57 protein-coding genes and 2 tRNA genes (1 of these 59 running past the window's edge) are annotated in these 57671 nt (G+C 45.9%); 11 read left to right on the top strand and 48 right to left on the bottom strand.

The window, feature by feature from the left end; all coding sequences use genetic code 11:
* The 5 genes from DW720_RS12220 to DW720_RS12200 form a co-directional block, all read right to left on the bottom strand.
* A protein-coding gene (locus DW720_RS12220) for a sodium/glutamate symporter (RefSeq protein WP_022358860.1) crosses the window boundary here: on the bottom strand, positions 1-14 show its 5' portion. 1354 nt of this gene lie to the left of the window's left edge; the window shows 14 of its 1368 coding nt (coding positions 1-14); it begins with the start codon at positions 12-14; its stop codon lies off the left edge, out of view.
* A gap of 153 nt (positions 15-167) precedes the next feature.
* On the bottom strand, positions 168-1337 hold the full coding sequence (locus tag DW720_RS12215; RefSeq protein ID WP_118472522.1) for an alanine dehydrogenase: 1170 nt from the start codon (positions 1335-1337) through the stop codon (positions 168-170).
* A 412-nt stretch (positions 1338-1749) separates the two neighbouring features.
* Positions 1750-1968: a hypothetical protein gene (locus tag DW720_RS12210; protein ID WP_118472521.1), complete on the bottom strand. Its 219-nt coding sequence runs from the start codon at positions 1966-1968 to the stop codon at positions 1750-1752.
* A gap of 427 nt (positions 1969-2395) precedes the next feature.
* Positions 2396-3805: a sodium:solute symporter family protein gene (locus tag DW720_RS12205; RefSeq protein ID WP_182427998.1), complete on the bottom strand. Its 1410-nt coding sequence runs from the start codon at positions 3803-3805 to the stop codon at positions 2396-2398.
* A gap of 39 nt (positions 3806-3844) precedes the next feature.
* Complete coding sequence (locus DW720_RS12200) at positions 3845-5032, bottom strand: amidohydrolase family protein (protein WP_107001821.1); 1188 nt, start codon at positions 5030-5032, stop codon at positions 3845-3847.
* A gap of 204 nt (positions 5033-5236) precedes the next feature.
* Here DW720_RS12200 and DW720_RS12195 point away from each other — a divergent pair, with 204 nt between their 5' ends.
* Positions 5237-6790 carry a helix-turn-helix domain-containing protein gene (locus DW720_RS12195; protein ID WP_118743203.1) on the top strand — a complete coding sequence of 518 codons (1554 nt, stop codon included), beginning with the start codon at positions 5237-5239 and terminating at the stop codon, positions 6788-6790.
* Between the two features lie 420 nt (positions 6791-7210).
* Here DW720_RS12195 and DW720_RS12190 read toward each other — a convergent pair whose 3' ends face one another.
* Positions 7211-8416 carry a transposase gene (locus DW720_RS12190; protein ID WP_279221248.1) on the bottom strand — a complete coding sequence of 402 codons (1206 nt, stop codon included), beginning with the start codon at positions 8414-8416 and terminating at the stop codon, positions 7211-7213.
* Positions 8417-8521: 105 nt separating this feature from the next.
* Positions 8522-8932 carry an IS200/IS605 family transposase gene (gene tnpA / locus DW720_RS12185; protein ID WP_107001819.1) on the bottom strand — a complete coding sequence of 137 codons (411 nt, stop codon included), beginning with the start codon at positions 8930-8932 and terminating at the stop codon, positions 8522-8524.
* Positions 8933-9289: 357 nt separating this feature from the next.
* Between tnpA and DW720_RS12180 the strand changes: the two genes are divergently transcribed.
* On the top strand, positions 9290-10435 hold the full coding sequence (locus DW720_RS12180; protein ID WP_107001818.1) for a Fic family protein: 1146 nt from the start codon (positions 9290-9292) through the stop codon (positions 10433-10435).
* A 229-nt stretch (positions 10436-10664) separates the two neighbouring features.
* On the opposite strand, the gene DW720_RS12175 is transcribed toward DW720_RS12180, so the two are convergent.
* Positions 10665-12626 (bottom strand): aconitate hydratase, encoded by a 1962-nt coding sequence (locus DW720_RS12175; RefSeq protein ID WP_118743205.1) that lies wholly within the window; start codon positions 12624-12626, stop codon positions 10665-10667.
* Between the two features lie 408 nt (positions 12627-13034).
* Between DW720_RS12175 and DW720_RS12170 the strand changes: the two genes are divergently transcribed.
* The gene (locus DW720_RS12170; protein ID WP_181357266.1) at positions 13035-13919 is read left to right on the top strand and encodes a gamma-glutamyl-gamma-aminobutyrate hydrolase family protein; all 885 of its coding nucleotides are present in this window, start codon (positions 13035-13037) and stop codon (positions 13917-13919) included.
* A gap of 321 nt (positions 13920-14240) precedes the next feature.
* Here the strand turns inward: DW720_RS12170 and DW720_RS12165 are convergent, their stop codons facing one another.
* From DW720_RS12165 to DW720_RS12150, 4 genes are all read right to left on the bottom strand, one after another.
* Positions 14241-15926, bottom strand: a complete 1686-nt coding sequence (locus DW720_RS12165; protein ID WP_107001815.1) for a glycosyl hydrolase family 18 protein — start codon at positions 15924-15926, stop codon at positions 14241-14243.
* A gap of 261 nt (positions 15927-16187) precedes the next feature.
* The gene (locus tag DW720_RS12160; protein ID WP_022358865.1) at positions 16188-16442 is read right to left on the bottom strand and encodes a hypothetical protein; all 255 of its coding nucleotides are present in this window, start codon (positions 16440-16442) and stop codon (positions 16188-16190) included.
* Positions 16443-16533: 91 nt separating this feature from the next.
* On the bottom strand, positions 16534-17151 hold the full coding sequence (locus DW720_RS12155; RefSeq protein ID WP_146143932.1) for a hypothetical protein: 618 nt from the start codon (positions 17149-17151) through the stop codon (positions 16534-16536).
* Positions 17152-17223: 72 nt separating this feature from the next.
* On the bottom strand, positions 17224-18645 hold the full coding sequence (locus tag DW720_RS12150) for a serine/threonine-protein kinase (RefSeq protein ID WP_118472514.1): 1422 nt from the start codon (positions 18643-18645) through the stop codon (positions 17224-17226).
* A gap of 323 nt (positions 18646-18968) precedes the next feature.
* Here DW720_RS12150 and DW720_RS12145 point away from each other — a divergent pair, with 323 nt between their 5' ends.
* Positions 18969-19718 carry an adaptor protein MecA gene (locus DW720_RS12145; protein WP_107001812.1) on the top strand — a complete coding sequence of 250 codons (750 nt, stop codon included), beginning with the start codon at positions 18969-18971 and terminating at the stop codon, positions 19716-19718.
* 139 nt (positions 19719-19857) lie between these two features.
* Positions 19858-20028 carry a 4Fe-4S binding protein gene (locus DW720_RS12140; RefSeq protein ID WP_107001811.1) on the top strand — a complete coding sequence of 57 codons (171 nt, stop codon included), beginning with the start codon at positions 19858-19860 and terminating at the stop codon, positions 20026-20028.
* An 83-nt stretch (positions 20029-20111) separates the two neighbouring features.
* Here the strand turns inward: DW720_RS12140 and DW720_RS12135 are convergent, their stop codons facing one another.
* From DW720_RS12135 to DW720_RS16235, 21 genes are all read right to left on the bottom strand, one after another.
* The gene (locus DW720_RS12135) at positions 20112-20834 is read right to left on the bottom strand and encodes a helix-turn-helix domain-containing protein (RefSeq protein ID WP_107001810.1); all 723 of its coding nucleotides are present in this window, start codon (positions 20832-20834) and stop codon (positions 20112-20114) included.
* 207 nt (positions 20835-21041) lie between these two features.
* Positions 21042-21533 (bottom strand): GNAT family N-acetyltransferase, encoded by a 492-nt coding sequence (locus tag DW720_RS12130; protein ID WP_118629546.1) that lies wholly within the window; start codon positions 21531-21533, stop codon positions 21042-21044.
* A gap of 38 nt (positions 21534-21571) precedes the next feature.
* The gene (gene dnaB, locus DW720_RS12125) at positions 21572-22903 is read right to left on the bottom strand and encodes a replicative DNA helicase (RefSeq protein ID WP_022358873.1); all 1332 of its coding nucleotides are present in this window, start codon (positions 22901-22903) and stop codon (positions 21572-21574) included.
* 16 nt (positions 22904-22919) lie between these two features.
* A complete protein-coding gene (gene rplI / locus DW720_RS12120; RefSeq protein WP_022358874.1) occupies positions 22920-23366 on the bottom strand; it encodes a 50S ribosomal protein L9 in 447 nt (148 codons plus the stop codon).
* 2 nt (positions 23367-23368) lie between these two features.
* Positions 23369-25417, bottom strand: coding sequence for a DHH family phosphoesterase (locus DW720_RS12115; RefSeq protein ID WP_117796762.1), 2049 nt, complete (start codon positions 25415-25417; stop codon positions 23369-23371).
* A gap of 470 nt (positions 25418-25887) precedes the next feature.
* On the bottom strand, positions 25888-26502 hold the full coding sequence (locus tag DW720_RS12110) for a cytidylate kinase-like family protein (RefSeq protein WP_118749701.1): 615 nt from the start codon (positions 26500-26502) through the stop codon (positions 25888-25890).
* A gap of 320 nt (positions 26503-26822) precedes the next feature.
* Complete coding sequence (locus tag DW720_RS12105; RefSeq protein WP_118749700.1) at positions 26823-27398, bottom strand: biotin transporter BioY; 576 nt, start codon at positions 27396-27398, stop codon at positions 26823-26825.
* Positions 27399-27416: 18 nt separating this feature from the next.
* On the bottom strand, positions 27417-28370 hold the full coding sequence (gene bioB / locus DW720_RS12100; RefSeq protein WP_117796745.1) for a biotin synthase BioB: 954 nt from the start codon (positions 28368-28370) through the stop codon (positions 27417-27419).
* 468 nt (positions 28371-28838) lie between these two features.
* A complete protein-coding gene (hydF, locus tag DW720_RS12095) occupies positions 28839-30038 on the bottom strand; it encodes a [FeFe] hydrogenase H-cluster maturation GTPase HydF (RefSeq protein ID WP_118673461.1) in 1200 nt (399 codons plus the stop codon).
* A 19-nt stretch (positions 30039-30057) separates the two neighbouring features.
* Positions 30058-31485, bottom strand: coding sequence for a [FeFe] hydrogenase H-cluster radical SAM maturase HydG (hydG, locus tag DW720_RS12090; protein ID WP_118749699.1), 1428 nt, complete (start codon positions 31483-31485; stop codon positions 30058-30060).
* Between the two features lie 165 nt (positions 31486-31650).
* Positions 31651-32706, bottom strand: coding sequence for a [FeFe] hydrogenase H-cluster radical SAM maturase HydE (hydE, locus tag DW720_RS12085; RefSeq protein ID WP_243017809.1), 1056 nt, complete (start codon positions 32704-32706; stop codon positions 31651-31653).
* 90 nt (positions 32707-32796) lie between these two features.
* Positions 32797-33063, bottom strand: a complete 267-nt coding sequence (locus DW720_RS12080) for a TM1266 family iron-only hydrogenase system putative regulator (RefSeq protein WP_022358889.1) — start codon at positions 33061-33063, stop codon at positions 32797-32799.
* Between the two features lie 491 nt (positions 33064-33554).
* Positions 33555-34319 carry an amino acid ABC transporter ATP-binding protein gene (locus DW720_RS12075; RefSeq protein ID WP_022358890.1) on the bottom strand — a complete coding sequence of 255 codons (765 nt, stop codon included), beginning with the start codon at positions 34317-34319 and terminating at the stop codon, positions 33555-33557.
* 20 nt (positions 34320-34339) lie between these two features.
* Positions 34340-34990, bottom strand: a complete 651-nt coding sequence (locus DW720_RS12070) for an amino acid ABC transporter permease (protein WP_333489850.1) — start codon at positions 34988-34990, stop codon at positions 34340-34342.
* Positions 34991-35189: 199 nt separating this feature from the next.
* Complete coding sequence (locus tag DW720_RS12065; protein ID WP_107001801.1) at positions 35190-36047, bottom strand: amino acid ABC transporter substrate-binding protein; 858 nt, start codon at positions 36045-36047, stop codon at positions 35190-35192.
* A gap of 290 nt (positions 36048-36337) precedes the next feature.
* Positions 36338-36604, bottom strand: coding sequence for a 30S ribosomal protein S18 (gene rpsR, locus DW720_RS12060; protein ID WP_022358893.1), 267 nt, complete (start codon positions 36602-36604; stop codon positions 36338-36340).
* Between the two features lie 77 nt (positions 36605-36681).
* Positions 36682-37143 (bottom strand): single-stranded DNA-binding protein, encoded by a 462-nt coding sequence (locus tag DW720_RS12055; protein WP_022358894.1) that lies wholly within the window; start codon positions 37141-37143, stop codon positions 36682-36684.
* Positions 37144-37168: 25 nt separating this feature from the next.
* Entirely contained in the window at positions 37169-37456 is a 288-nt protein-coding gene (gene rpsF / locus DW720_RS12050; protein WP_107001800.1) for a 30S ribosomal protein S6, read from the bottom strand.
* 240 nt (positions 37457-37696) lie between these two features.
* A complete protein-coding gene (locus tag DW720_RS12045) occupies positions 37697-37891 on the bottom strand; it encodes a DUF951 domain-containing protein (RefSeq protein WP_022358896.1) in 195 nt (64 codons plus the stop codon).
* A gap of 23 nt (positions 37892-37914) precedes the next feature.
* On the bottom strand, positions 37915-38637 hold the full coding sequence (locus DW720_RS12040) for an NAD-dependent protein deacylase (protein ID WP_117796749.1): 723 nt from the start codon (positions 38635-38637) through the stop codon (positions 37915-37917).
* A 102-nt stretch (positions 38638-38739) separates the two neighbouring features.
* Positions 38740-40794, bottom strand: coding sequence for a GNAT family N-acetyltransferase (locus tag DW720_RS16235; protein WP_118743255.1), 2055 nt, complete (start codon positions 40792-40794; stop codon positions 38740-38742).
* A gap of 328 nt (positions 40795-41122) precedes the next feature.
* Between DW720_RS16235 and DW720_RS12030 the strand changes: the two genes are divergently transcribed.
* Positions 41123-42487, top strand: coding sequence for an MATE family efflux transporter (locus tag DW720_RS12030; RefSeq protein ID WP_118749698.1), 1365 nt, complete (start codon positions 41123-41125; stop codon positions 42485-42487).
* Here DW720_RS12030 and DW720_RS12025 read toward each other — a convergent pair.
* The 12 genes from DW720_RS12025 to DW720_RS11970 form a co-directional block, all read right to left on the bottom strand.
* A complete protein-coding gene (locus DW720_RS12025) occupies positions 42464-42667 on the bottom strand; it encodes a hypothetical protein (RefSeq protein ID WP_107001796.1) in 204 nt (67 codons plus the stop codon). The genes DW720_RS12030 and DW720_RS12025 overlap by 24 nt on opposite strands.
* Positions 42668-42758: 91 nt before the next feature.
* On the bottom strand, positions 42759-43418 hold the full coding sequence (locus tag DW720_RS12020; protein WP_107001795.1) for a hypothetical protein: 660 nt from the start codon (positions 43416-43418) through the stop codon (positions 42759-42761).
* Positions 43419-43571: 153 nt separating this feature from the next.
* Positions 43572-43958, bottom strand: a complete 387-nt coding sequence (locus DW720_RS12015; protein ID WP_022358901.1) for a thioesterase family protein — start codon at positions 43956-43958, stop codon at positions 43572-43574.
* 333 nt (positions 43959-44291) lie between these two features.
* The gene (locus tag DW720_RS12010; protein ID WP_118653334.1) at positions 44292-44693 is read right to left on the bottom strand and encodes a putative toxin-antitoxin system toxin component, PIN family; all 402 of its coding nucleotides are present in this window, start codon (positions 44691-44693) and stop codon (positions 44292-44294) included.
* Positions 44693-44965 carry an AbrB/MazE/SpoVT family DNA-binding domain-containing protein gene (locus tag DW720_RS12005; RefSeq protein ID WP_118653332.1) on the bottom strand — a complete coding sequence of 91 codons (273 nt, stop codon included), beginning with the start codon at positions 44963-44965 and terminating at the stop codon, positions 44693-44695. Before DW720_RS12005 ends, DW720_RS12010 begins: the two co-directional genes overlap by 1 nt.
* 231 nt (positions 44966-45196) lie before the next feature.
* A complete protein-coding gene (locus tag DW720_RS12000; RefSeq protein WP_118653330.1) occupies positions 45197-46690 on the bottom strand; it encodes a hypothetical protein in 1494 nt (497 codons plus the stop codon).
* 88 nt (positions 46691-46778) lie between these two features.
* Positions 46779-48050 (bottom strand): zinc ribbon domain-containing protein, encoded by a 1272-nt coding sequence (locus DW720_RS11995; RefSeq protein ID WP_118653328.1) that lies wholly within the window; start codon positions 48048-48050, stop codon positions 46779-46781.
* 91 nt (positions 48051-48141) lie between these two features.
* Positions 48142-48357: a hypothetical protein gene (locus DW720_RS11990; protein WP_118653326.1), complete on the bottom strand. Its 216-nt coding sequence runs from the start codon at positions 48355-48357 to the stop codon at positions 48142-48144.
* Positions 48358-48443: 86 nt separating this feature from the next.
* Positions 48444-48722: a hypothetical protein gene (locus DW720_RS11985; protein ID WP_118653324.1), complete on the bottom strand. Its 279-nt coding sequence runs from the start codon at positions 48720-48722 to the stop codon at positions 48444-48446.
* A 159-nt stretch (positions 48723-48881) separates the two neighbouring features.
* Entirely contained in the window at positions 48882-49814 is a 933-nt protein-coding gene (locus DW720_RS11980) for a lambda-exonuclease family protein (protein ID WP_118743257.1), read from the bottom strand.
* A gap of 27 nt (positions 49815-49841) precedes the next feature.
* On the bottom strand, positions 49842-50576 hold the full coding sequence (locus tag DW720_RS16010) for a hypothetical protein (RefSeq protein WP_243023792.1): 735 nt from the start codon (positions 50574-50576) through the stop codon (positions 49842-49844).
* A gap of 80 nt (positions 50577-50656) precedes the next feature.
* Positions 50657-51589: a DUF932 domain-containing protein gene (locus DW720_RS11970; protein WP_118653320.1), complete on the bottom strand. Its 933-nt coding sequence runs from the start codon at positions 51587-51589 to the stop codon at positions 50657-50659.
* Between the two features lie 244 nt (positions 51590-51833).
* Here DW720_RS11970 and DW720_RS11965 point away from each other — a divergent pair, with 244 nt between their 5' ends.
* Positions 51834-52010, top strand: a complete 177-nt coding sequence (locus tag DW720_RS11965) for a helix-turn-helix domain-containing protein (protein ID WP_022358914.1) — start codon at positions 51834-51836, stop codon at positions 52008-52010.
* Between the two features lie 161 nt (positions 52011-52171).
* Here DW720_RS11965 and DW720_RS11960 read toward each other — a convergent pair whose 3' ends face one another.
* Entirely contained in the window at positions 52172-53245 is a 1074-nt protein-coding gene (locus DW720_RS11960; RefSeq protein WP_118743258.1) for a hypothetical protein, read from the bottom strand.
* Between the two features lie 217 nt (positions 53246-53462).
* Here DW720_RS11960 and DW720_RS11955 point away from each other — a divergent pair, with 217 nt between their 5' ends.
* The 4 genes from DW720_RS11955 to DW720_RS11940 all read left to right on the top strand — a co-directional run bounded on the left by DW720_RS11955 (position 53463) and on the right by DW720_RS11940 (position 57249).
* Positions 53463-54023, top strand: a complete 561-nt coding sequence (locus DW720_RS11955; protein WP_147355514.1) for a hypothetical protein — start codon at positions 53463-53465, stop codon at positions 54021-54023.
* Entirely contained in the window at positions 53983-55758 is a 1776-nt protein-coding gene (locus DW720_RS11950; RefSeq protein ID WP_118743260.1) for a phage/plasmid primase, P4 family, read from the top strand. Before DW720_RS11955 ends, DW720_RS11950 begins: the two co-directional genes overlap by 41 nt.
* 69 nt (positions 55759-55827) lie before the next feature.
* The gene (locus tag DW720_RS11945) at positions 55828-56016 is read left to right on the top strand and encodes a hypothetical protein (protein ID WP_022358918.1); all 189 of its coding nucleotides are present in this window, start codon (positions 55828-55830) and stop codon (positions 56014-56016) included.
* A gap of 72 nt (positions 56017-56088) precedes the next feature.
* The gene (locus DW720_RS11940) at positions 56089-57249 is read left to right on the top strand and encodes a site-specific integrase (protein WP_118743261.1); all 1161 of its coding nucleotides are present in this window, start codon (positions 56089-56091) and stop codon (positions 57247-57249) included.
* A 209-nt stretch (positions 57250-57458) separates the two neighbouring features.
* On the opposite strand, the gene DW720_RS11935 is transcribed toward DW720_RS11940, so the two are convergent.
* Both DW720_RS11935 and DW720_RS11930 read right to left on the bottom strand, forming a co-directional pair.
* Positions 57459-57529, bottom strand: a tRNA-Cys gene (locus DW720_RS11935).
* A 5-nt stretch (positions 57530-57534) separates the two neighbouring features.
* Positions 57535-57606: transfer RNA gene (locus tag DW720_RS11930), tRNA-Glu, on the bottom strand.
* Positions 57607-57671 lie beyond the last annotated feature (65 nt).

Genomic DNA, 57671 nt, shown 5'->3' with positions numbered 1-57671 from the left:
TCTGTAACACTCACAGATACCCCTCCTATTCTTCTGTATCAAATGCGCCTCCAGCTATTTCCCATCCGGAAGCGCTTCTATTCTCCCCTCAAATGGCAGAGCGCTTTTCATCCGTATCCCCATACGTTTCACGAAAAGCGTTCTGCCGGTATCCTTTATCTGAAAAATCACTTCTCTAATTTGATAAAGTTATCCGAATGGCTCTTGGTTGCCGACGGAGCCAGATCCAGTTTCTGATCTGCGATCTCTAAGATGTCTTCCGGACGAACCCACGGTCTGCCCTGGATAGCACTTGTCTCCTCATGGGTTAAGTATCCCTTGTAGGCAGTTAAGCTGCGGCGCAGGAAACCATCCTTTGCACACGCCTGCGCCACACCATTGTTGATGATGCTTCTGAAGTGCGGCAGTACGGATGCTGCGTATGCGATCGAGGTAGACTGGGAAATTGCACCCGGAATGTTGCTTACGCAATAATGTACGACACCTTCTTCGATGTAGCGCGGATTTTCATGGGTGGTCTCATGGAATGTCTCGATTGCACCATAATCGTTGCTAATATCTACGATAACGGAACCTTTCTCCATCGAGCGGACCATCTCGCGGTCGATCATGTATTCTTTGGCATCCTTCGGCCATCTAACACAATTATATACGACATCTATCTCTGGTAAAATCTTTTTCAGATTATAACGGTTGGAAATCTGGGTGTTGACTTCCTCATTGAACTGTTTTCCGATATCGCGCAGGGTTCCGATATTAATATCCATAACCGTTACCCACGCGCCCAGCGCATGAAGAACAGAGATTGCTGCGCGTCCTACCACGCCGCCTCCAATGACCAGCGCCTTAACGCCCGGAGCACCGCCGAGACCGTTGACGAATTTGCCCTTGCCGCCGTTGATGGAAAGCAGGGATTCCAGGCCAAAGAGTGCACCCGCCTTACCAGCTGCCTCACAGTTCGGTGAACCGTAACGGTGGGAATCTTCTGCGGTAAATGCAATACACTTGCTGTCGAGAAGTGCCTGTACCTCTTCCGGATGTGCTGCTGGATGGATGCAGGTAAATACGATCTGGTTTTCACGGAGCAGTTTGTACTCGCACGGTTCAAACTCTTTTACCTTTGCGACGAAATCGCAGGTTGCATAAATTTCTTCCTTTGTATCAACCAGCTTCGCGCCCTCTTTCACATATGCCTCATCCGAGAATCCAGAACCTTCGCCCGCGCCCTTCTGAACGTAAACCTCATTGCCGTCACCTACCAGCATGCTTACCTCTGCCGGGGTTGCGATGACACGGTACTCGCCTACTTTGATGTCTTTCAATACGCCAACTTTCATAATGTGTTCCCTCCATGTAATATATTTTTCTTTTTGCTTGATACTTTTGCTTGATACTCATATATACAGCAAGTTCCGTGCCAACTTTTACGTTTTTCGATTTTATTTAATATTTTTATTTTTTATTTTCCAAAAAAATCGAGATTCTCCTTGTAAATACAAGGTTTTTGTCGACTTAAAATTTTTATTTATTTTTTTGATGATCTTCCAGAAATGACCCGTTCTTGTCTCATTTCTTTTCAGAGTGCAAAAAATGACTCATTTATGAGCTTTTATGCGCTCATAAATGAGTCATTCAAATTTTAAGTTTGAGTCACATGCCGATTTTTGAGTCTTTCATTTCCAGGGTGCTCATTTTCATTTCTACGCTTTCGCTGATAAACTTTTTATTTTTTCGCACCCAGTTTAATTCCTACTGCCCGACTTCCGCCGCTGCCAGCTTTCGCGACTCCGTCAGCGTCTTTCCCTCGCGCAGATGAACCGCCACGCGCTCCAGTTCCGCCGGATCTGCATAATTCGAATGGTTCACTGCATTGTACAAACTCCGCAGACTTTCCCTCGTACTGAATATCATCCGAAATAACGTGTCCTTGTGATCCCGCCTTGCTCTTGCGTAAGTTCCTTTTTTCATAAATTCTCCTTTCTGTCAGGAGAATTTCTTCTGCTTTGTAACACTCCCGTCACCTCACAGTCAGAGCAAAATCCATCGAAAATCTCCTGCTTTTCAATTGTTACTTAATTGGATATGCATAAGATTTTCTCAGATTCATAATTAGATTGGAATGTAAGATATACTTGAAATGTTTACAAAGAAAAATATATGCTTGATATGATAAATGTAACATATCCGAACCCATGATGCAAGGTATATGGTCCTAAATTGTCCATCCGTTCAAAAGATGGATTTGCCGGATTCGGTCATTGCATCCGCAAAAAAGGAAGCAGGTGAGCAAACCATTTAAGATCCCCTCACCTGCTTTTCTTATACCTTGATGTTGTCTTTGAAGTATTTCTCCCAAGAAATCTTGAACGCTTAATGGGGTCTGACCCCATTAACTTCATTCACTTTTTGGCTGTGTAGCTAAGGATACCGCAACTAATGTAATCAAAGCAATCGGGAATGCAACAAAAATTGTCTGTAATCCAAATGGAGAACCGGTTGCCTCCCAGATAATACTTAATCCACATCCAATAATCATAGATGAAATGCCTCCCGCTTTTGTAGCTTTTTTCCATACAAGTGCTCCAACAACTGCCGGTGTAATTCCTGCTCCATAAATAGTATAGGACCAATACTGAATTGCAAGAATCGATGGGAAGAAAGTCAGAATAATATAAGCGACAACACCTGCAATCAAAATGAACGCACGGCTGACTTTAAGCTCTTCTTTCTCTGTTGCATTCGGATTGATTTTACTATATAAATCGATGCAGAAGTTAGCTGCTGCAGATAACAGATATGAATCACCTGTTGTAATGGTAAATGCTGCTGCTGCGGAAAGTACGATGCCGCCCACAATCGTAGGAAGAAGTGTTGCCGCACCGATCAATGCCTGTCCTGCTGCAATACTGGTTCCAAAATACTGACGTGAAATGAATGCATAGCATGCAACAACCGGCATAATAACAAAACAAGCAAGCATAGTGCCCATCAGACCAACACGAGCTGTTTTTACATCCTTCGCTGCAACAATTCTCTGATAATAGTTCTGATCGGAACAAGTCAGAAGAATCAGCGGAAGATATCCGCCAACCCATTTAAGAAGCGTCTGACCGCCGAAGAACGTAAGGCTTTCCGGATCGTTGGCCTGTGCAGAAGAAATAACCCAATCCCAGCCACCTACTGTACTAATTAAAACAGGCAAGCCAATTGCAAGGCCACCTACCATCAAAAATGCGGACATTGCATCTGTCGTAGCAACTGTCTTCAATCCACCAGAAAGGGCTAGTACAATAACAAGTGCACAACAGATTATTGTACAATAAGTAGTTGGAATACCAGTTGTAGCGTTTAAAATAAATCCAAGACCTCGATACTGATAAGAAACGATAGAAACCATCGCAAGTGCTATGATAACCGCTGATATTGTTCTAGCTTTAGAACCATATTTCGTTTCAAGAAGCTGTGATACCGTGTAGCAGTTGCTTTCCCGGATTTTAGGGGTCAGATAACATAAAACACTCATACTGATAACCGGACAAATCGTAAAAAACAAACCACTCCACAATCCATAATTAAAAGCTAGGCTATTTCCACCACCGGTTACTGTACCACCACCTGTATATGTAGCCAAAATCGTACCAACTGCTACAATCTTTCCAAGGCCTCTTCCTGCTAAGAAAAAATCTTCTTTTCCTTCTTTTTTTACAGCTGCTTTCTTTGCGAAATAAGCTCCCGTTCCAACCAGAGCAAGTAAATAAACAATAACAACCAGAAGCATTTTAGGCTGAGCAATTAATTCATGCATAATGTATCCTCCTTTAATGTCAATATCATTTTCCATATTCTATACTAAAAGACCTTCTTTATATACCGCCGATAAATGTTCTGTAAACGCATGTAAATCTACCAATGGATTGGCATCCAGAACTACAATGTCTGCAATTTTTCCTTCTTCTAAAACACCTCTGTCTTTCACCCCTAGTTCCTCCGCTGCAGCCAAAGTTGCACAGCGAATCACCTGAGCAGCTGACATTCCATTTTCCTGCATTGCAACTAATTCTTTAAATATGGATGGGTGCGGGCCGAAATTCGGAGAACCTGCATCACTTCCCGCAACAATCTTCGTACCGATTTTCATGGCTGCTGAAAAAGCCTTTTTTTGATTTTCCTCAACAGCTGATGCCTTCTCTACGATAACATCTGCGATCATTCCTTTTCCTCGAGCCAGTTCTTTATATACCTGCAGAGTCGGAACCCACACCTGCCCATTTTCTTTCATCTTATGAAGAAGTTCTTCATCTAATGCACCTCCGTGCTCAATTGTATCAATTCCGGCATCAATACATTTTGAAATAGCATCTCGTGAAAGCGCATGTGCTGCGACCTTCATATTTAGACGGTGTGCTTCATATGTAATCGCCTTCAACTCATCCGGTGAATACATACATGGACCTACATCTTCCAATCCAGCTGCGCCTCCACTCGCCATGATCTTAATCCAATGAAGTGGTGGAATGCTCATCTCGATATTATAACCTTTCAAACGTTTAATTTTATCAATCAACTGCTCCTTTGTATTCGCAATATAGCCAATCATCGGACAATGTCCATAGGAACCTTGAATTGCACTTCCCGCCGGAACAATATGACTTCCTTTAATCAGTCCAATATTCACAGCTCTTGCCAGAGGAATCGAGCAATCATCATTACAGCCCAAATCGCGTACAGTCGTTACCCCGTTCTTTAAGGATTTTTCCGCCGAAGAAACACCTTTGGCAAAATTTAAATAGTTTCCATCCCGTACAGTCTCATACATGGGGTCCTTGGCTGTTCCTTCCCATACAAGATGCACATGAGCGTCCATAATACCTGGAATCAGATATTTTCCACTGCAGTCCACCTTCTTTGCTTCAGTCGGCGCCTTTTCCTGAACTGATGCAATTTGCTTACCAGTAATTTTTAAATCTGCCTTGATAAATTTTCCTGTTCTTACATCCAGAATTTTACCATTAACCAAATAGAATTCTTCCATACTTCCAACTCCTTCCTGATTTTTCAATCAATGTTGAATATAAATATCCGTAGCCAAAATCAAAATAATGTAATAAAATGAGGATTAAGAATAATTATTTTGATGAACAGATTATAAAAAAAATATAAACTGATTACTTCGTATATCTGATACAATATCAAAAAAACATCTTGTGCAGAATGCACAAGTAGAAAGGAGTCCCTTATGCTATCATTCCTATCATTCATGCAAAAGCTTTCTGCTTATCACGCTTTAAAAAAAGAAAGCATCCGCTACCCGGATTCCCCAATTTTTCACGTTCAAAACAACCTCCCTGTAAGAGAAACATTTACAGAAGCTACCGCATATATTATTCATTCTGATGATTGCCTTCAAATCCCCAAAGACAACCAAAATATACTTTGGATCATTTTGCCGAACGGCACAGATGACACAGAAATCCCTGATTGGATCGAAAACTATGTTATGCTGGCTGAACCTACCATTCAAACTGAGCTTACATTCCAGCTGCAGCATATACTAAAAGTAGAGCGACGAATCGAAGAAGCTCATTACAAACTCAGCCAATGCCTGATAAACCGTAAAGATGTGAATACCATCCTATCTACAGGTGCAGAACTTCTCGAAAACCCCTTATTTTTATCGGATACATCCACCCGTGTTCTTCACTGGTCTGATCTGAACGAACTAAAGAAAGTTGATGACGAACTAATTCAATGCATCATCAAACACAATTTTGTAACCTCCGATCTATTCGAAAAATATGACTATAAAACACTTCTCCCCAATATCGAACAAACCGAACATGCCTTTATTGAACATTCTAATTACCAGAAGAAAAAAGAACGTCTGATTGTAAAAATTGTTATTGAACACCGATATTTTGGCTGGATCGTAGTGATTCCACAGAAACGTCCCTTTGAAGACGGCGATTGTCAAATACTAGATATTTTGGCAAACGTCCTATCGTTAGAATTAGAGCGAAATAAAATAGGCTTTGCACTCAGTTATCGTGAAAATCTTCTATTTGAACTTATTTCCGGACGCATCCGCAATCAGGAAGAATTTAATTTACGGGCAAAAGGATTTGGCTGGATTCCGGGAGAACACTTCTATACCATGGCTATTGGCTTCCGGGATGCGTACCAATCGGACAATCAAGAACGTTCCATCACTGCTTACAAAAATCATCTTGGTATGATTTATCCAACCTATAAAGCAGTCTGTATCGGCAATATCTTATATCTGCTTCTTGAAACCAAAGATCTGGAATCAGTTGCCAATAACTTGGATAACTTCTTTCAAACTTATCATCTGGCCGCTGGTTGCAGTCACCATTTTTCAAATATCATTGAATTTAGTGCATCTGTAGAACAATCCTTAGAGATTCTACGAATTGGAATGAAACAGAATCCAAGGCAGAATATCTATCGATTTCAGGAATACAATATGCCTTACCTGGTTTCCACTTTGAAAAAATATAGTCAGCCGAACTATTTCTGCCTTCCAGAAATACTCAGATTACAGGCCTATGATCAAGAATTCGGAACCGATTATTTAGATACATTACAAACCTACCTCTTCTTCCGCAATGTAATAACTGCAGCAAATCATCTTCACATTCACAGGAACACTATGAATTACAGAATCCAAAAAATCATTGAAATTACGGGGTTAAAGCTTACCGAAGGCGAGGATTTGTATAAAATATGGCTTAGCTGCCTCATTCTTGGTGTTAATGGGTTCTGCCCCCATTAACTTTGAATCACTTTTTCTTTACCATGCAGCGTTTCTTAAAGAATGAAATACCATGCAAAGAATCTGACCAACGCCCCCACTGTGTATCACACACAGCGAGGGCTTTTTTTGCACTCCAGGAGTTCATTTTATTTCCGTCATAAACTATACACTTCCACCATAAGCCGTATCCCAACTTTCAGACCTTCCTGCTCCTGCTTCAGCTTCTTCCGGTCTCCACCGGGCTTTCTGACTTTATATGCTCTTTTCTCTCCCATAATTATTCGTGCAGCTCCAGCGGCAATCCGTCCGGGTCAAGGCAAAATCAAAATATAAAATTGTGAACTACTCGGTAACTAAGTTACCAGAGCATCTGAAATCTGGCGGGATACCGCCTTTTTTCAGGGTGCGTCCATGACACCACTACTGCTTACCTTTCGGCTATACAGCTACTTTTATTATTTCTGGATTCTTTAGTCCGGTTACGGACAGTTCTTTCTGTTTTCCGGATACGGAAAGATATTTACGCAGGATATTAAATGCTCCTACTGCATCCGCATTATATCTTACTCCATCCGTTATATACATGCCCCGCTCTTTTCTGTTTGATGCTTCTGCATATCTTTTTGATATTTCTGGTGAAAACGGGCTGCACTGGCTGGTATAGCTTTCTTCCCGTTTTGTCAGTGATATTCCATACAGTTTTAGTTTATATTCCAACATGATATAAAGTTTATTATACGGCAGTCCGTGAAACTTCTGGTTTGTCTTGTGCCCTATATCTTTTCCTTTACGGATATTTCGGATATCTCCTATGATTACACAGCTTATCCTTTCTTTTTTACAGTATTCTGCAAGCCATCTGGTCACCTTATGAAGGTAATCCTTTACTGCGTTCTGTTTTTTCCGATAAAGCCTCTTGATATGTTTCGATGATCGAGGATATTTTATGCCGTTTTCCACCTGCTGTGCATACCATATTGATTGAACCCTGCTGATTTCTTTGTGAAAGTATCTTTCCAGCGAAAGATATTTTCTTCCTAGAATAAAACTCCTTCCATTTCCGGAATCATAACAGGTCATCAGATTATGAATTCCAAGATCCATTGATAAATAATGGCCATTCAGGGAAAGCGGTTCTGGTTCTTTGACCTCATAGATAACGATAAGGTCACATTTTCCATCTTCCGGTGGATAGATCCGCAGCTGCTTTATGTGAGCCATGTTCCTGAAAATCTTATTTTCAAGATATAGAAATTTTTCATGAATCCCGTAAGTTTCTTCCATGTAGCTTTTCAGATCCTTTGACAGAGACAGCCGTAATTGGCCGGAACCCTTCTCATGCCGAATTCCCATCTGCATGTAAGTGATCGGTATATTGTCCTGTTTAAATTGCGGAGGATTTGGCGCTTTGATCCCGCCGGTCTTTTTAAGAGCATAAAATGATTTCCAGGCTTTATCCAGCTGCTTGCAGGTCTCCTGCGCTGTCTGGGATGGAAGCTGTCTATACCACAGATCTCCTTTATGCGCTTTCTTCTGATAATACCAGTCAGGATACTTCTCCAGCCCCAATTCTTTATATCGACGACGTTCATAGTTGCAGACATTCCAGAGCTTGGAAGCAGCGTAACACATATGCCCTATCATATTAGAATATTCCGGCCGGATATTAACCGATGTTCTGTGCGACAACAGCATTCCCCTTCCCCCTTCAAACAGCCACGCATATGAATATTTACAATTCACATTGAATTAATACGACTCGCTCTGATGTTCAATATAACGACGAATATTTTCCTCAGATACGGATCCGATCGTTTCCACATAATAGGAATGGTTCCACAGTTCTCCCTTCCACAACTGGTTTCTTATTTCCGGAAAACGTTCGAATAATTTCCTGCCTGTGATCCCCTTCAGATACTTGATAATGGCTGTTATTGACAGCTTTGGTGGAGCTGATACAAAACAGTGAACATGATCACCTTCACCACATTCAAATAAATGAACGGTAAAACCTTTATCGTCAGCTATCTGCTGCACGAGTTCCTGTAAGTATTTCTCAACTTCTGGGGTTAATATCTTCCGTCTGTATTTCACCGACCATACCATATGGTAGTTAATATTACACACGCAAGTTCTATAATGTATCAGATTTCCTTTCATACATATAGTATATCATATTGAAGTGTAATACGCAATTATTATTCGAACATATTTTCGATTTTATTGTATGCCGGTTACGGCATTACTATCAAAGGATGAGAATTATTATACTATTTGCATTGTGCAGATATGCACACTCCTGCGCTTTCATCTCAGTAATTGAATTGCCGAGGATTCCCGCTTATTGTCCTAAACTTGAAATTTCCAAGGTAATTTTGCTTGAGTAATTTCACAAAAAGCCGTTTTTCTGAAATTTCTTCCGTTCTTTATTTTCACAATAAGTTGATTTCTTGAAATTTCTATGCTAAAATAGCCTCAAAAATTTCAATTTCCATTTTTCGGAGGAAAAAAACAATTATGACAAACCGAGCAGGAACACTCGTGAGTAATCTGTCAGGCGAAATGGCGTATGAATCCTTTCGGCCAGCTCCGCTTCCACCAAATCCTCCTATTGAGGTATCTGGTGAGCTTCTCACGAAACTTATTGATGCAAACAAGAAAATAGCAACACTTGAAGGGCTTTCCTCCCGTATACCAAACATGGGACTTTTTGTTTCCATGTATGTCCGTAAAGAAGCCCTTCTTTCCTCACAGATTGAAGGTACACAGTGCACCCTTGAGGATATCTTGAATCCTCTGATTGAAGACAACACCAATCGAGATGTTTCCGATGTTGTTAACTATATCCGTGCGACTGAGTTTGCGCTTGAGCGGCTGAAAACACTACCTCTGTGCAATCGTCTAATTAAAGAAACTCATGCAGTTCTTCTGGAAAGCGCGCGAGGACAGGAAAAGAATCCTGGCGAATTCCGGTATTCACAAAACTGGATTGGCGGTCAGGGAAGTACTCTCAAAAACGCTCGATATATTCCGCCAAATCCTGAAGATATGCTAACAGCCATGTCCGACCTTGAAAAATATATCAATAGTGATGATACTCTTGACCCTTTGATTCAAGCCGCATTAATCCACTATCAATTTGAAACCACTCACCCTTTCCTTGATGGTAATGGACGTGTTGGACGACTTCTCATTACGCTCTTCCTAATGGAAAAAGGCATTCTGTCTACTCCCGCACTCTATATTTCTTATTACCTCAAGATGAACCGTATTGAGTACTATGACCGTATGACTCAGGTGCGACGTACTGGTGATTATGAGCAATGGATTTCTTTTTTCCTTCAGGCTTTTGCAGATTCCGCAGAAGATGCGATTCATACAATTGATTATCTTACTGCATTACACGATAAAAGCACAAAATTATTTGATGCTCTCACAAAGAGACAGCGTACCAGCGTTCTTAAAGTGTTTGCCTATTTGGAATCAAATCCTATTATTGATATTCAGAAAACCTCTACAGCTCTTGACATGTCCTATAATACTGTGTCAAAGGTAGTCTCCATTTTGGTCAATGATGGAATCTTGAAGCAAACAGACAAATCTGGAAAGGCGAAGATATATTCTTATACCGAATACCTCGATATTCTCCGTAAGGACACTTAACGCCTTGACTATCACCGCAAAAAGCGCTCCAAACAATGTCTTTTTCTCAATTTCTTTCACAATCTTCACTCTTATTCTACCACAAGATTACTACAAATGTCTTTCTTCCGTCAAGTCGCACGAAAAAGCGCCTGCACATCCGCACAGGCGCCTTTTCCCAAAATAAATAAGTTGGTGAATAAGTAGTTATTGTATATAAAAATATAATGGAGGCATAATTAATAAATGACTACGCTTCTTTCTCTGCTTCCAGCTGTTTTTTCAGTGTCCTCAGCTGTCCGCCATTTAAGACAACTTCGATTTCTTTATCCGTCAATTCTAATTTAGCCCAGAAGGAGAATCCTTTTGTCTTATCGGTAATCTGTACACGGCGTGCTGCAATCTGCTCCCGCAGGTTATCGATATGAAGCTCATCTGTCTGCTCCAGGAGGTCATAATCAGCTCCATCCTCAAACAACATTGGAATTACGCCATGATTTACCAGGTTTCCCTTATGGATACGGGCAATACTCTTGGCAATGACCGCTTTTACACCCAGATACATGGGATTAATAGCCGCATGCTCACGGGAGGAACCCTGTCCATAGTTTTCACCGCCGATGATAACGCTCTGTCCCATTTCTTTTGCGCGAGCTGCAAATTCCGGATCATATCGATGATAGCAATACTGGGACATCAGCGGAATATTGGAACGCATACTGCTGAACTCAGCACTTGCCGGTGTAATATCATCGGTGGATACATTATCACGGGCTTTTAAGCTGATAGGAGCATCCAGTGTCTCCTGCGGCGGCTCCGGAACCGGAAGAAACTTGATGTTCGGTCCGCGGACAATCTCCACCTTCGCAGCTTCCTCCGGAGACAGCGGCGGAAGAATCATCGAATCATCAATATCGTACTGATCCGGCTCGTGAATTGAATCCAGGATCTTCACATTTTCGCCCATAATATCTTCTGCCGTTGCGAAGGTCCCCATAATCGCTGTCGCTGCAGCACTCTCCGGGCTTACCAGATAGATCTTGGCAGTCGGATTCCCGGCACGTCCCTTGAAATTACGGTTGGAGGTGCGGACTGCCACACCGTCGGTCGCCGGAGTCTGACCGATTGCGCAGCACGGACCACAGGCAATCTCCAGAAGACGGACACCTGCATCCAGAAGCATCTCCACATATCCATCGCGCATCAGCTGACGGTACACCTGCTTGGAAGAAACCGCACAGGTACAGCTTACATCCTCATTCACATGATGTCCCTTAAATACAAGTGCTGCTTTTGCAATATCGGCATAGCTTGCATTGGTACAGCTTCCGATAAATACCTGCTGTACTCTCTTCTTTTCCGCCTGATGCAGCGGCATAACATTGTCCGGCTGGTGCGGACATGCGATCAACGGCTCTAACTCGCTTAAATTGATATCGATCGTCTCGTCGTACTCGGCGTCCTCATCCGGAAGAAGCTCTGTGTATGCTTCCGGACGTCCCTGTGCAGCCAGAAATCTCTTTACCTGTGCATCTGCCGGGAAAATGGAAGTGGTCGCGCCCATTTCCGCACCCATGTTTGCGATAGTCGCACGTGCCGGAATCTCCATCTCGGCAACTGCCGGTCCCACGTACTCATATACATTTCCCAGACCGCCCTTGATGGTCACGCGGCGAAGCATTTCCAGGATAACTTCCTTCGAGTTGCAGCCCGGTCTTAATTTACCGGTCAGGTTGACACGGACGACTCTCGGCATCGTCAGACGCATCGGAACACCCGTCATCGCCGTTGCTACATCCATGCCGCCGACACCGATACACAGCATACCGATCGCGCCGCCATGCGGTGTGTGACTGTCTCCGCCCATCGATACCTTGCCTGGCACACCAAAACGGGATACATGAACGGTATGGCAGATGCCGTTGCCCGGTCTGGACACATACACGCCGAATTTCTTTGCTGCGGACTGCAAATAAATGTGGTCGTCCGGCGTCTTATTATCTACATATAATAAATTGTGATCGAGATAGCTGACGCTGCACTCCGTGCGGACACGGTCCAGCCCAATCGCCTCGAATGCCAGATAAGTCATAACGGCATTGATATCGTGTGTCAATGTCTGATCCACCTTGATAAAAATTTCTTCGCCCGGCGTCATATCGCCCGATACGAAGTGTGACTCAATAATCTTTCTGGTAAGTGATTTCCCCATGTTTTGATTTCCTCCATTTGTTTGCCATGTTCTCTCGGAGTCTTTCCTGCACTCCGCCATCTCTATCAGCCCCGCAGCCTTGACCCGGCTGCCCGTCTGTTTTTTCCGTCCTTATTGTAACGCCTGCCTGCGGGGAAATCCAATTAAGAAAGGGAATGAAGGTATAACTTTCTGTTATCAGGGCTTTTCCCCTTACTCCTCCCTACTCAATTCTTCGCTTCCATTTACCCTTCTTATTTTCGCTCATTTTTCGTATGTCTACAAAATTATATTATATCTTTTAGGTAGTATTAAAAGTTATTTTATTTTATTTTGTAATTTTATGTATCTTTTTGTATTTTTCTGACTGTTTTATGTTAGGATCCAGCCATGTTTGGGAGGACAATTTGTATTAGGGAGGAAATTCGAATGAGAAAAATTAAAATGATGACCAGTGCAGTGCTTCTTTCTTTATCCCTGGCTTTTTCTTTAACAGCTTGTGGAACAAAGTCTGAACCGGCAGCCGATACAACAGCGGCTGAAGCCGAAGTAACCGAGACAGAAGGCGAAGCAGAGACTGCCGAAGAAGCGGCGAATGACGAAGAAGAGAAAGTCAAAGTCGGCGTTTCATGGAATGCAGACGAAATCGACGAAGATGCACAGTTATATATAGATGCCGTTACCAAAGCTGGCGGCGAAGCAATTTATCTTCCTCAGATCAAAACCGAGGATGACGCGAAAAATGCTCTGGCAGAAATCGATGCTCTGGTTATGACCGGCGGCGAAGATATTGATCCGAGCTACTACGGCGAAGAGCCAAACGAAAAATTAGAGACTGTAAACGAAGTCAGAGATACTTCTGATTCTCTTTTAATCAAGGCAGCTCTCGATGAGGATATCCCGATGCTCTGCACCTGCCGTGGCATGCAGTTCTTAAACGTATTAAGCGGCGGTACCTTATATCAGGATCTTCCGACTCAGAATCCGTCCGATATCGAACATCGCGATCCGGACCGTAAGGTATTCGCAAAACATGAGATTACCGTAGACAAAGATAACATCGTTGCTGCCGCATTTGGCGGAGAAGGCACCTACACTGTAAACTCCTGGCATCATCAGGCAGTCGATCAGTTAGGTGACAACCTGAAAGTCGTTGCTACTGCTCCAGATGGAATCATCGAAGCAATCGTCAGAGAAGATAAAGACTACGTGATGGGCTTACAGTTCCATCCGGAAGCTATGATCGCTGAAGGTGATGACAGTTTTCTTGCTTTCTACACCAACCTGATCGATCAGGCAAAAGAGGCAGAATAATCACATTTCTCCCAGACAAAACAATATTTTTGATGTTTTAATAACCTCCAGGCGGATGAATCAATCTTTCCGCCCGGAGGTTTTTTGTCCAAGACGCTCTTTTTTATAAAGAAGAATGTGCCTTGGCACATTCTCGCGCCGAGCGCGGTCGCTTGCGACAAACTACATCTTCGCGCGAGTGCGCATCATTGGCACGTTAGTGCCTTTTTGTGTAATAGGGGATCCCAAGGAATTTCCTATTACATAAAAAAGCAGAAGCCCCACGCTCCCGCATGAGACTTCCACCCTACTTTGAATCATTGAATCTTAATTAAATTGTCTCTACTCCCAGCCAATCACATCCCAGACGTCGCTGGTTTCCAGCCCCAGCCGCCATCCGGCTACGCCTGCCAGGTCGTATTTCTTGATTAAATCCATCTTGAGTCCCAGAGACCTTGTCTCCTCCATCCAGAGCTGCTGTTCGCCGTTCTGGCTGTCCAGCCTGCCGTAATACTGACCAGCCGAATCATCCCAGGTCAGATCCATGCCGCTCTCCGACACCCATTTTGTCGCCTCGGAGATTCCCATCGCACGGGAGGACGCATTGTCGCCGCTTCCCGTCCAGAGCCTTGTGTAGAACGGGACTGCGTTGATTACCTTTTCCTTCGGAACCAGGGAAAGCATATCTTTGATGCCGTTTTCGACATATCCGATCGAAGAAACAGAACCGGCTTCGCCGCCTGCATAGTGCTCATCATAACCCATGATAATCACATAATCTGCGACGTTGCCCTGCTCTTTCTGGTTGTAGAAACGGTTATATACCGCCGGAACATAGTTATCGACCGACAGCACCAGCCCTTTCTTACGGCAGGAAACCGACAGCTCGCGGATAAACTCAATGTAATGGACACCCGCCGCCGTCTTCAAACTCTCAAAATCCAGATTGATACCGTCAAATCCATAACGGTCCGCCTCTGTCATCATATTTTCAATCAGTTTTTCGCGCACAGACGTCCTGGAAAGAAGCACCTCCGCCTGCACGTTCTTGCTGCATTCGCGGCTGAAATTGTCGAGTACCGCCCAGACCTGCAGACCTTTTTCATGCGCCCGATCCACATAGGACTTATCTGCCAGAGATTCATACGCGCCGCTGTTGCTGCTAAGCGTAAACCACGTCGGCGCGATGACATTGACACCTTTCGTCTTTGCAATCAGAGAATCCATCGCCTGGTTTGCCGCCGCGATCGTTACCTGATGCCAGACCATCACAATCTTCTGATCCAGTGAAATATTCTGGTAGACCGGAGCAGTAAAATCACTCTTTAACGTCTCCTCATGCAGATTTTTCATCTTCCACTTGTGCATATATCCGATATGACCGTCCGGTGTCATGACTCTCGCCCAGTTGTCATACTGTTCCAGCACCGTCACTGTCCCGCCGCGCTTTATCTCAGTCACAATCGGGCTTTTCAAGCCGCCTCTTAAGCGGATCTTGGCGCTCCACGCCGCATCTGCCACCGTGACCGGATCCCAGTTATTTTCCACGAAAACCCGCTTCTGTGCCTCACCATCATACGCCTGCAGACGCACATCGGTGTATTTCTGAATCAGAGCCAGTGAAAGATAAACTGCATCGCCATCCCGGTAAAGGATCTTTTTTCCGTCCTCATCCACTGTCGTCTCGTCGCTTTTCACGATCTCCTCCGGCAGGGCGTACACCAGTATTTCCTCATTGGCATCCCAGTAAAAACGTTCATTTAAGTTCGCATCTACCCACGTAGCCGGCAGATACGTCTGCCCGTCCACGTAGACCCCGCTCTCCTCCTGACGTTCATAGTTCAGATACAGCGCCACCCGGTCGCTGCCGCCCGCCGCGTACAGAGCATCCAGATCCGCCCTCTCCCGGCTTGGCATATATTTGACCGCTGCAATCACACCAACGGCTGCCACGATTAAAAACAGCACAAACCCGAAAATCCGTCCCAGACAGCCCGAACGTGCTTTCCTTGATCTTCCTCTTTCCATGTTTTCCTCCGGTGTATGTTAAGGTAATACCATAAGCACTAAGCTCGAAAATACCTCGCTAAGTGCCCTTATTATATCACACCAGCTCCATGGAATGTTGACTTTTTTCTTAACTCCTCTTTCATTTTCCCTGTAATAGGTTACTGTTTACGCATACGTGCCCAGTAACTGTAATAGCACCATCTAAACAGTTCTCACCATTTTCTCCGAAAGAAAAATCCGGCGGACTGTCCAGATACGGACAAAACGGCACCTCTCTTATCACCGGTTGTAAACCCGGTCAAAATGTATCTCTGTCAGCACTCCTGTCTCCGCTCCGACGTAATCAGCCATATAAAACGAGCCGTCCTCCCGGAACTCACACAGCTTCCTGTATTCTTCTGGCCTGCACTCCCTCCCATCAATTAAAATCTGGATTCCTTTGCTTTTATATCGCTGTAATCCCTCGACAAATATTCTCTGCTGTTCCCTACGCCTCCTCTCTGCCTCTTCTTTTTTACTTTTTCTCACTACCATTCCACACCTTCTCCATTCCGCGAAAACAGCCCCTTCTAACTTTTGACCTTTCGGAGATAATCGGTAATTTATAACCCCAGGTCTGCCTCGCTTATCGTAGGAATTTTCCAAAAAAAGTCATGGACTCTCCCGTAACCATCAATGCGTTCTTCTGCAGTGGGATTCGCCGGATCCGGATATCCAGATATTGCTCTGCCATTTTTACAGCTTCCTCTTCTCCAAATGAGACGAAATACTCACACCATTTTTTCCATTTTTGCTTTTCTGCTGCCAATGCCGCAAAATCTGCCAGCTGCCATCCGCTGACCGAACCGACCAGAAAACAGCGGCTGCATCGAAAAAAGGCATCCTGATTCTTCTGTGTCAAGGCTCCGAAGTCGATCACCATCGCCTCCATCCCCCTTTCCGAACAATCGTACCATTCTGCACGTTCAGCCTTTTGATAGAAAAAAATTCCCCTAATTTCAAACGGCTGTCCTGCCCCGTCTATAACCGGTTTTTCCCTTCTTTTTCCCGTCCGGAATATCTTTTCAAGCTGTGCAAATGAGCCGCTCTCATTTTGTTCCAGAACCGCCGTTCGCCGGCACAGAACCCCGGACAGATATGCTGCCGTCATAAGCGAAAAGTGTGTCACCCCAACCGATGGTCCGCTCCCGGCTATCCCGATACATTCCAAGCGTTCTGTCCCGACCTGCTTTGTGTCTGGCACTGGTTTTTGCCTGAATTTTCGCCCCACTTTTGAGCTTTCGCCCCGTTTTCCGATTTTAATCTGTATTTCCTCCTATTTCCACTGCCACGGGAATCCACCCATAAAGCGCTCCCACCTTCGCCGGATGTTCCGCCAGAGTCCCCCTTCTTTTGCTGCCTGCCTGGTCCCCCGTCCTTTTTTGAGAGCTGCCTCCCGGAAAATCCTTTCAAAAAATTCTGTCTCCTCCGCTGCCTCATTTTCCTGCCCCCGCCTTCCGCCTGCATCGAACGGCGGGGTTAAAAACGGAAGCCGCAGATACCTAAGATGCCGGACCTCCTCCGGAAGATAATCCCGCCCGCATTTTCTGTGATTTAATAAAATCTGGAGTCCCTCTTCTGCTCCCAGAAACCGGATCGCCCGCAGAGAATCTTCTTTCTCCCACGGCTGCAATCCACAGACGAAAAGAATCAAATCATACTCCCCCTCCAGAACCGTCTGGAGCTCGGTTCCGCAGTCATCTAAAATCACTTCAAACACTGGCTGTTCCAGCTGCACCACATCGCTGTATCTGGGTTTCAACGCCAGACCGTCCATGTAATAAATTCCATGTTCATCCGGTGCCAGCCCATACCAGGATGCCAGCCTGCGGACTGCCCCCGTGTCATTCTGCTCCCTGTAAAGGCAGGAAACTCCTTTCTGCCGCAGATATCGGACCGCGCCAAGTGCGGTATGTGTAACCCCGATTCCGCTCCGGCTGCCTGCTGCGGCAATCCTGAGAAGTGGTATATGACGTTCTGCAAATATGCGCGCCTCCAGTTTTTCCAATGCCTCTAACACTTCACGGACACTCTGGCAGCGCTCTTTTTTCTCTATTCTGAGACATCGCCCCATAAGAATGTACAGATCTCCCCGACAGCTTCCCTGTCCTGCTTTTATCTCCCCCTCTGGGGCATGCCCTGTCCCCATATAGTACAGGAGGGCGCCAATGGCATAGATGTCGGTCCTCTCATCCAGAGTCCCTCCCTCGTACTGTTCGGGGGCTGCAAAGCCTTTTGTTCCATAGCAGACAGATCGTTCCTGGCTCAAAGACGCCAATGCCGCCTGATCAAAATCAATCAATTTTAATTGTTCCCGGCAGATTAGAAGATTCCCGGGGTGGAGATCTAAATATAAGATTGGATTTGGTTTGAATGAATGCAGATAATTCATGATCCGGCAAAGCTCAATTCCCAGACGGATAAGCTCTCCCGTTTGCAGACTGCCCGTTCTCTCAATTCGGGCATACAACGACTCACCGCACAGATATTCCTCGATGAGATAATAATAATTTTCGTCAATTTCCAGATCGTAGATGATCGGGATTCCCGGATGGCGCAGCCGCTTCAAAAGCGCTGCTTCCTGAATGAAACCGCTCTCTGTCCGCCTGACACGCTTAATCGCTCTCTCTTCATCAAGCCCCAGATGCCTGGCTAAAAAAACAGTTCCGCTCCGACCGCGTCCGATCACACGTTCCAGCTGGTATTTTCCAAATAGAACGGCTGCTTCCGTACCGCGCCTCCTTTCGGTCTATACCACCTCTCAAGATTCATTGTATACGATCCCCTCGGTTCCCGCAACCGTTTTTAGAAAGATTTTATGCTTTTTTTTCATATTCAAATTGCCAAGTGATTATATTATATAGTATGATGAATACCAAGGTTCCAAAGTCCAAAACATGAGTAAGCAGCCTTTTTCCGCAGAAAAATGAGCGGCTTACGAATGTCTTGCAAAATTGCGGAAGTGCGAAGCACGAAGCATTCGGTATCTTAACCACCCAAAAGACAAGGAAGTGAAAATCCATGAAAATAGAACGCATCAACGAAAACCAGATCCGCTGCACCCTGACAAGCAGCGATCTGAGCGCCCGCAACTTAAATCTGGGCGAACTCGCCTATGGCACGGAAAAGGCGAAAAAACTGTTCCATGAAATGATCCAGAAGGCATCGAATGAAGTCGGCTTCGAGGCGGACGATATTCCTCTGATGGTGGAAGCAATTCCGCTCTCCAGTGAGAGCATCATGCTGATCATTACCAAGATCGAGGACCCGGAAGAGCTGGACACCCGCTTTTCACGCTTTTCCCCGGGAAACGAGGACGAGCCTCTGACAGCGCTTGCCAACGAGCTTTTAGAGGGCGCGGACGGGCTTTTAAGCCTATTTACTGACAATGGCAAAAATACCGCCGCAAGCCCGCTGACCGGTTCGGACGCGCCTTCCACTGAAAATGCAGAGCCAGGTTCCAAACTGCCGGCAGCGCGTATTTTTACTTTCGGCTCCCTCGACGAGGTCTGCCGGGCAGCGCGCATCGCAGCTCCAGTCTGCGAAACACCGAACACGCTTTATAAACACCCGTCCGATGGTCGTTACTACCTTGTTGTCCGCCAGACAGCCGACAGCACCGACGCATTCAACCGCCTGTGCAATCTCCTGTCCGAGTACAGCGAACCATTAAAGACTGCCGCTGCCCCGAATGCATTTGAGGCATACTATGAGGAGCATTATGAGACGATCGTCCGGGAGCACGCGCTCTCAACGCTCTCGACCCTGTAGGAATACTGACTTCCAGAAAAATCGGTTTTTTCCATTGCTTTTATTTTAGAACATGAAAACCATCAATTTCTCCTTGAATATTTCGCATTTTTAGTATAGAATATAGCCAAACGCATAAATATAAAAGGAGGATTTTATCATGGCATTTGTAATTACTGATTCTTGTGTAAGTTGTGGTTCCTGTGCTGGCGAATGTCCAGTTGGAGCAATCTCTCAGGGAGATGGCAAATACGATATCGACGCTAACAGCTGCATCGACTGCGGTACATGTGCAGGCGTATGTCCGACCGGCGCTATCGAGCAGGGCTAATTAAACACAAACAAAAACGAAATATCTACATAAAAAAGCCTGTCGTTTCCGACAGGTTTTTTTATGCCCTTTTGCAGAACTTATCACATCTTATTCCCATTCCGTCCAAATTTCTTTTTCTTTACACGGGACCGGAAAAATGGAAACCGCCCTGGCGCAGCCGCTGCTGCTTCCGCTCGCCCCTGGTTTTCCCGCTGATACGCGCGGATGACCTCGTCGAGGCGCTTGAAGCGCTCTTCCTCCCGCTCATCAGAGACCCGCATCAGGTATTCCAGCTCCTTCATCAATTTATCATGCACCAGATAGCTAACATCCTGGCTCAGTTTTTCACTGTTTTCCTCGATCGCGCGCCCGATGACCTGGTTCATGATCTCCTGAAACTGGCGCATTTTCTCCCCCGCCAGAGGCTGGGAAACCTCTGCCTGCGGCAGTTCTGTTTCCTTGTTTTCTACCTCTGTATTTTTTTTCATTTCCATATTTTCCTGCCTGCTCATGTTACGCTCTCCTGTTCCCGTTTCCCGGAAAACCGCCTGTGCCTGCGCTTCCAAAAGCGCTTCCGGTTCTGTTTTCTGATTTTCTTCCACTTTTCCGAGGATTCCCCGTATGGCTTTCAACTGGTACCCCTGTTCCTTCAACTGCTTGATCTGACGGAACAGCTGGATATGAAACTCCGTATAGTACCGATGCCCCAGTTCATTTCTCGGAATCGGAAGCCCCAGCTCGTCCTCCCAGTACCGGAGCACGTGAGCCTCCACCTGCACCTGTCTGGAAGCATCCGAAATCAGGTAATGCTTGTTCTTATTCATTCTGCTTGTCCTCCCCGGTACCTTACTACTACTATATGCGGGGTTCAAACTAAATATGAATAGCATTTACATAAAAAACAAGTTCCGGAACTCCTTCACCATCGATCGGAACGATTACCATATCGTAGCTAAATGCCAGCTCGCTGACGGTAGAAGGCGAATGAATGACATAAATAAAAAGAGGGGATTAAATTTCCCCTCTCCATTCTACAGCTTCTTCTCAAAGCACCAGTAATCATGCCCCTGCAGCACATACTCACCGACCTTCTCAAAGGCCAGCTTCGCGTATGACCGCAGCGCTTTCACATTATCCTTCGCCACCAGCATATGGGCACTCTTGCAGCCGCGTCTTCTAAGTTCCTCCATCGCGCCTGCCAGAAGCTCGCGTGCGATGCCTCGGTTCTGGTACTTCTCCGCCACACCCAGTCTGGAAATTTCTGCCGACGGCTGCAGCTCTTCCGACCAGCACGGAATCGATTCCACCTCCGGATCATCATCGATCGAAACCATCCCCGCGATCTCTCCTGACGCATCATCCCGGATGCAGAACAGCGAATTTCTTGAAACATCCGACTGCAGCTCCGGCTCCCCCGGATAGGCATCCGTCCACGCGCAGAACTCCGTTCCCGCTAGCGCGCGATAAAAATGGCGAACTGTATCTAAATCCGCCACATCTGATTTCTGTATTAATTCAAGCATCTTCCATTCCTTTTCTCCAGTCCCGTCCCCCAGCGACCCTATTTCGCCAAATTCGCAAACTTCGTCAGCTCCGGTCTCCACATCAGCTGCACCGTTCCTATCGGACCATTACGCTGTTTGGCAATGATTACCTCCGCGATATTCGGCGTATCCGTATCCTTGTTGTAATAATCATCACGGTACAAAAACATAACCACATCGGCATCCTGCTCAATCGCACCAGACTCACGCAGATCCGAAAGCATCGGGCGATGGTCCGGACGTGTCTCGCAGGCACGGGAAAGCTGCGACAGGGAGATAACCGGCGCATTCAGCTCTCGCGCCAGCGCCTTTAGTGAACGGGAAATCTCCGAAATCTCCTGCTGGCGGTTCTCTCCGCTCTTTCCGCTGCCGCTCATCAGCTGTAAATAGTCGATAATGACAAGGCTTAAACCGTACTCCAGCTTCACCTTGCGGCATTTCGAGCGCAGCTCCGAGATCGAGATACCCGGCGTATCATCGATGATCAGCTTGGAACTTCCGATCGTACCGATGCCTTCCACGACGGCATCCCAGTCGGAATCCGTCAGCGTACCGGTACGCAGCTTCTGGGAATCGACATTCGACTCCATCGACAGCATACGGTTGACCAGCTGTTCCTTCGACATTTCCAGGCTGAATACCATGCACGGAAGCCCTTTTTTGACCGCCACATGCTCGACGACATTCAGAACAAACGCCGTCTTACCCATCGAAGGACGCGCCGCAATCAAAATAAAATCGGACGGCTGGAATCCCGACGTCCGGTAATCCAGATCGATAAATCCGGTCGGAATACCCGTGACGGTGCTGTTGCTCTTCGACGCCGCCTCAATCTTTTCCAGAACATTCAACGCCACCTGGCGGATCGGCACAAACTCTCCGCCTCCGCGGCTCTGGAGCAGGTCAAACACCGATTTCTCCGTGTGCGCCAGAATATCCTCCAGCTTGTCCCTTCCGCCGTAACAGAGGTTTTCAATCTCCTCATTCACTTTTATCAAACGGCGCAGGACTGCCTTTTCCCGCACGATATTGGCATACGATTTGACATTGACCGAGGTCGGCACAGATGTCATGATATCCCGGACAAAGTCCAGGCTGCTGACCTCCGGCGGAACATCTTTTTCGCGCAGCCGATTTTGAAGCGTCACCAGATCGACCGGCTTTCCTTCATTGAAAAGCTCGACCATCGACTCAAACATGACGCCGTACTGGTGCTGGTAAAAATCGGCGCCTGTGATAATCTCAGACGCCGCGATAATTGCTTCCCGATCCATAAGCATGGATCCGATGACTGACTGTTCCGCCTCTACACTGTGCGGGAGAACCCGCTTTATCAGGGCTTCATCCATGATTCAGTCCTCCATATTAAGCTTCTACAACCTTTACTGCCAGTTTTCCGGTTACTTCTTTGTGAAGCTTGATCGGAACTTCGTGTGTGCCAAAGGTCTTAATCGGCTCCGGCAGAACCAGTTTCTTCTTGTCAATATCCAGATTTAACTGATCTTTGATCGCCTTTGCAATCTCCTTGGAAGAAACAGAGCCGAATGCTTTTCCGCCCTCGCCTGCCTTGATGGACAGGGTGATGGACTTATCCTCCAGATGTTTTGCCAGATCCTTCGCTGCTGCCAGGTGCTCTGCCGCGATCTTCGCCTCATTTGCCTTCTGCAGCTTCAGATCATTTAAGTTCTTCGGTGTTGCCTCGATTCCCAGTTTCTTTGTCAGAATAAAGTTGCGTCCATAGCCGTCGCTTACCTTTACAATCTGACCTTTTTTGCCAAGTGCCTTTACATCCTCTAATAATACAACTTCCATCGTTATATTTCTCCTTTCTCCATCATATCCGTAATGAGATCTTTTAATTTCTCTCTGGCTTCATCGATCGTCGCACCCTTAAGCTGTGCGCCCGCAATCGTGCGGTGTCCGCCGCCGCCCAAGCGCTCCATGATAATCTGCACGTTGATCTCATCGATCGAACGCGCGCTGAAATAGATCGTGTCGCCCATCTGCGTCAGGATAAATGACGCCTTGATGCCTACAATATCCAGCAGCTCATTTGCCGCCTGTGCGCCAACCACGGTAGGACTTTCAAGTCCTTCGGACGGACACACAGAAATCGCAAATGCGCCGTGATAAATCTCTGCTTTCTGGATCGCCTCAGCTCTCGCCCGATAGTCCTCCAGACGGTCGCGGAACAGCTTTCTCACTCGCACGACATCCGCGCCGTTTCTACGCAGGAACGCCGCCGCCTCGAAGGTGCGGACACCTGCCTGGTTCATGAAATTGTTTGTGTCAATCACGATACCGGCGTACATCGCATCCGCCTCCGCCGGCTTGATCTTGATGCCGTCGTCGCCGATGTACTGCAATACCTCGGCTACCATCTCACACGCCGAAGATGCATACGGCTCGACATAAGATAACACTGCATTATCAATGATCTCGCTGCTCTGGCGGTGATGGTCAAGCACCACGATCGTTTTGATCTGCTTGAGCAATTCCGGTGCCTCCGTGATACTCGGGCGGTTGACATCAACCACAACTAACATCGTGTTGGAATCCGCCCACTCTGCCGCTTCCTCGCCGGTTAAGAACAGATCCTCCGGGTAATCAGAGCTGTTTTCAAACCGCGCCATCATCGGTTTCACGGAAGAATTGACCCCATTGATGACGATCCGCGCCTTTTTATTAAAAGAGGTCGCAATCCGCCAGATACCAATCGCCGCGCCAAAGGAATCCGTATCGCCGATCTTGTGTCCCATGATCAGCATCTTATCCTTCGTATCCATCAGCTCGCGCATCGCATGCGCTTTGACACGTGCCTTGACACGGGTCGTTTTTTCCAGCTGCTGCGATTTGCCGCCGTAGTAGCGGATCTTCGTGCCATCCTTGACGACCGCCTGATCGCCGCCGCGTCCCAGCGCCATATCAATCGCCGTTCTCGCATACTCATAGTTGCGGATGTAGCTGTCGCCGTTCATACCCATACCGATACTCAGCGTGACAGCCATATCATTTCCGATATTAACCGTCTTGACATCCTCCAGGATCGAAAAGCGGCTCTCCTGAATCTCTTTCGTGTACTGCTGCTTGATCACAAACAGATACTTGTCATTTTCCAGCTTCTTGACGATACCTTCCATCGCCATAAAATACTTCGTAATTTTCCGGTCAATCAGGGCAACCAGCAGGGAACGGCGTACCTCCTCGACACTCTCCAGCGCCTCGTCGTAGTTGTCGAGATAAATAAGTCCCGCCACCAGACGCTGGTTGTTGATCTGCTGCTTGCAGCGCAGAATCTCCGTCTCATCGCAGAGATACAGCACTAAAAGCATCTCACCGCTGTCCTCGTCCACCGCGCCAAGCTTCATACCTTCCGTCTCGCTCAGCGCCACCTGCTGGATATCGATCCGGTAAAATCTGCCGTCAAACGAAGAATGAACGCTCGTTTTTTCGTCCATCTCATCCAAAAATTCCCGCGTCAGTTCCGGAAAGACCGCCGCGATATTCTTACGGCAGTTTTTATCTTCCCCGACGATCTCCGAAAAGGAGTGGTTCAACCAGAGGAAATGTCCCTCTGTGTCCGCGATGGCATACGGCACCGCCATCTCATAGAGGAGCTGTTTCTGCACCCACGCATACTCTGCCGAAAACTCCACCAATCCGCCCATCAGACGTTTTCTCCGGTACATGAACAGCCAGAGTGCCACCAGCACATACATAACCGTAAATCCGGACATCACAAGACCGGCAGCCGGGCTCACAATCCCAACTGCCAGATTTGCCGCCAACAGGAAGACTGACAGTATAATCGGCCACTGCAGATACGTCCGCAGCTGACCCCGTATTTTCATATTTTCCTTCATCTCATTCTCCCGTGCATAAAATGTTGCTGTCCATGTGCCGATTTTCAAAACACCTGCCATGAGCAGTAACGATAAAGCAACCAAAATGACTTGATGCCCCTTATTATAGCATAGTGAGGGGGATTCGTCCAGACAATCCCCCATTGACAAACCAGAGCCGCCGTGCTAGTTATTGTGCACGCATACGTGCCCAGTAACCTGCGCTCGTATATCTTTTACAAAATGCTTTATATGCTTTAGTCTCGGCTATAAAGTTGGTCGAGCTAGTAATAAGACACAAAAATAACCGCCCCGGTCCTGCAAACTTGAGCGGTTATTTTTAACTTATCATTTAAGGGTCCAACCGTCTATCGGTGAGATCCTTTATATATAGATAACATAACTACAAAAAATTTCAATCATCTTCTTTGCATCTGTTATCTTAGATATCCTCATATCGACTGCATGAAACTATAAATGCCACTCTTCTTTTACTTCACCGCCTGGCAAATCAACTCCACGCACTTCTCAATTCCCAAATCTCCACTGTTCAGCATCAGATCATAGTTTTCTCTGTCGCCCCAGCGCTGATTCGTATAGTTTTCATAGTAGATCCGGCGGCGTTTGTCGGTCTGGTGCATAAATTCATCAATATGCTCTTCCAGATCCCCGTACTCATCAATCGCGCGGCGAAGCCGGATATCACGATCCGCATAAACAAAGACACGCAGTACATCCGGACGGCTTTTCAGAATATAATCAGCACATCTGCCGATGAATACGCAGCTTCCGCGCTTTGCCGCCTCCTCGATCGCCTTCTTCTGCGCCACATAGATCTGCTCTGTCAATGGCAGTTCACTGAGCTTCGGCTCCTTCGGATAGGAAAGTCCATACAAAGTTCCCATCGCGAAATTGTAAAGCAGGCTATTTGTCAAGCGCTGCTCACGATCCGCAATAATTTCCGCTGGAAAACCGATCTCCTTCGCAGCAGCATCGATCAATTCCTTATCATAAAATTCCATTCCCAGTTTTTTAGCGGCAGCCAGACCAATCTGACGACCTCCGCTTCCATATTCACGACTGATAGTGATAATCTTTTTCTCCATACAACTGCCTCCTCCCTGTTCCTCCGGAATCTCCCTCTTTTTTCTGTCTTTAGTATAACACACGCCCCGAAATTGTTCAAGTTTAGTCGCACTCACTTCTTATTTTTCTGTATTTTATTCCATATATGTGATTATTTCTGTTTTCTTTTGCCTTTATTTTTTCTTTTCTTCTTAGTTTCTATAAAATGTGAACCAACCGCTTCGTTTCATTCAGCAAAAAAAGATGGATGAAAGCGTTTTATGTATTCCACTTTCACCCATCTGTCCTTCATTTTAAATATCATTTTATCTAAACAGTCATTTTTACAGCCAGACGCTTTTTATTCTCCTAACCGGTAAATTTCGCGGCGCAGCTTCGGTCCGATCAAAGCTGTGAAAATGATTTTGACTGCATCGCCCGGCAGATACGGGATAACGCCCACACCCAGTCCGGCTACAAAGGTCATGTTAAGCTGACCTGCCAGCCATACCGTTCCGAAAATATAGCAAATCGCCAGTCCCAGTACCATGCCAACGATATGCAGGGCTACTTTGCCCGGAAAATGATCCACGAAAAATCCAACAATCAGCGCCATCAGGATAAATCCGACGAGATAGCCGCCGGTCGGTCCTGCCAGCTTACTGACTCCTGCCGTAAATCCGGAAAATACCGGAACGCCCACCATGCCAAGCAGCATATAAATCAGGTAACTCACCGTGCAGGCTTTCATTCCCAGCACATATGCTGCCAGATAAATGGCAAGATTTGTAAAGGAAATCGGAACCGGGCTGAATGGAAGCGGAATCGAGAACGGTCCCAGAATACAGGTTACCGCCGTCATCACACCAATCAGCGCCATCCGTTTGGTTGTAAAGTAAGGTTTGTGCTCCACTTCTGCGGAAAGTGTTTTACTCATGATATGGATACTCCTTTTTTATAATGTGAATCCCATCGCCGCCAGCATCTCCTGGTCCTCGCTGATGCGGTTTCCGGAGGTTGTCAGCATATCTCCGGTGATGGCTGCGTTTGCGCCGGAACGGAATGCCTGTTCGCCGGAATGTTCCATTGAATTTCGTCCTGCTGCCAGACGGACCATCGCGGTCGGATTGATATAACGGAAAATGGCAATCGTCCGCAGGATCTCATCCTCCGAAAGCGCTGCCTGATGTTCCAGCGGCGTGCCCGGAATCGGACGCAGGATATTGATCGGAATTGACTTGATCCCGAGCTCGCTCAGCGTGATCGCCATGTCGATCCGGTCTTCCCAGGTTTCTCCCATACCGATGATGCCGCCGGAACAGACGGAAAGTCCTGCCGCCTGCGCGCGCCGGATGACCTCCAGCTTGTCCTCAAATGTATGTGTTGTACAGATATTCGGGAAATTTCTCCGGGAAGTCTCAATATTGGCATGATACCGTCCCACGCCCGCCTCTTTCAGACGGTTGAAATCTTCCTGTGACAGAAGTCCGTGGGAGGCGCAGAGCTCTACCTTGCATTCCTTCTTCATAGCGCGGTATGCCCGAAGCGCCTTCTCCATCTCCGCTCCCGTCAGCGCACGTCCCGCCGTCACGATGGAGTAACGATGTACTTTCTTCGCCTCATGACGCTTGCAGTCCTCCAGAATCTCCTCTGGCTCCAGAAATGGATATTCTTCCACCTTCGTATGATGACAGGCTGACTGCGCACAAAACTTGCAGTCCTCGCCGCAGCGTCCGCTTCGTCCATTAATGATAGAACACAGATCCACATGGTTTCCGCAGAGCTCCTTCCGGATTTTATCAGCTCCCGCACAAAGCTCATCCAGATCCTCACTCAATAAAAAGCTTAAATCCTCGCCCCGTTTCAGACGGCGTCCCTTTATAATCTCTTCTGCCAGTTGTAAACTCATATCTTCTACTCCTTATCAAAATCAAAACACTTTTTTTGGTTATCCTTCGGTCCAACTTAAAAAATATCCTATTTTTCTCATTTAGCTAACTTTCGCTATTATAAACCGTTGATTTTTAAATGTCAACATACCAGATTAATATAGTTTACATTCCAGCATCTGCTAAATCCAAAAATCGCGCATTCTTCCAGATATTCTCCAGCTATTTTCCAGACTCATGGCAGCAAAAAAAATGTGCCTTGGCACATCCGGGCGTCTCGCGCGGTCGCTTGCGACAACCTACATCTTCGCACGAGTGCGCATCATTGGCACGTTAGTGCCTTTTTGTGTAATAGGGAATTTCCTATGAAACAAAGCTGCTGTCCGACAGGCATTCCCATCGTCCAGCAGCTTTGTCAGCCTTTATTTCTAAGTTTCGTAACTGTTCAGTATCTTCACAGCCACGCGCAAAAATCCATTAAAAATTTCCTACCTGATCGGCTCCAGTGCCCCCATGCTCCGTTTCAAAATTCCCTTCATATAGGCAATCAAAATCCCATAATTGGTCATCGGGATCTCCTGATCGACAGCGCTGCGAAGACGGCTCTTCATCTCCCGCGCATTCAGCATACAGCCGCCGCAATGAACGATCAGCTTATAGCCGGACACATCCTCTGGAAATTCCGTCCCCGATGTAAAATGAAACTCCGGCGCTTTTCCCGTGTACTGACGGATCCAAGCCGGCAGCTTCTCCGTGCCGATGTCACCGCACTGGCGATGATGCGTACAGCCCTCGGAAATAAGGATCGGATCTCCGTCCTGTATCATTTCCAGCGCTTTTGCGCCCTCTGCCGCCTGTTTCAGATCCCCCTTATACCGCGCAAACAAAATGGAAAAGGAAGTCAGACGCACCTGCGGCGGCGTCAGCCGGTCTACCAGCGGAAATACCTGGCTGTCCGTGATTACCAATGCCGGATTTTCTTTCAATTTTGCAAACGTCTCCGAAAGTTCACTTTCCCGGCAGACAAACGGCATCGCACCGATGTCCAGCAGATCCCGGATGACCTGCTGCTGCGGCAGAATCAGCCGCCCCTTCGGCGCCGCCTTGTCAATCGGAACAACCAGAATTACCGTATCAAGCGGCTTTACTAAATCAGCCGCCAGCCGTTTTTCATCCGTCTCCTGCGACATAAGGCGTGCCATTTGCTCTTTTAACTGCTGGATTCCTTCTCTCGTCCGGGCACTCACATAGGCGGTATGTTTCACAGCAGATTCCTGTTCCGATTTTCCCGTCAGCAAATCCATCTTATTGTAAACCACCAGATACGGGATTTCCTTCTTCTCAAACAGCCGGATCATCTCTTCTTCCCAGCTGCTGATTCCTTCCACCGCATCCACCACCAGGACTGCCAGATCCGCCTTATTTAAGACTTGACGAGTCTTGCCAACTCTCTTTAAGCCCAGCTCGCCCTCATCGTCGATTCCAGGCGTGTCGATGATAACCACCGGACCGAGCGGCAGAAGCTCCATCGATTTATAGACCGGATCGGTCGTCGTCCCCCGGATGTCCGACACGATCGCCAGCTCCTGCCCGGTCACCGCATTGACCAGACTCGATTTTCCCGCATTTCTCCGTCCAAAAAACGCGATATGTACCCGCTCGCCGGACGGCGTCTCATTCATTCCCATTTTGATCCTCCTGATTTAGTTAAAACCTGAAATCCCGCTGCCCCTTTTCAATTTCAACCAGATTTTTTCTCACGATCTCCTGCACTTTTTCTTTCGGAATCGAACCGATCTCCGCCTGAATCAGCTTCTCTCCAATCTCTTTCGTCCCCGGCGCCGCATAATCTTCCAGATACTCCTTGAGCGTCATCAGCGCATTCGGATGACAACAGTTCTGAATCTGCCCGCTCTTGCACAGGCTCATAAAGCGGTCGCCCGTCCGTCCTTCCCGGTAGCACGCCGTACAGAAGCTTGGGATATAGCCTAATTCCATCAGCCAGCGGACCACCTGGTCGAGTGTCCGGTTGTCGCTCACATCGAACTGCGCCGAATTTTCCTCCTCCGGCTCTTCCTCTGCATATCCGCCGACACTGGTGCGGGAACCGCCGCTGATCTGCGATACGCCCAGCCGCAGCACCCGCTCCCGACAGGCTTTGCTCTCTCTTGTTGAGATAATCATGCCCGTGTACGGAACTGCCACCCGGATGCAGGCTACGATCTTCTCAAAAATATCGTCGCTGATGCCGTTGTCAAAGGTCGATGGGTCGATATCGTCCGCCCGGCGGATGCGCGGCACACTGATGGTGTGCGGACCAACACCAAAAACTGCCTCCAGATGTTCCGCGTGCATCAAAAGTCCTGCAAATTCATACCGGTACAACTCCAGACCAAATAAAACGCCGATTCCTACATCGTCGATACCGCCCTCCATCGCGCGGTCCATCGCCTCCGTGTGATAACAGTAATTGTGCTTTGGTCCCGTCGGGTGCAGGCGCTCATAGCTCTCCTTATGGTACGTCTCCTGGAACAGGATGTACGTTCCGATTCCCGCCTCTTTCAGCTTCCGGTAATTCTCCACCGTCGTCGCCGCAATATTGACATTGACCCGGCGGATCGCCCCGTTTTTATGCTTGATACTGTAAATTGTCCTGATACTGTCCAGCACATATTCAATCGGATTGTTAACCGGATCCTCGCCCGTCTCCAGCGCCAGACGTTTATGTCCCATATCCTGAAGCGCAATTACCTCCCGCCGGATTTCCTCCTGCGTCAGCTTCTTTCTGGCAATGTGCTTGTTTTTCATGTGGTATGGACAGTACACGCAGCCATTCACGCAGTAATTCGACAGATACAGCGGCGCAAACATGACGATCCGGTTTCCGTAGAAATCCTGCTTGATCTGGCGCGCCAGCTCAAAGATCTCCTCCACCTTTTCCGGGATCTCGCAGTCAAGAAGCACTGCCGCCTCGCGGTGGCTCAGCCCTTTTCGAAGCCGCGCCTTCGCCAGAATCTGGTCAATCAGTTCCACATTGTTTTTGTTCTTCTCGGCATAGGAAAGAGTCTCTAAAATTTCCTCATGGTTGATAAATTCCTCTGCCTTTTTGGATGATGGGTTGTAATTGTAACTCATAGTCTCTTCTCCTTTTCTTACAGGTCAGGATGATAGCTGCCATGTTTTCCTCCGACATTTTCAATTTCAAAAATGCCAGCATAACCAGCCGCCAATCGCCTCCTTCCCCGTCAGTTTATTTATCTGTAAGCATCTTTCGATGCCAACAAACCAAATCGCAGGCTTTTACCCCTTATAATCTCCCCGGTCGACGACTACCTCGTACCCGATGCTTTCCATGCGCCGTTTCATGCAGCTGACGCACTCCGCCGCCTCGTCTCCCGTGCAGATTTTATTGTCATAAAGCATATATTTGGCGCGCACCCCGACCGGAGACAGGTTCGGCATCACGACGTTTCCGCCTGCCAGAATCCCCAGTTCGCGCCCCATCGGGTGAATCGTTCCGAGCGCCGTCGTCGCCGGAAGCAGCACTTTCGGCTTCAGCAGGCGAAGCAGCCCTAAAAGAAACAATGTCTCTTCCAACGTTCCCGCCGCCTCCCCGCCAAACGGAGTGTCATGCTGCGGAATAAACGGACCGATTCCCACCATTTCCGGATCCAGTTCTTCGATAAAACGCATATCTCTCGCCAGACAGCGCGCCGTCTGGTGCGGCGAACCGACCATAAAACCGCATCCGGTCTGATATCCAAGCGCCTTTAAATCACGCAGGCACTGCATCCGGTGTTCAAATGACATCTCTGCCGGATGCAGGCTCGCGTAATGGCACGCGTCCGCCGTCTCATGGCGCAGCAGATACCGGTCCGCCCCTGCCTCTTTCCAGCGTTTCAACGTATCATACTTCTTTTCTCCGAGCGACAAAGTAATCGCACAATCTGGAAATCCTGCCCGGATCGCCTGCACCATCTCCATCACCCAGTCGTCCGTCATCGCCGGATCCTCACCGCCCTGCAAAACAAAGGTGCGGAATCCCAGCTGATAACCATTCTCACAGCAGGAAAGAATCTCCTCCCGACTCAGGCGGTACCGGCTTGCATTTCGGTTGCTCCTTCGGATGCCGCAATAAAGACAGTCGTTTTTGCAATAATTGCTGCACTCAATGAGTCCCCGCACATACACCGCTTTTCCGTACTCTCTTTCCCGGATGCAGCGCGCTTTTTCAAAGAGGTAGTCCGCCAGCTCCGGTGAACGTCCCTCGATCAGACTGACCCACTCATCCTCCGTCAGGGACTCCCCCGCTTCCAGACGGTCAATCAATCTCTTTAATTCTGTAATCGTTTCTATCTGTTCAGCGCCTGGACGGACCGCCTCCCGCCACCAGTCAGACGGTCGAAGCCCCGCGCGTGTAAAATCTGCCATTCCGTCACCTCGTTTTCATTCCTGTGCTTCCGGCGCCTTCGAATACAGCGCCTTCGAAGAAATCCCCCGCAGCATCCCCAGCTTCCCGGACAGCGCACTGATCACATCACCCGGCGCGTCAATCACAACGCTGATAATATTCACGTTCCGTTTGTGGTAAGGAATCCCCATCCGCCCTACGATATACTGCCCGTACTGATGCAGCACCTTATTCAACTCTTCCGTATCTCCCGTCTGATCGACCACAATACCGATCACGGCAACTCTTGATTCTGTCTCCATGTTTTTCCCTCATATCTTCCTGTTTATCTGTCCAAATTTTTCTCTCCAACAGATACCATTTCAAATATCTCCGCTAAAAACCATGCTGCGATCCTGTCCTGCAAAATCTTCCATCCACAGGCACCACTTTTTCCAGCCCCGTCTTTCTATAGAGCAAATGGATCAAAAAGAGCCCGCGCAGACGCGGACTCCATCCATCTCAAAAAGGGTATACGAATCTCCATGAACCGCTCCCCTTTCCTTCAAGACCCGTCTCAAACGTCAGCATCGCTTTTCACCACTTCCAGCATCACCGGAACACTCGATTATTTCTGTTCCATTCCTTTTTGAAAGGTATCTACTGCCTCGCAAATCGGAATACTTGATAAAAGCGTATCACATTTACTGTAAAATTGCAAATAACACTTATATGCTTCCCCATAAAAAACGGGCGTCGCCGATTTTCCACTCCAAAACCAGCAACGCCCATCTTCCATTTTCCTAATTATTTCTTACAGAATCTTCCCATACCGTCCCAAAAAGCTCTTCGTTCTCTCATTATCCGAAGCAAACACCTTCTCCGGCGCGCCCTCCTCGACGATGAGTCCGTCTGCCATGAAGATCACGCGGTGGGAAATATCTTTCGCAAACGCCATCTCATGGGTAACAATCACCATCGCGATGTGCAGATCCGCTAACGACTTAATAACCTTCAATACTTCTCCCGTCAGCTCCGGATCCAGTGCGGAGGTCGGCTCGTCGAAAAACAGAATCTTCGGATTCAGTGCCAATGCACGGGCGATCGCCACACGCTGGCACTGACCGCCGGAGAGCTGGTACGGATAATAGTCCTCCTTATCCTCCAGACCCATTTTTTTCAGAAGCTCGCGCGCCTCTTTATAAACCGTCTCCTTGTCGCGCTTCTGCACATGGATCGGCGCGTCTGTGATATTTTTCAGCACAGAATAGTGCGGAAACAGGTTAAAATTCTGGAATACCAGACCGTACTGGCTGCGGATCTCCTTCATGTCCTTCTTATCCGCATAGCTGACCTTGCCATCCGCGCCCGTCCAGGCTGCTCTCTTTCCTAAATATACGATCTCGCCGTGATCCATCGTCTCCAGCATCGTCGCGCAGCGCAGAAGCGTCGATTTACCCGAACCGGACGGTCCGATGATGGACACGATCTCGCCCTCGCTCACACTCAGTGAAATATCCTTTAAAACCGACAGATCGCCGAATGATTTTTCCACATGATTTAATTCTAACAAGTTCATTTTCCACATTCCTCCCGCTTCTATCGGTAATAATCCAGCTTTTTCTCAATCCATTCCATTGCAACTGCCACAACCAGATTGAAAATGTAGTAAAAGACGGCTGCTGCTACAAACGGCATCATATTCGTCTGGGATGCCGCCAGCGCCTTGGCGATTGAGAACATCTCCGCCACGCTCAACGTAAACGCCAGAGACGTATCTTTTACCAGCGTGATGACCTCATTCGTCACCGACGGAAGAATCCGCTTGATTACCTGCGGCAGGATGATCTTGAAGAAGGTCTGTGCCTTTCCATAACCCAGAATCTCCGCTGCCTCATACTGTCCGACCGGCATCGACTGGATGCCGCTGCGGTAAATCTCGGCAAAATATGCCGCATAGTTAATGACAAAACCGATGAAGGTAGCCCACAGACGGTAACTGCTGCCGACTTTGATGCGGAACAGATAATACGGTCCAAAATACACCACCATCAGCTGCAGCATCAGCGGTGTGCCTCGCATAATCGAAATATATACTTTTACAATCGTCTGGATCAGCTTGTTCTTCGACATACGCCCGAACGCGATCACGAGTCCTAACGGAAGTGAAAATAGCAGTGTGATCACAAAAATCTGTGTGCTGACTGCCATACCACCCGCAAGCTGTGTAATCATCTGCTGGAGTGTCATCTTACCCATAATTATCCCATACCTGCTTTCTAAAATGTAGATTCGTTACTGTTCACGCATACGTGCCCGGTAACGGAATGTGCTGTGACTTCACAGTTAAACACATAAACCGCGAATGGGGACTGCCATGAAATCATTCACAGCCGTCCCTATTCCTATTATTTAATAATGTTTCGTTTTTACAATCAACAATTAATTACTATTTGCCGATGGTAGTTACGTCTTTGCTAAACCATTTCTCAGAAACTTCCTGTAAGGTTCCATCCTCTGCCATCTCTTCCAGAGTGCTCTGAACTTTATCTCTTAACTCGGTGTTGCCCTTCTTGAAGCCTACGCCGTATTCTTCCTCAGAAAGGGAATCGTCCAGAATCTTGAAATCAGCGTTTCTCTGCTGAATCTGATAGCCTGCTACGATTACGTCCATCGCAATGGCATCAACGGCGCCCTGCTCCAGATCCATGAATGCGGTGTTGTAATCAGCGGTTGTCAGAAGCTCCTTGAAAGTAGCGGTCAGTTCCGGTGCCTCTTTTAAAGCTGCCTCTGCGGAAGAATCTGCCTGAACCTCTACGATCTTGCCTGCCAGATCCGCCTGGCTGCTGATATCCGAATCATTGGCTACGACAAATACCTGCTGGTTTGCCATGTACGGCTCAGTCCAGGTGTAATCATCCTCACGACCCGTCATCGTAAATCCATTCCAGATGCAGTCGATATTGCCGGACTCAAGCTCCATATCTTTAGAATCCCAGGCAATCGGCTGTGCCTTATATTCCAGACCCAGGCGTTTTGCAACTTCCTGTGCCAGCTCCAGGTCAAATCCGGTGTACTCGCCGTCATCGCCTACAAATCCCATCGGCGGGAAATCCTGATCAAAACCAACAATCAGAGTGCCGCCGTCGGTTGTCTTCGCCTCTTCTGCGGTGGTTTCCTCTGCCTGGCTCTCAGCCGCCTCTGTGTCTGCTGCGGTTGTCTCTGCTGCGCTGTTGCTGCTGCCACATGCGGTCATGGAAAGTGCCATTACTGCAGCCAGCGCTGCGCTCACAAATCTCTTTTTCATAATTGGTGTCCTCCTCATTTTCAGACAGTGGAAGCCGTTCTCCCTTTGCCGGTTTCCGTCTCGCTTTTTAATATGCTACCATATTAGCATACTAAAGCGTTTTTGTAAAGCACTTATTTTTGAAATCTGTCTTTTTGTGTAATAGGGAATTCCATGGAATTTCCTATTATACAAAAAGGGATCCCACATGATCTCTCACATGGAATCCCAATCATTTTTATCCTCAATAATTGAGTGGAATTTGAGTAAAAATCTTTTTTTACCCTTAAAAAAACCTTATTTTACAAGGATTACTCGCAAACATACGGCATCAGGGACAGATGTCTTGCTCTCTTGATAGCTACAGTCAGAGCTCTCTGATGTTTAGCACAGTTGCCAGTGATACGTCTCGGAAGGATTTTTCCTCTCTCAGATACGTATCTCTTTAATTTATTTGTATCTTTGTAATCGATTTCGCCGTTCTTCTCGCCGCAGAATACACAAACTTTTTTTCTTCTACGCATACCGCCTCTTCTGATCTTGGAAGCGTCTGTTTTATCGCCTTTATTGAATGCCATTGGTCTTTCCTCCTTCACACACATCAGCCTGATGGCGCTCTCGCGCACTCCGTCCGCCGGGGGACCGATTCCCGAACCTAGTTGAACGGAAGGCCTTCGTCTTCTACTCCATCAGGAATATTCATGAATCCATCGCCGATTGCGCTGGACGGAGCCGGGCGCTCTGCCGGACGGTAACCGCCGTCGCTGTTGCCAGATGCCGCATTCTTGCTCTCTGCAAATTCCTGATCCTCTACAATCACTTCTGTCGTATATACTTTCTGGCCGTCACGATTGGTATAGCTGCCAGTCTGAATTCTTCCGGTTACTACGAGCTTGGTTCCCTGATGAAAATACTTCTCAGCGAATTCGCCTGCTCTGTCAAATGCAACACACGGAATGAAATCCGCTGTCTGTGCGCTGTCGTCTCCGTTTCCGCCTCTGCGGCCTCTGCGGTCTACTGCCAGCGTGTATCTGGCGATTGCCATAGCTCTCTCGCCCTGAGAGTATCTCACTTCCGGATCTCTCGTTAATCTGCCCATCAGAATTACTTTATTCATACGATCACTCTTTCTTTATCTACTCTTACGCATCCTGTCTTACGCATAAGTATCTGATAACCGGCTCCATGATGCGGATGTGGTTCTCCACCTCATTCGGGCATACGGAATCAGACTCGAAATGTACGAAGTAGTAGAATCCTTCTTTCATTTTCTGAATCTCGTAAGCAAGTCTCTTCTTGCCCCATTCATCAATGTCAGTTACTGTACCGCCGAAACGTGTGATGTAACCTGTTACTTTCTCCATCGCTGCGGCTCTCTCTTCGTCCTCGAGTTTTGCGCTAAGAACAACTGCTAATTCATATTTGTTCATGCTCTTTCTTACCTCCTTGTGGTCACTGACCCCCTGACTCCAGCAGGGAGTAAGGATTTTTGTGTTATATATTACCGAATATCTATGATACCAAAAAAGGAACGGCTTGGCAAGCACTTTTTCGAGATTTTCTATGTAAATTTTCTCGTTTTTTCCGGGCTTTCTGCCCCTTCTTACTGCATTCTTTTACTGACTGCCAGATCATGAAGCTGCCTGCATCTGTACGCCCACCCGCCGCTCTTATTCGGACTTCTCTCCCGCTTTTTTCAGTCCTCTGGTACTCTTTTCCACCAATGGTCGTGCCATCATCACCTGATGCCCGCAGCCGGCACATTTCAAACGGAAATCCGCGCCGACCCGCAGGATCTCCCACTCATGGCTGCCGCACGGGTGCGGCTTTTTGAGTTTTACAATATCTCCAACCTCGTATACCATTTCCTCTCTCCCCTGTTACTACCTTATACTCCGACCGCGTCCCCCAGCACCTTCCCGATGCTGTCGCTGATAACCAGATCCGCCTGACCATCGCGCGAGGTCGCTGATTTATTGATCAGAACCAGTTTATTTCCATGATAATAATCAATCAGCCCCGCTGCCGGGTACACCACCAGCGAGGTACCGCCGATGATCAGCATATCTGCCTTGCGGATATGGGCAATTGACCGCTCAATTACCTCATTGTCCAGTCCTTCCTCATACAGCACGACATCCGGCTTGATCACGCCGCCGCAGCCGCACTTCGGCACGCCCTTCATCTTCAAAATATCATCCAATCCGTAAAACCTGCCGCAGCGCGTACAATGGTTGCGGAGCACCGATCCGTGCAGCTCCAGCACCTCTTTGCTGCCTGCTGCCTGGTGCAGCCCGTCGATATTCTGGGTAATGACCGCTTTCAGCTTTCCTTCCTGCTCCAGCTTCGCCAGCGCCAGATGCGCCCGGTTCGGCTTTGCATTCGGGAACAGCATCTTATTGCGGTAAAACCGGTAAAATTCCTCTGGCTTTCTCATATAAAAGCTGTGGCTTAAAATCGTTTCCGGCGGATAGTCATACTCCTGATGGTACAGCCCGTCCGTGCTTCTAAAATCCGGGATATTGCTCTCGGTCGAAACACCCGCCCCGCCAAAAAATACAATATAATTTGACTCATTAATCCATTTTTTTAATGTGTCTGTCTCTCCCATCTGACGCACTCTCCTCTCCTTTTTCTGAAAACATAAAAGCGGTTGCTATTAGTTTACATGAAATCAGCACATTCTCTATCCTATACAATTACAGCACGCACTCTACACGATCTCATCCAGATACACGCCGTTCACCGTATCCACCTGTGCCAGAATCTCTGCCAGCCCCTTATTTTCAAGCTGTCCGCCCCAGATTTCTTCCGCTTTCCGGCAGCCAAACAGCCAGCTCACCAGCTCTTCCGGCTTCGTCTCCAGCCATATGGAAACATTTTCCGTGCAGCCGCAGGTATCCGGCTCCGGTTTCCGCGCCTTCAGGCTGGAACCTGTCTCCCCAATCGTCCAGACAAACTCACCGTTGTTCATTTCCAGAATCGGATCATTCATACGGATGCCCAGTGTGAGCATACGTTTTTCTTCTCCCTGCTGCTCTGCCTGTTTTAAGCCAAATGCCGCCAGCAGCGCCCCGATATTCGTCAGGCGCGCCATATTCCACGGCTTCTCGCCCGTCTTGACCGTGTATGCGTCCTCCGCATACAAAAGCCGGTGTTCACGGACTTCCCAGCCCCAGTAGGCATCCAGGCCAACCAGCCTGCCGTCCTGTTCCAGAAATTCCAACGTGCCATTTTCAGAAGCCAGCTCCTTGATGAGACGGCTCACATACGCCGCATCCCGGCGCGTATACATCTCATACCGTGCGCCCAGCCACTGTTCCATATAGACGGCAGCCCGCCCGCAGTCCTCCGGAGTATCCTGGCACACCGTGCGCGTCAGCGTCTGTTTCGCCTTCTCGGTCAGCTCATAGGATGCCACATTTCCGATGAAGGTAAATCCCATCGGCGCATACACAGCCGGGTTGACCGGGACCAGATACGTGATCGGCTTTCCGGCTGCCTCCTCGTCGTGAAGCATTTTCACAAATACGTCCCGGAAATGTCCTTCGCGGCGGCGGCTCTCCTCGGTCGCCACCCCGACCAGATAATCGAGCTTCCAGAGGCGTCCACGCAGCTTCACCGCATACGGATTGTACTGCACCATCGAAATCAGAAGTCCATTATCCTTTTTCACCAGAATCTCGTTATCCTTCGTCTTTTCCTTATAATAATACTCGATAAAACTCTCCGAATCTTCCGGGAAACACATATGCCAGAGATGCTTCGTCTCGTCCTTATCCTCCGCGTCCAGATACGTCAGCACACTTCCCGCCGTCGTATTGGCGATCTGCTCCGCCCAGTGATAGCCCTTGCTGCCGTTTAACAGCTGTTCTACCAGATATTTGCGTGCATAATCCGCCGGATAATACGTCATTTTCGCCTTCCGGAGTCCCTCTAATCCCATATCGTCCTCGCGGTTGACCCACTCAGCCTCAGGAAATTCCTCTATCAGGAACTGTCGGTTGATAAACTGGTACAGACCGTTGATCTCCGGGTTTGCCTTCTCAATATGGATAACCGCCATATGTTCCACCGGATTGTAGCTTCCGATCGTAAATGCCTCCATCTGACCGTCGATATACACGCCGCCCATGTGGATGCTGAATTCTGAACAATTTTTCAGAATATCGTGAATGCCCTTTACCTCATAATCGAGATGTTCCTCGACCTCCTCGCCCTTCTGCTGTCTCCAGCGGTCCAGAAAAACCCAGACATCGTGGCTGTCCGAACAGCACAGACGGCGGTACTCATAGCGCCCCTCATATTCGCGCTTAAATGCGTTGACGCGGTTTTTCTTCTTATGCAGTTTCTTTCCCGCCAGGGAACGCATCGCATCGCCGTTGTAGAGATAATCCCTCGAATCGACCTGCTCTTCCACCAGATATTTGTCCTCCGGCAGATTTAAATATTTCACTGCATACTCATCCGCCAGATTGATAACCAACGGATATCCCAGTTCTTCATTAAAATACTCCTCAATCGCCGCAAACGCCCCCGGCAGGTCTTCCTCCCGGCACAGCGGCATCGCGGAAAAACAACGTCCTTCATTCTCCATCAGCCATAAAAGCGCCTTATTTTCCCAGATTGCATAGCGGACATTATAATAATCTTTCCAGACATAGCTCTCCAGAAATACGCTGTCGCACGTCATATTGTGGCGCATCGCGTAAAACGGAAGCATCTCCTGGATACTGTTAACTTCAATTTTTTTAAACTCTAAACTCATGAAACCTCCTGTGTAAAATCAAAGTGGGTTTTATTTGCCTTCTCATATTATACCATAAATACTAAATTCAGCTATCGCCTTTGGCTCTGCTTCATTAAGTATTTAGGTATGACTCGCACTAAGCTCGAAAACACCTCGCTAAGTGCTCATATTATACCACAAATTTCCTACTTAAAAACAAGGATTTTCTTCCCTTGACTCTATAATTATTGTAGACATTATAGTTATTTCTGATAAACTATACTCAGAAAATGATTTCTGCGGCGTTTTCTTTCTGACGGCCGACGGCAGAGTCATCTATTTTTACCAGAAAGACGAGGATTTATTCATGGAAAAGAATCTCACCTCCGGCAGTGTGCTGAAAACAGTTATCTATTTCTCCTTGCCATATTTGTTATCTTATTTTTTACAGACACTCTACGGCATGGCGGATCTGTTTATTATCGGGCAGTTTGGAGGCGTGGATGGGACGACGGCGGTCTCGGTCGGCAGTCAGGTCATGCATATGCTGACGGTTATGATCGTTGGTCTGGCGATGGGCGCAACGGTTCTCATCGGACGCGCGGTCGGCGCGGGTGACCGGAAGCTTGCGGCGCGCGGCATCGGTAACACGATTTCCTTATTTGCAGGTCTGTCCATTCTTCTGACCGGACTTCTGCTGACGGCGGTTCACGGCATTATCAGGCTCCTGTCTGTCCCGGAGGAAGCGGTAAACGGCACCGCGGCATATCTGATGATCTGCTTTGCCGGCATCCCGTTCATCACCGCCTACAATATCATCAGCTCTATTTTCCGCGGCATGGGCGACTCCAAAAGTCCGATGTATTTCGTTGCAATCGCCTGTATTATCAATATTGCGCTTGATTACCTTTTAATGGGCGTGTTTTCGCTCGGTCCGTCCGGCGCGGCGCTCGGCACGACCCTGTCACAGATGTGCAGTGTCCTGATCGCCCTGGTCGTAATCATTAAAAAACGGATGTTTCCGGGTTTTCGTCTCCGTGACCTCCATCCACATAAGACTACCATAGCCTCCATCCTGCAGGTCGGAATCCCAGTTGCAGTTCAGGACGGCTTTATACAGGTTTCTTTTCTGGTTATTACCATGTTTGCCAACCAGCGCGGATTAAATGATGCGGCGGCGGTCGGAATCGTTGAAAAGCTGATCGGAATCCTGTTTCTGGTTCCATCCTCGCTTCTCTCCACGGTTTCCGCCCTCTCCGCTCAAAACCTGGGCGCCGGAAAACCTGAGCGTGCCCGTCAGACGCTGCGCTACGCGATCTGCATCACATTTTCTTTCAGGCTGATCATCGCAATTGCCATGCAGTTTGCTGCCGGTGCCGCCGTCTCCCTCTTTACTGATGAGGCAGAGGTTGTCCGGCTCGGAACCCAGTATATGAAGAGCTATGTGCTGGACTGCATGATCGCCGGTATCCATTTCTGCTGCAGCGGTTTCTTCTGCGCCTGCGGACTGTCCGGGCTGTCGTTCCTGCACAACTGCATCTCGATCGTGGTAGCGCGCATCCCGCTGGCATGGCTTGCCTGCCGCTATTTCCCAGAAACACTGTATCCGATGGGACTCGCAGCGCCGATCGGATCTCTCATCTCCGTTGCCATCTGCCTGATTGCATTGCGGTGGATTAGGCGGCATCCGGAAAAGCTGGTTATGAATTTACATCCAGTTGAAACAGAATAAATGCTGCATTCCCATCTGGATCTTAAAACTTCCATCCGCCAGTTCAACAAGCCTCTGACGGAAACAGCGGTCTGGCTTGGAACGGTTGGTGTCGGCATTTCGCTGAAAGCTCCCTCCGTTCCGGGCACAGACAAATGGCAGGAAACTACCTGCATGGTTGTCCGCTTTCGCGGCAGCCATCAGGAAGCTCCTGCCCCCATATAAAACTCTTCTGCAATTTATCTGGGAGCATTCTCTCCCCATCACCGGATTCTACCGTGAGATCACCCGCTTACTTTTCCCGCATCTCCAGCAGTCTCCACGCCTTCTTATTCTGGACTTCCAGCACGGAACCACAATATTCACACTTTTTCAACCCCAGCTTCTGAATCGGTGCACCGCAGTTTGGACAGATAAGCGAAACCGCTGCCCCTGCTGTTTTCGCATCCTCATAGACATACACCAGTTCCGTCTCATAAACTGTCTGAATCAGATTCGAATGCAGTTCTGACTGCATCTCAGGCGTTTTCTCATATTCAGTCATTTCCTCATACTCGACCGCCGACTCACACAGAATCCGGCAGAGTCCTTTTTCCTTCTGATAGCGGCTGATGACCGTCCGGTGGATATGTACCTTCTGATACTCTTTTTCCAGTTTTTTTCTCAATTCTGTCTCGATCTGAGTCTTCCACTCGCTCCAGTTAAACTCCGGGAAATCTTTTGCAATCTGCGGCAGGCACAGCCGGTCCATTCCCGCCAGCGAACGCGGTTTGGATGCGTCTGGCTGCGTCAAATCACCTTCCGATAAATGCTTTGCCACATACCGAAACACCTGTACCTCCGGCGTACTCGCCAGCTGCCGTATTTTCCTCTTTATTTTGCGGTAAATCCACCAGACAAGCGCTGCCGCAATCAAAATGCCAATGATCCACCCTATCGTTTCTGTCCGCACCGCTGCCTCTCTTTCTATGTTACTGCACACACACGTGACCAGTCACTTTTCTTTATCTCTATTCACACGCATGGCATACCACAAGCTGATTTTGCCGCTCCCCCTTATTCCAGAACGGCAAAATCCACGCATGATACTTAAACCTGATACTCCTTATTCCGCCTTGCTCGCAGCCTTGTCGCTCATCGCCTTTGAATTTACCATGATCCGCAGATGGGACCCTTCGCCGCATTTGCCCTTCTCATCGTTTACTTCAATATCAAACCACATTTTCCGGCGCTCAATGCTGCGGAGTTTTGCAGTCGCTGTTACCTTCATTCCCACCGGCGTCGGCGCCAGATGGCGGCAGTGAATCTCCGCTCCGACCGTCGTCTGTCCTTCCTCCAGATACGATTTCGCCAGTTCCAGCGCTGCCGCCTCCATCAGGGCCACCATATTCGGAGTAGACAAAATTTGGGAACCTGCGCTTCCGATTCGCTTTGCCGTCATCTCATCCGTTACTTCCCAGGTCAGGCTGTATTCCTGTAATTTTTCTGCCATTTTCGCTTCCTCCATATTATAAAATAATTTTGTTGCGGCTATTTAAAATGCCGTTTCGTGAATGATTCTATTATAGCAGAAGATGTGAAAATCGGATAGCGCATCTTACTTTACAGCGAATCACACAGTTGAAATCCCGAAAATCCTTGTAAAATACGGCTTTTCAGGCATAAAAAAAGGAACCATCTTTCGATGATTCCTCAGAGGCGACAACCAGATTTGAACTGGTGATCAGGGTGTTGCAGACCTTGATCGCCAGTCTCTGGAAGCCGCATAAATACTACGTTCCCAGACACGGTGCACTCATTTGGTGCCCTATTGGTGCCTTATTTTTTATAATTGGACAAAATCTGTCGCTGTCATAATCTTCGGATTTGTTACACCAGACTCTAAGAAGTCTTTATCTCCCGTTAAAAGTACATCTGCATTTGCATGAATCGCCGCCCGAAGAATCGGTCGATCCTTCACATCCCTTATCTGCTCTTCCGAACTATGCTCTTCCAGCGGAGTAGGAACAATCTCCAGTGTCATTAATGACAATGATAAAAATCGTTCCAAAGCTGATATCTTTTTAGGAAATTTTCGATTAAAAATTCTCCGCATCTCATCTATGTTTTGTTCACAGACAAGTCCGTGATTCGGATACGTTACCGCCTTCACAAATGCCTTGAAAGGTGTACCCGTACTGCTAAGCGCTGCCGAAATGAGAATATTGGTATCAATCAGAACTCTCATTATGCCTCACTTTCCGCACGAACCTCTTTTACCAAGTCCATTACCGCCTCATCCGATGTAAGCCCTGCTTCTTCTGCCTCCCCTGCCATCTGTGCCTGTAACATCTGCATTGCATAAACGGCTGAATTAATGAGTCTAACGCTTCCATTCTCTACAACAAAGGTAATTCTATCCCCGCTGGAGACACCCAAAATTTCACGTACATCCTTTGGAATTGTAACCTGACCTTTCGCCATTACTTTCGCATTATCAATAAATGTATTCGCAAGCATAAAAACACCTCCTATTTCAAAATAGGGAAAGTAGGGTTTTCCCTACTTTTATTATATACACTTACTTTCAAAATATCAATATTTAAATTTTCCAGTTTTTGCAAGACGATTTTCTGCCAGCCGCATCCCAATCTCGTCAACAAATGCCTTTGAAATTTGTCGCGACTGTCAAAAAATCTTCTTGCAAAAAGTAGGTGTAGATAATTTCATCTCATATAAAAGAAATACATTTTATTTCAATGCAACCAAACGCTTTAATTTATCTTCCTCCTGCTGTTTCTCCTCTTTAATTCTATACCAATTTTCATATCTTTCATTGAGATCAATCGTATCATCCAACAAATAATAAACCGGAACCGTCCTTTCAAATCCGTTATCGTTAATCAATGTTTTTGTTTCTGATGACTCGACATATCTAAGAAAATAGGAACCTGATTTTGAAAAAGGATTTTTTTGAGACGAATAGAAAACAACCTTTTCATCTCCTATATCCTGCCCGTACATCGTATATGTCACATTTACACCTACCCATTCACTACCTTCAACCTGTCGATAACTGTCAACTTCCTTTCTAATATCGCCTGAAATGGTATCATCATATTTGGTTTCCAATCTTTGTGAAATGTACCATTCCCCTGTTGCGCAACTATCATACACCTTTGATATATCAAAACTTTTCTTTCCTATTTTTATACTTTGAACTTGCTTTAATTTTTCATCCAAAGTTTTAACCTGATTAACCTGATTGATAATTTCCCTAATATCTTCCACTCCATATAAGGTTTGGTACATTTCACAGTAAAGCTGCATGTTTTTAAGCCTCAAAACATCATTTTCCCGCATTTCTGTTTTCATTTTATCTAACAGAAATTCCTTTACCTGTGTCTCATCTTCCTTCTTCAATTTTTTTATCAATTTTTTATTTGATTCGTCAGACCACTCATTTACAAACTCTTGCATCCGATTTCTAAACTCTTCTTGTTTCGCAATGTCTGCTTCCCTGACTTTTTCCAATTTTTCCTGGCTCTCCCTTGCGGTCAATTCTTCCTGTTTCTTACTCTCGGCTGCTATCAACTCTTCCTGTTTTTTACTCTCAGCTACTATCTCCGCTTCCCTTTCCTTGCTTGCAGCTACGATTGACTCTTCCAGATTCCTGCTCTCAGCTTCGGCTGATTCTTGTGCAAGGCTTTCATTTACCTTTTTCTTCTCATCAACATTATTCAGAATTAACTGAATTTTTTCTTGCTGTTCTGCTGAAAATTCATCCATTATCTCTGTTATCTTTTTTTCAAGCGCTCCGTCAAAATCCGCTATATCTGACAGCTTTTCCGAATATCGTTCTATGACTTCTTCTGCTCCTGAATAATCTTCCGAAACTTCCCATAACTCTATATATTTTTCCGCCACATCTTTTGTCACATCTTTATCTGCCTTACTATTTAACACTTCTTTTGCGGATGAATAATTTTTTTCATTCAAATATTTCTGATATTCTCTCTCCCATTTCGAATCAACAAACCATTCTAGAAATGCCATTGAATACAGAACTAGCCATGCCATGTTCCATATAAAAGCTATTTTACTTCTTATTTTATATCCCTTTTCTTGGTCAATTCTGTCTTTAAATCTCAGTATTGTCAATACTAATGAAGCTGGGTAAAATAAAAAAAACGTTAAAATCAACATCGGATATGAATAATACCATTTCTTTCTCTGTTTTTCCATAAAATCTTCCCTTCTTCTATATAGTACAAAAGAAGCGCTTGCCTCCTATTGAAACAAGCGCTTTAATATTTCTATGATGCAAATTCCATTAAGAGATATAACGCTGTACCAGCTCTAAAACTCCAGCATTTCTATTGGGACTGCTATAGTCCATATAAACAGTTCCATTTGCTTCATAGAACATCATATACATAGGATTTCCTTCTTCACGAATTTCATAAACCGCATCATAATTTGATATACTCCAATCTCCCGCGCTAGTACATGTATATACTGGAATATGCTCTGACTCACAATTACCTCCATAATAAACACATACATCACCAACTTCATCTGTATCAATATCCGAACCAACACTAAACTCGATTGTATAGCCAGCGCCTTCATACCGTCCTGCATAAGCTGATGGATCCGAACCATAATTACCCGCAGGTACTTCATTGGATACGGGTGCATTTTCTGTATATTCTTCAGCAGGAACTGTCGCTGCCGTCTGTGTCTGATACTTACCAGAAAAATATCCGCCTGTAATTTCACTTATTCCCTGATTTTCTATTACGGATGCCACCATTACTAATGTGAGCACATCTGTTCCTTCAAGATTTTTATAAGAACTATATGCTACTGGCATAGCTACAACCCTGGCAAAATCCCCTTCTACTATTTGTGTCTGTTTTCCTATATAATAAATATAATAGCAATTTCCATTTACATCATATGAGTTTAAACAAGTTACATAATCATATGGCGAATCCCCTTCTCCAAAATTTTCTTCCCATATTTGCTGCACGGTCAACTGCTCCATAAAAGCAAATCTGCCGGATATATCTTTTGGATTTTTTATCATATGAGAATAATCTAAAGTGGTATCAATATATTGTGATAACTCATCCAGACACTCATTTGAAGCAGGGAACAGTTCCAAATGTGATTGAATAAACTCCGTTTGATTGCTAGATAGTTCAAATTTAGGGTCTACCGTACCTATATTTGTTATTGTGCCAATAATGTCTAACTGGCTTTTCGAAGTTTTTAACCCATCCGCATTCTTTTCGCTGTTCAACTGTTCTTCTGCACTCTCAGCCTCCGGAACTTTTACTGTTTCCTCCGACTCTTGTGGGAAACTCAAAGCGATAACTATCACAACCATAACTACCACGGCACCTATACCCAGTAATATTTTTTTCAATTTCCCAAGAGATTTTTTCTCTTCATCCTTTTTTTCATAATTTTGAGAAACTATCATATTTTCGGTCTGGAAATTATCTAACAACGGGTTTCCGCATATACTGCAAAACCGTTCGCCTCCTGTTAATTTATTTCCACATTTAGGGCAATAATTAATTTTCCTATTTTCCACGCCATCTACCCCCTTATCTTAATTTTTGAGTCACAATTCGTACAAATCTAATTAGTATATATTCTTGTTTTATCTGTACTACACGAAGAAATTAGGCTATTTTAGCCAAATATCTTTCTATTGCAGTCTTATACTCTTGCATTGTAATTCTTCTACGTTTTCTCATTACTATCACTATTGCCTCATCCATAATTGCTACCCTTGCATATCTCCTAGGTTCTCCAGATCTAAACATATTCTGCAATATTTGCTCTAACTCTGGATGAGCAATCGTATCATTAAGTACCTCATCCCTTTTATAATCCATATACCGATTCCTATCACCAATAATATCAAAATAATTTGCATATAATACTTTCTCCTCCGTTTTAATAAAATTCTCCCCTTCTAAAACTAATAAATTTCCTCTTGGGCATTCGTTTTTGCTTTGGTAACCCCCTCTTCTTTAGCTATTTGCATTACTCTCCTTGAACTCAAATTCAAATACCTAGATATTTCTTGTATTGACTGAACTCCATAATTTTCACATATGTATTTCTGAACAAAACCCTTACTGTATAATTTTTTAGGGAACGTAATGGTTGTTCCATTATATTGCTCGTAAATTTTCAATATCGTATTTTCGTCTGTTATTGACAATAATTCACCATATATTCCTGAATATCGCTTCATACGCTAAAGCATCACCTCTTTATCCACCATTTTATCTCTATTGAAGAGAAATTATCATTTGAAATTTTCATCTATATTTTTCACATCCAATCTCAACACACTTAATAACAAAAAATCAGGAAGACTACTTTTACCTAGTCTCCCTGACTTTTTCATTTTCTATGCTACCTTAACCGTAAACCTGCTACTTTTCCTACTCTGCACATACTCCCGATAGACCTCCGGCTTCTCTTGCTTCAGACGTTTTATATCCAAGCGTTCTGAAGCAATTTCCTGCCACACTACCCGGTAATGTTCGCTGTTTGCCTCCCCGCATCCATCCATAAACACCTTTACCTCCTGCTCAATCTGCGCCTTTTCTCTCTCCAGTTGTTTCATTTCCGCCGAAATATCCTGCCTGCGGTTCAATTTTGTTTCCATCGCCGCTGACAGCTCTCTTGTTTCCGTCTTTTTGAACCGATGAAAATATTCTTCCAGCACAGCGCTGCATGATGCAGAGCCATCCGGTTCTGGCATCCGTCTTACCAAGATATGATTGTTCCAGAAATCCTCTTCCAATGCTATCAGCTGTTCTGCCATTTCTTCATCCCAGTCAATCCGGGAATATACAAATCCCTGTCCCAGTATAACCGCCGCGATATACCAGGTACGTTTTCCAGTTACCGCCATGTAATGAATACACTGCATCAGATAATGCATAGGAATCGCTCCATTCTCCCATTTTCCCGCATTGTAGGCGCTTACCGTCTTACACTCCAAACCTGCATCTTCCCCCACAAGCAGCCGATCCACATCCGCATACATAAACGGGTGCGCTTCGCTCCAATACATCTTATTAGAACGCCGCACCTTTTTACCTGTCTCTTCTGTAAACCGCTGTGCAACATAATTTTCCAAATCTCTCCCCTGCCGCATTGCTTCATTATCTGATAAATCCAACGTATCCGTTGTCTTCTCCCAATAAACCGCCATTGGACTTCTATATGGATTCAATCCACACATAGCTCCGGCGTCCGAACCTCCGATTCCTCCTTTCCGCAGCCTCAACCATTCCTTATGCTCCATTCCCATTGTTGATATCGTCTTACACATAACTATTTCTCCTTTCCTCACCCTATTTTAGGCAGCCGCTACGGGTTTCGACTTTTTCAGTCCACTCATCGCATCCCGGTAATGCTCCGGCTTCATCTGCTCAATCCTTTCTAAATGATAGCGTGCCAATACCTGTTCCAGCGAAATCCCTGTCCTCTCTAATTCTTTTTGTAAATCCCGCCGCATCTTATCTGACAGATGTGCTCTGGCTGTTTCAGACACTCTTCCTGGCTTGTTAGAAGAAGTTCCTGCTGACTGCTTTCTAAATACGACGCCTCCTTTGGCGTTACAGATCTCCAGACTTTCTATTTCCCGGTTTAATGTGTAGCTGATAGCTGACACCCGAAAATGTTCAGATGTTATATATCTTTTCCCATCATATGAAATCGCTGCTTTCTCTACCGGAATCCAAATGAACGGAGCCGAATATAGCTCTCTCCCAATTCCCCAGTTGACACAGGCACGTTTGAAGCTGTCCGATGCCTGTCCCTTTTCTTTTTCCGTGTAACTTTCCGTCCCTACATCCTGCTTGGCTATCCATTGCTGTTTCTCGGCATCCCACACCTCTACCGTACAATACAGATTTCCGCCTATCTCCTGATGCGTCCTTTTCCACCCACATGGAGAAAAGCATTCATCCAAAATCTTTTGATCCACACGGGCATCTTTATATAGAAGCAAACTCAAGCCATTTTTCCCTATACTTCCGACCCTGCATTCAATTTCACTGGCTTCTAAAAGACGAATTTTATTTCCGATCATGTCTCATCCCTCCTGATTTTTCTCAAATGGGCAAAAGAAAAAGAGTACCCGCTTCTGGACGGATACTCTCATTTTTACCACTATGCCGTTTTTACCATTTCATACGCCTTATCTATCATCGCATTCCCATCCACTGTCCGGGCAAATAAATTCTCCCGGTAACCGCTCCGCGTTCTCAGCGGCTTGGCATGAGTCGCAAAATCAGATACCGCATTGATAAAACGATATGCGTTCTTTCCTATATGCTGTAAATCTGGCGCATCAAAATACCTCGCTTTCATATCCTCTTTCATACGCATAATATTTTTTACCTGTTGTTCCGACGGATTCAGCAGCAATGGGAACATAGAATCTATGTATTCCAGCACCTGACGATCGGATAATTTCTGTTGATTCAGATAATCAATCGTCTTTCCCAGTTCCGCCATATATTTATCCGCATAAAGCAGCGTGTTCTTCGCATCTTCCAATTTTCCCCGGATATCTCCCGTATGATTGGTCGCCCAGCACCGCTTCGCCGTTGATAGCGCCAGATTCAACGTATTCTGGCACACAACACGAATTGGTGTCATAGCTGCCTTAATTGCCCCGCTTCCGTCATGGCTGTTCATGAATACCAGATACGGCGTAATCTCATCCCCACTGATAATATAGCGGGTGGGAAGTTTCGCTAAAATCCAAGTCCGGCGACCATTCTGCAAACTGCCCGCCGTTTCATATGTGACTCCCTCACCAAGTAATTCATCCGTAAAAGCAAACGCTTCTTCATTCTGGACTACCTTGTAGCGGTCACTTACCACACCTAACACCTGATTATCTGTCTCTCTTAAATTCGCCCGAAATCCCGGAACGGTGATCCCTTCCTCCGTCACCAGATTTTTCTGAACCACTCTCCAGTCCAGACCAGCCAGTTCTAACGCCGCCCCCGATGTTGGTGCTTCTTCCACCATGGTTCCCAGACCATGCCACGGTTTCGTTCTCGTATAAAACATTGTCTCCACATTTGCTGCCATCTTAGTTTCCTCCTTCCAGTCTGTGTGCCAGCCAAATAATCAGCTGTGCCGATGCTTTTCCCATTAGTTTCAAAATTTGTGCTCCTGTTTTCATTTTCTATCCTCGCTTTCTGATTTTCTTTGATTCAAACAAATGATGTATGATTTCAAAATCGAAGAGTACGCAACAACCGGAGGGAAAAACACTCATATAAACCAATGGGGACTACCACAACCCAAATTATTTTTTGAAAGGAATGATTCTATGTTCGAGCAAACACCAGATATCCTGACCTTTAAAGAATGCCAGGAACTCTTAAAGATAGGAAAAAACACCCTGCTGGATTTACTCCATAACGAAGAAATTGAAGGCTTTAAAATCGGCACACGCTGGAAAATTCCTAAAGCTGCCGTGCTGGAATATATTTATCATAAATATTAAAGTATGTGCCGATGTGTCAATGTGCCAGAACTTTTTTACCTTTTTATCTTTTCCATTTTGTATTAATTAAAATACAATTTCCTTCTGTCCGCGCCCATAATTATCTAAACCAACCATTTTTACTAATAAAATCAATGTTTTCCCGGAACATTGGCACATTTTTAACGTATTTTTTTCCTTTGTCTATCAATGCGTTTTCTTCTTCTATCCGCACATCTAGAACTACAGCATATAGAATTAGGATGTGTCGCCGCAGGATAGAAAAATTGCTTACAGTTTTCGCATACTCTCAAATATGTTTTGCTGTCATACGTATATGCTAATGCCAGCATTAACGCTTGTACCATATTAGCCCCATCAGGAACTAATTCCATTTCCCCATTTTTCCGAAATTTTACCCTCCAGCTTACACTATCCCAAAAGAAAGTACAGTATTCTTCCATAATGTGTTTCGAAAAATCTTTCCAAAATTCTCTGATTAACTCCCTTGTATTTTCCTTCTCCCTCCATCTCTTCCCTGCTAAAGTAGTTGAAAAATTTAATTTAACATCTTCCCTGAGCACAAAATTCATACACCCATTTCTGTCGCGTATTATTTTATAAAGGCTCATATCTTTCCAATCAATCAACTTAGAAAATTGAATCCACATAGACTCTTTACCTACATTTTTTATTCCATCCTCACAAAAAAACCTAACAAATAACTCTTTAAATTCTTGCTTTATACGTTCCTCACTATTTCCACATCTATGCCACCGCATAAGTAATTCCATTAAAAAAAATAATATTGGTGTATCCATCTCATAGTTCGTATCCTCCGGCATTTCTAAACACTCTAAAATACAACTTCCTGTTAATAAATTCATAATATCTAAAAAAATAGTTCTATCATCATCCGTCTGATTCTCCTTTTTAGTTTGAGATAGATTTTGGGTGTATACTTTCTTATTCGCTCTATTTAACACTGCAATTACTCGTTTAATAAATTCTGTCAACTCTCTCATTGCTGGCGTATTGACTCCCGTTTCATCTAGCAGCGGTTCGGGGAAACCATACATAATTAAAAAGCGCATAATCGACTCTTCTGTTGAATAATCAATTTTTAAAAATTCCTCCAGCAATTCACTCCTTCGACTTTTATAGTCCCAATATATTTTATTTTCTTCCACCGGGTCATTCGCGCCAACCTCACGCCATAATTTCGCACGATATTCATTCGTTAATCCTATTTGCATTAAACCCTCTCCTTACTAGTGATCATTCTCGTTTTCTTGTCTATTGGTTTTTTATATACAAATAGATCACTCATATGGCATGATAACACTGCAAATGGTTTTTAGCAAATCATTTTTCAGAATTCTGACATAGGCACCACATATTACGTACGTATACAAATAAAACAAAAGGAGGAATGGTAGCGCAGCTCCGGAACTGTGCTACCATATAAAAACTATGAATGAAACATCAAACGAAACAAGAAACGCCTTTATAGAAGGCGCAAACAAAGCAATGCAACCTAAGAATTCTGATGTTTTTATCAGGATTGACAGCAGAAAAGCGACTGCCAAATTAGACGTTTATAATCACTCAGAAATAGGCAATGCCTACATCTGTATCAAGCAGAACCACTCTTCTATGATCTGGTCTGTTCAAAACGGAAGAGGCATATCCGCTCCTGCTACCTTATGGATATGGATTAAAAGTCCTCAAAAATTAGGAATTGGGATTGGAAACTCCAAAACATCTGAAGCGCAGTTTATTCTGAATAATGGAAAGGACTTTTTCTTCCTACAGGATTTTTCCATTCATGGGTTCATTGAAAATCAAGAATATGGTCTAGCATTTTTCTTTTCTTCTGATAAACAGGTTATTACACAGGACGAGAATACCAATAACGGATTTTCTCCGATTTGTGCCTTATTGACCCTGTTTATGCAAGATAAAGATAATTCAAGTATGAAGGAAAATAAAAATGGACATGAAAATGACTACATGGACCCATCATTCAGATAGGGGGTGGAAAACGCAAAAAGCAAATTCAAAAATTTGCCAATCAGAAAATGTTTCCGAAAATATGCAGGTAGATCTTACTGAAGATTTTTCTCAAGCGTTTCCCGATACCGAATATACAGAAAATCTATCGGACGATCTCTTGCTGCCCACGGAACATAAAGAAAATACTCCGAGGAAAAAAGCAAAAAGGACGGAGAAAACACGGAGACTTGGTAACTGGTCAACTAAAAAATTAAAATTCGAATTTGATGAAGATGATTTTTTCCAAAATCTTATCGACTCATCCAGTTCGCCAAGCGAGGATGAGATACCAGTAAAACCTTCTCCGAATCCTCCGGCAGAAAAAATAGCACCTGTATCAGCGCCGCAGCCTACGGTAATCCCCGTGGTACCCCAAGCACTGATGTCAGGAAAAAATAAATCTTCAATGAACATAGACCAGATAGCAAACGCTATTACCAATGCTCTGACTATCATCCTGCATGATAACTGTCTTTATTATTATACAGGTAAATGCTATCAGATTATTGAAGATTCGGAAGATCTTCTGAGGATTGTCCGCTCGAAAGTCAGACAGGACGCGTTCTCCAGCTATTCGAAGAAAAAATTTGACGATTTATTTACCTATATGCGGGTAGACGAACGCCTGATTCCAGATGATTATGAGGAAAAGCTCCAGAAATCCGCTGATTATGTCAGTCTCAAAAACGGTGTCCTGAATTTGAAAAAATTGAAACTTCTTGCTCATAATAAGAAATTTCTTATTTTCTATTCACTGGACGCCGACTGGATAGAAGAGCCTGAAAGCCAGAGTTTTGATGGATTCCTATCTACTATAAGCGGTGGGAGTCCTGAAATTAAAACTCGAATCATAGAATCCCTGGGATATTTGCTTTCTTCCTGTAATAAAGGGAAATGTTTCTTTGTAATGGGAACCGCTCCAAACAGTGGTAAAAGTACGTTAGGCGAATTTCTTCAAAAAACGCTTGGCAATAAACTGGTTACCAGTAAATCCATTGCCCAGATTCCCGGACGTTTTTCGATGGGCGATATTCAGGGAAAACTTCTCAATCTATCTCTGGATCTCCCTAAAGGAAAATTTACCCCTATCGTCGTGTCTATCATCAAACAGATTACCGGTGGGGACAGCATTTCAATAGAACGAAAATATGACAAACTGCGGGATATTCACAGCACAATGCGCTTTCTATTCGCAAGCAACTATCCCGTTACGATTTCACGTTCTGATGAAGACGATGCTTTCTGGGAACGTATGGTCGTAATTCCTTTTCTTTACACCATAGAAAAGGAAGACGCAGATACAGAGCTTTCCCGTAGGCTTCTACAGGAAAAAGACGCTATTATATCCATCTGCCTGCGCGCTTTGAGCAATGTAGTCAATAATCATTACATTTTCTCTCCCTGTGAAGCCGCGGACAAGATAAAAGAACGCTGGCGGTATCAAGAGTGTGACTCTATAGAAAGTATCCCACTATTTGTAGAAGAATACCTGGAGGTCACTGGAGAACCGACCGATATGGTTTACTCCCGACAGTTATACGAGATTTATTGTAATTTCTGTGAGGAGTCCGATTTTTCTCCCCTGCGCTACCACACGTTCATCAGCTGGTTTTGCTCCAATATCAATGGATGCTCTACCAGAAGGCGGCATGAAACAGGGAAAAATCCAATGGCTGCTCTTGCAGGTATCCGGGTAAAACAATGGGCTGAGTAGGCAACAGGTAAATTTCATTTTTTAGATTATACATCATATCTGTGAAATACACAGAAAGGAGATTTTGATATGGTTTACAGCAATTTATATTCATTTTCCGACTTATTAACGATCTTTCCATTTGGAAAAACAAAGCTCCGGCAGCTACTGCTCGCAGGTGTCCTTCCGGTTGTGAAAGTCGGTCGCCAGTATGTTACCAGCGATGAAGCAATCCAGCGTTGGGTTCTGGAAAATGCAGGAAAAGAAATTTTATATTGATTTTTAACAGCGGCGGATTGTGACACCTGTTACTCGTCACAATCCGCATCTTTAGACGAAAGGAGCACTAAAATGCCATCTACTACAAGTACCCGAAAAAGAAAAGGCGCTGGAAACATCCAGAAGAAAGCAAATGGTTCTTATCTTGGGCGCATCCGTATTACCGGATACGATACATATTATTATACCGGAACCTCTGAAAAAGATGTTCAAAAGAACCTCAATGAATTTTATGAAAAAACACAGCGGCAGGAAATAATTGCGCGCAAGGAGACCGTCAACACCTATATCGAGCGATGGCTTGAAAATGTAAAACGGCACACTATGAAACCAGCTTCCTACGATCGTCTGGAACGCACTTACAACCGACAGATCAAGCATGCTCCGGTAGGTCGCAGTCAGTTAGGAAGCCTTACCAGCATGGAAATACAAGCCTTAATCAATTCATACACATCATCGTTAGCTTATTCAACTCTAAAGAAGGTCTATGACCTCCTGAATAATTGCTTCCGATATGCTGTTGCCGTCCGTGATATCGGGTACAATCCAGTTGACGGGGTACAGCTCCCCAAACAGGAAAATATGGCGATTCAGCCAAAAGAAATTGAGATATTATCAAGCGAAGATTTAGCAAAACTTGAAAAAGCGCAGTATTGCCTCTATTCAAGCGGAGAACCGCGATACTGGTACGCTTCCGCCTATGTGCTAATTGCCAATACCGGGCTGCGCTCCGGCGAAGCACTCGGACTGACATGGGATAAAATCAACTTCAAAGCCAAGACACTGACCGTATCACAAAATGCTTCCAGAATCAAAAACCGTGATGACATCAATGCACATGGAAGTAAACAAATTATCGTTTCTACGAAAACCCGTTCTGGAACTCGCCAAGTTCCCCTAAACGATAAAGCGCTGGCTGCCCTTAGCCATCTAAAAGAATTGCACGACCGGAAACGGATTCAAAGCAACTTCGTAATCTGCACATCAACTGGAAAGATGGTGGTTCAAAGCTCTTTCTATCACATTTTTCAAAATATGCAGCGGTCGCTTGGCATAACGCCTGTAACAATTCACGCACTGCGCCATACATTCGCCAGTCAGTTGATAGAAGCCGGTGTAGACATTAAGGTAGTAAGTCAGCTATTAGGACATTCCTCCGTGAAAATCACTTATGATACCTACGTTCATACCAGCCTGGAGCGTGCATTTTCTGCCGTACAGACTCTGGTATAGCCATCCAATAAATGGCTGAAAAATTTGGTGCCCTATTGGTGCCTTATTTTTCGTTCAAGAGCAGTAAAAAATGACTTCTAACGGAAATTTACAAGGAAATTTTCTCATGGATATTTCACAGCCAATCAAAAGTCTAAAATCCCGGAAACCCTTGTAAAATAAGGCTTTCCAGGCATAAAAAAAGGAACCACCTTACGATGATTCCTTAGAGGCGACAACCAGATTTGAACTGGTGATCAGGGTGTTGCAGACCCACGCCTTACCACTTGGCTATGTCGCCATAAATGACCCCAACGAGATTCGAACTCGTGTTACCGCCGTGAAAGGGCGATGTCTTAACCGCTTGACCATGGGGCCAGATATTAAATTAAAACTCCCCGAGTAGGACTCGAACCTACGACAGCGCGGTTAACAGCCGCGTG

It is taken from the genome of Clostridium sp. AM27-28 (assembly GCF_003480955.1).
Lineage (GTDB): Bacteria > Bacillota > Clostridia > Lachnospirales > Lachnospiraceae > Otoolea > Otoolea fessa.
This window is presented reverse-complemented; position numbering and strand designations above follow the sequence as displayed.

Bases quoted from the DNA above. Each gene is read 5' to 3' on its own strand.
- DW720_RS12105 (WP_118749700.1), bottom strand. From the start codon at position 27,398: ATGAGTAAAACACTTTCCGCAGAAGTGGAGCACAAACCTTACTTTACA.
- DW720_RS11960 (WP_118743258.1), bottom strand. From the start codon at position 53,245: ATGCAAATAGGATTAACGAATGAATATCGTGCGAAATTATGGCGTGAG.
- dnaB (WP_022358873.1), bottom strand. From the start codon at position 22,903: ATGGATGAAGCCCTGATAAAGCGGGTTCTCCCGCACAGTGTAGAGGCG.
- DW720_RS12065 (WP_107001801.1), bottom strand. From the start codon at position 36,047: ATGAAAAAGAGATTTGTGAGCGCAGCGCTGGCTGCAGTAATGGCACTT.
- DW720_RS12160 (WP_022358865.1), bottom strand. From the start codon at position 16,442: ATGGTAGTGAGAAAAAGTAAAAAAGAAGAGGCAGAGAGGAGGCGTAGG.
- DW720_RS16010 (WP_243023792.1), bottom strand. From the start codon at position 50,576: ATGATCGGAAATAAAATTCGTCTTTTAGAAGCCAGTGAAATTGAATGC.
- DW720_RS12030 (WP_118749698.1), top strand. From the start codon at position 41,123: ATGGAAAAGAATCTCACCTCCGGCAGTGTGCTGAAAACAGTTATCTAT.
- bioB (WP_117796745.1), bottom strand. From the start codon at position 28,370: ATGAGTTTACAACTGGCAGAAGAGATTATAAAGGGACGCCGTCTGAAA.
- DW720_RS11980 (WP_118743257.1), bottom strand. From the start codon at position 49,814: ATGTGTAAGACGATATCAACAATGGGAATGGAGCATAAGGAATGGTTG.
- DW720_RS12000 (WP_118653330.1), bottom strand. From the start codon at position 46,690: ATGGAAAAACAGAGAAAGAAATGGTATTATTCATATCCGATGTTGATT.
- DW720_RS12200 (WP_107001821.1), bottom strand. From the start codon at position 5,032: ATGGAAGAATTCTATTTGGTTAATGGTAAAATTCTGGATGTAAGAACA.
- DW720_RS11955 (WP_147355514.1), top strand. From the start codon at position 53,463: ATGAATGAAACATCAAACGAAACAAGAAACGCCTTTATAGAAGGCGCA.
- DW720_RS11950 (WP_118743260.1), top strand. From the start codon at position 53,983: ATGGACATGAAAATGACTACATGGACCCATCATTCAGATAGGGGGTGG.
- DW720_RS11970 (WP_118653320.1), bottom strand. From the start codon at position 51,589: ATGGCAGCAAATGTGGAGACAATGTTTTATACGAGAACGAAACCGTGG.
- DW720_RS12135 (WP_107001810.1), bottom strand. From the start codon at position 20,834: ATGAATAAGAACAAGCATTACCTGATTTCGGATGCTTCCAGACAGGTG.
- DW720_RS12010 (WP_118653334.1), bottom strand. From the start codon at position 44,693: ATGAGAGTTCTGATTGATACCAATATTCTCATTTCGGCAGCGCTTAGC.
- rplI (WP_022358874.1), bottom strand. From the start codon at position 23,366: ATGGAAGTTGTATTATTAGAGGATGTAAAGGCACTTGGCAAAAAAGGT.
- DW720_RS12025 (WP_107001796.1), bottom strand. From the start codon at position 42,667: ATGGCTGCCGCGAAAGCGGACAACCATGCAGGTAGTTTCCTGCCATTT.
- DW720_RS12190 (WP_279221248.1), bottom strand. From the start codon at position 8,416: ATGATAGGGCATATGTGTTACGCTGCTTCCAAGCTCTGGAATGTCTGC.
- DW720_RS12045 (WP_022358896.1), bottom strand. From the start codon at position 37,891: ATGGTATACGAGGTTGGAGATATTGTAAAACTCAAAAAGCCGCACCCG.
- DW720_RS12205 (WP_182427998.1), bottom strand. From the start codon at position 3,805: ATGCATGAATTAATTGCTCAGCCTAAAATGCTTCTGGTTGTTATTGTT.
- DW720_RS11940 (WP_118743261.1), top strand. From the start codon at position 56,089: ATGCCATCTACTACAAGTACCCGAAAAAGAAAAGGCGCTGGAAACATC.
- DW720_RS12210 (WP_118472521.1), bottom strand. From the start codon at position 1,968: ATGAAAAAAGGAACTTACGCAAGAGCAAGGCGGGATCACAAGGACACG.
- DW720_RS11985 (WP_118653324.1), bottom strand. From the start codon at position 48,722: ATGAAGCGATATTCAGGAATATATGGTGAATTATTGTCAATAACAGAC.
- DW720_RS12130 (WP_118629546.1), bottom strand. From the start codon at position 21,533: ATGCTTGAATTAATACAGAAATCAGATGTGGCGGATTTAGATACAGTT.
- DW720_RS12055 (WP_022358894.1), bottom strand. From the start codon at position 37,143: ATGAATAAAGTAATTCTGATGGGCAGATTAACGAGAGATCCGGAAGTG.
- hydG (WP_118749699.1), bottom strand. From the start codon at position 31,485: ATGAGTTACAATTACAACCCATCATCCAAAAAGGCAGAGGAATTTATC.
- tnpA (WP_107001819.1), bottom strand. From the start codon at position 8,932: ATGAAAGGAAATCTGATACATTATAGAACTTGCGTGTGTAATATTAAC.
- DW720_RS12015 (WP_022358901.1), bottom strand. From the start codon at position 43,958: ATGGCAGAAAAATTACAGGAATACAGCCTGACCTGGGAAGTAACGGAT.
- DW720_RS12195 (WP_118743203.1), top strand. From the start codon at position 5,237: ATGCTATCATTCCTATCATTCATGCAAAAGCTTTCTGCTTATCACGCT.
- DW720_RS12165 (WP_107001815.1), bottom strand. From the start codon at position 15,926: ATGGAAAGAGGAAGATCAAGGAAAGCACGTTCGGGCTGTCTGGGACGG.
- DW720_RS12180 (WP_107001818.1), top strand. From the start codon at position 9,290: ATGACAAACCGAGCAGGAACACTCGTGAGTAATCTGTCAGGCGAAATG.
- DW720_RS12005 (WP_118653332.1), bottom strand. From the start codon at position 44,965: ATGCTTGCGAATACATTTATTGATAATGCGAAAGTAATGGCGAAAGGT.
- DW720_RS16235 (WP_118743255.1), bottom strand. From the start codon at position 40,794: ATGAGTTTAGAGTTTAAAAAAATTGAAGTTAACAGTATCCAGGAGATG.
- DW720_RS12215 (WP_118472522.1), bottom strand. From the start codon at position 1,337: ATGAAAGTTGGCGTATTGAAAGACATCAAAGTAGGCGAGTACCGTGTC.
- DW720_RS12145 (WP_107001812.1), top strand. From the start codon at position 18,969: ATGAAAATAGAACGCATCAACGAAAACCAGATCCGCTGCACCCTGACA.
- DW720_RS12080 (WP_022358889.1), bottom strand. From the start codon at position 33,063: ATGGAGACAGAATCAAGAGTTGCCGTGATCGGTATTGTGGTCGATCAG.
- DW720_RS12075 (WP_022358890.1), bottom strand. From the start codon at position 34,319: ATGAACTTGTTAGAATTAAATCATGTGGAAAAATCATTCGGCGATCTG.
- DW720_RS12070 (WP_333489850.1), bottom strand. From the start codon at position 34,990: ATGACACTCCAGCAGATGATTACACAGCTTGCGGGTGGTATGGCAGTC.
- rpsR (WP_022358893.1), bottom strand. From the start codon at position 36,604: ATGGCATTCAATAAAGGCGATAAAACAGACGCTTCCAAGATCAGAAGA.
- DW720_RS11990 (WP_118653326.1), bottom strand. From the start codon at position 48,357: ATGGATTATAAAAGGGATGAGGTACTTAATGATACGATTGCTCATCCA.
- DW720_RS12040 (WP_117796749.1), bottom strand. From the start codon at position 38,637: ATGGGAGAGACAGACACATTAAAAAAATGGATTAATGAGTCAAATTAT.
- DW720_RS12140 (WP_107001811.1), top strand. From the start codon at position 19,858: ATGGCATTTGTAATTACTGATTCTTGTGTAAGTTGTGGTTCCTGTGCT.
- DW720_RS12115 (WP_117796762.1), bottom strand. From the start codon at position 25,417: ATGAAGGAAAATATGAAAATACGGGGTCAGCTGCGGACGTATCTGCAG.
- hydF (WP_118673461.1), bottom strand. From the start codon at position 30,038: ATGGGAATGAATGAGACGCCGTCCGGCGAGCGGGTACATATCGCGTTT.
- rpsF (WP_107001800.1), bottom strand. From the start codon at position 37,456: ATGAACAAATATGAATTAGCAGTTGTTCTTAGCGCAAAACTCGAGGAC.
- DW720_RS12175 (WP_118743205.1), bottom strand. From the start codon at position 12,626: ATGGGGAAATCACTTACCAGAAAGATTATTGAGTCACACTTCGTATCG.
- DW720_RS11945 (WP_022358918.1), top strand. From the start codon at position 55,828: ATGGTTTACAGCAATTTATATTCATTTTCCGACTTATTAACGATCTTT.
- DW720_RS11965 (WP_022358914.1), top strand. From the start codon at position 51,834: ATGTTCGAGCAAACACCAGATATCCTGACCTTTAAAGAATGCCAGGAA.
- DW720_RS12110 (WP_118749701.1), bottom strand. From the start codon at position 26,502: ATGGAGAAAAAGATTATCACTATCAGTCGTGAATATGGAAGCGGAGGT.
- DW720_RS12170 (WP_181357266.1), top strand. From the start codon at position 13,035: ATGAGAAAAATTAAAATGATGACCAGTGCAGTGCTTCTTTCTTTATCC.